We start from the raw sequence: 56,258 nt of genomic DNA, 5'->3' as shown, positions 1-56,258 counted from the left end.
CCGGCGGCCGGCTGCGCCCCGAGGACCTCGCCCCCGCCGACCGCGCCACCGTCGCGGCCCTCGTCGCCCGCGGGCTCCTCACCCCGACCGCCACCGGCTACACCGCCGCCAACCCGCGCGCCCTCGGCGACCGGCTCGGCACCGAACTCCGCCTCCGGGCCACCCGCCTGCTGGTGCACGCCGAGCGGCTGCCGGGGACCCTCCAGCCGCTCTCCCAGGCCTACGAGGCGCTCCACCGGCCGTCCGGGTCCGGGGAGGAGGGGGCCGGCGACGCTGCCCGGCCCGACGGCGGCGGGGGCGGGGCCGGGGCCGGTGCGGGCGGGGCCGGTGTGGGTGGGGCCGGTGTGGGTGCCGCCGCCGTCCGCCAGTGCATCTCCGAACTCATCGCCGAGTGCCAGGAGGAGTTCCTCGCCGCCCGACCCGGCCACCACTCCGCCGAGGCCCTCCAGACCAGCCTCGCCCAGGACCTCGCCCTGCTCCGGCGCGGCTGCTCGATGCGCACCCTCCACCAGCCCGGCGCCCTCGACGACCCCGCCACCCTGCGCCAGGTCGCCCTCCGCAGCGGCGAGGGCGCCGAGGCCCGGGTGCTCGCCGAACCGTACGAACGGGTGCTGGTCTTCGACCGCTCGGTGGCCGTCATCCCCGCCGTCGAGGACCGCAACCGCGCCACCGTCGTCACCGACCGCACCACCGTCGCCTACCTGGTCGCCCAGTTCGAACGCGACTGGACCCGCGCCACCCCCGCCGACCGCAACCTCGGCGCCCCCCACCCCACCACCGTGCGCATCGGCCGGCTGCTCGCCCGCGGCCTCACCCAGCGCGCCGTCGCCACCCGCCTCGGCCTCAGCGAACGCACCGTCGCCGGCCACATCGCCCGCCTCCGCGAGCGCTACGGCGCCCAGACCCTCTTCCACCTCGGCTGGTACCTCCGCGGGGAACGCCATGGCTGACCCCACCACCCTCCTCGCCGCCACCCTCCCGGACGCCGCCGCCCGCGCCCTCTACCTCGCCGTCCTGCGCGAGGGCGGCCGCATCCGCGCCGAGGAGGTCGGCGCGGGCGACCGGGAGGCACTCGGACGGCTGGTGGAACTGGGGCTGCTGGTACCGCAGTTGGTCGACAACTCGTACAGCGCCGTCGACCCCCGGGCGGTCGTCGAACGCATCGGCGCCGAGATCCGCAGGGCCGGTGCCCGGCTCCTTGCCGAGGCCGACCAGGTCCCCGAGCAGCTGCGCGACCTCACCCGTGCCTACGACACCGCACCGCGCCGGGAGCCGGGCCTGGGCCGGGCCCGGGTCATCACCGGCAAGGCCGAGATCCGGCACGAAGTCGAGCAACTGACCCAGGAGTTCGCCAGCGAAGCCCTGAGCGCCCAGCCCGGCGCCGCACGAGACGCCGGCCAGCTCGCCGAATCCCTCGCCCGCACCCGCCGCTACCTCGAACGCGGCGGTGCCATCCGCTGTCTGTTCGAGCTCGGTGCCCGCACCGACCCCGGGGCCGTGACGTACGCAGCGGCAGCCACCGCACCGGGCTGCGCGATCCGGGTGCTCGACCGCCCGTTCAAGCGCTTCCTGGTCTTCGACCGGACCGTTGCCGTCATCCCCGCAGAGCCTGACCTCAGCAACGCCGCCGTGGTCGACGACCCGGCGACGGTGGCCTTCATCGTCGAGGCCTTCGAACAGCTGTGGCAGCGGTCCGACAGTGTCGACTGGGCGTCCCTGGACGGCGGCGCACCGGAATCGGACCTCCGTGACCAGATCGCCCGCCTGCTCGCCCAGGGCCTCACCCAGCGCTCGATCGCCACCCGCCTGGGCCTCGGCGAGCGCACCGTCGCCGGCCACATCGCCCGCCTCCGCGAGCTGTACGACGCCGAGACGCTGTTCCAGCTCGGCTGGCAGATGAGGGGAGCCCGCGATGCCTGAGCCGGTACTCGACCTGCCCGATGCCGCCCGCGAGCTCTACCGCGCGATCCTGGAGGACGGCGGGCGGCTCCGGATCGCCGACATCCCGGGGCAGGCCGCCGACACCGTTCAGACCCTGTTGGAAACCGGCCTGTTGAAGCTGTACGCCTCGGACGGCGTGCTCAGCGCGGTCAATCCGCGCACGGTCACCACGCGGATCGCGGCCGAGTTGCGGGCGGCCGGTACCCGCATGCTGGTCCAGGCGGAGGAAGTGCCCGACCTCCTCGACGACCTGGCCGCCGCCTACGACAGCGCTCCGCGACGCCACGACGGCGCCGGGGCCACCCAGATCGTCCACGGACACGCGAACATCCGACACCGGGTCTCCCAGCTCGTCGAAGAGCTGGGCAACGAGGCCCTGTCCCTGCGCCCGGGCGGTGCCAGGCCGGCCGAGGCCGCGGACGACATCGTGGCGCACGCCCGCCGCTACGCCGAGGCGGGCGGCACACTGCGCACGATCTACGAGGTCGCGGCCCGGCTCGACGGTCCGACGGTTCGGATCGCCGCGCGACTGACGGAGGCCGGCTGCCACATCCGGGTCCTGCCCGTCCCGTTCCGACAGCTGATGATCCTCGACCGGACCGTCGCCGTGATCCCCGCCGCCCCGGACGACAGCAGCGCGGCCTTCATCGAGGACCCGGCCGTGGTCGACTTCCTGGTGCAGGACTTCGAGACGCACTGGCAACAGGCCGAAGGCGTCAACTGGGCCGCCCTCGCAGACGGTTCCACCGAAGCCGCCGCCCATGAGCAGGTCGGCCGTCTGCTCGCCCGAGGCCTGACCCAGCGCGCGATCGCCACCCGCATGGGCCTGAGCGAGCGCACGGTGGCCGGTCACATCGCGCGCCTCCGTGAGTCGTACGACGCCGAGACGCTGTTCCAGCTCGGCTGGCAGATGAGGGGAGCCCGCAGTGCCTGACCCCGACCTGCCCGACGCCGCCGCCCGTGAGCTCTACCGGGCGATCCTGGCCGAGGGCGGCCGGATCCGCGTCGGCGAGGTCCGCCCCGAGGACGAGGCCGCCGTCCGGCAGCTCGCGGACCTCGGCCTGCTCGTCCTCCGCACCGCCGACGGCACCTACAGCGCGGTGAGTCCGCGGGCCGTCGGCGAGCGCATCGGTGCGGACCTGCGGGAGGAGAGCGCCCGTCTCCTCGCCCGGGCCGCCGCCGTCCCGGACCTGCTGGACGACCTGACCCAGGCCTACGACACCGCGCCCCGTCGCGCCGACCCGGTCGGCGGGGTCCGGCGGGTGGTCGGCATGCCGGAGATCCGGCACCTGATCTCGCAGCTGGTCAAGGACTACCCGCACGAGGTCCTCGCAGCTCAGCCCGGCGGCCCCCGGCCCCACGACCACATGCAGGACACGCTGGACTACAGCCGCCGCTACGTCGAAGCGGGCGGGGCGATGTTCACCGTCTTCGAACCGTCGGCCTGCACCGATCCACGGACGGTCCGGTACGCGCTGCACTCCACCCAGGTCGGTGCCCCGATCCGGCTGCTGGAGGGGCCCTTCACCAAGACGCTGATCTTCGATCGCACCGTCGCCATGATCCCGGCCACCCCCGACCACACGGTCGCCGCCGTCGTCGAGGACGCCGCGATGGTCGCCTACCTGGTCGGGGTCTTCGAGCAGCAGTGGCAGCAGGCCCAGGCCGTGGACTGGGAGTCACTCGCAGCCGGCTCCGCCCCGATAGCCCATGAGCAGGTCGGCCGCCTGCTCGCCCGAGGCCTGACCCAGCGCGCCATCGCCACCCGCATGGGCCTGAGCGAGCGCACCGTCGCCGGTCACATCGCGCGCCTGCGGGAGCTGTACGACGCCGAGACGCTGTTCCAGCTCGGCTGGCAGATGAGGGGAGCCCGCGATGCCTGACCCCGCCCTGCCCGACGGCGCCGCGCGTGAGCTCTACCGGGCGATCCTGGCCGAGGGCGGCCGGATCCGCATCGATGAGATCCGCCCCGAGGCCGAGGCCGCCGTCCAGCAGCTCACCGAGCTGGGACTGCTCATCTTCCGTATCCCCGACAACGCCTACAGCGCGGTGAACCCGCGGGCCGTCGGCGAGCGCATCGGTGCGGACCTGCGGGAGGAGAGTGCCCGCCTCCTCGCCCGTGCCGCCGCCGTCCCGGACCTGCTGGACGACCTGACCCAGGCCTACGACACCGCGCCCCGTCGCGCCGCGTCGGGCGGAGGCGTACGGCGGGTGGCGGGACTGGAGCAGATCCGGCACCTGATCGGCCAGTTCGTCAGGGACCACCCGCACGGGTTGCTGGCCGCTCAACCGGGTCCGGTGCATCCCCGGGCCCACCGGGAGGACTCGCTGGCCCACACACGGCGCTACATCGAGCGCGGCGGCACGGTCCGTACGCTCTACGGCCCGCAGGCCCGGTCGGACCGGGAGCACTTCGAGTTCGCTGCGGAAGCCACGAAGGCGGGCTCGCAGGTCCGTGTCCTGGACGCGCCGTTCAACCGGATCATCATCTTCGACCGCACCGTCGCCCTGCTGCCCGCAGCCCCGGAGAACAAGGTGGCTGCCGTCGTGGAGGACCCGGCGGTGGTGGCACACCTCGCGGACGTCTTCGACCAGCAGTGGCAGCAGGCCGAGGTGGTGGACTGGGCGTCACTGGCGGCGGGCAGTTCGCCTTCCGCCCAAGAGCAGGTGGGTCGCCTGCTGGCGCGAGGGCTGACCCAGCGCGCGATCGCCACCCGCCTCGGCTTGAGCGAGCGCACGGTGGCCGGTCACATCGCGCGCCTGCGGGAGCTGTACGACGCTGAGACGCTGTTCCAGCTGGGCTGGCAGATGAGGGGAGCCCGCGATGCCTGACCCCGACCTGCCCGACGGCGCCGCGCGCGAGCTCTACCGGGCGATCCTGGCCGAGGGCGGCCGGATCCGCATCGATGAGATCCGCCCCGAGGACGAGGCTGCGGTGAAGCAGCTCGCGGACCTCGGCCTGCTCGTCCTCCGCGCAGCGGACGGGTCCTACAGCGCGGTGAACCCCCGCGCCGTCGGCGAGCGCATCGGTGCGGACCTGCGGGAGGAGAGCGCCCGTCTCCTCGCCCGGGCCGCCGCCGTCCCGGACCTGCTGGACGACCTGACTCAGGCCTACGACGTGGCTCCTCGCCGGATGGACCCGGTCGGCGGAGTCCAGAGGATGGCCGGCATGCAGGAGATCCGCCACCTGATCTCACATCTGGTCAAGGACTACCCGCACGAGGCGTTGTGCGCCCAGCCCGGCGGGGCTCGCCCGCCGGAGCACATGAATGACTCCTTGAAGCAGAGCCGGCGCTACATCGAAGCGGGTGGATCCATCCGCACCACCTTCGAGCCCTCGGTCTGCTCCGATCCGCCGACCGTCGGGTTCGCGCTGGAGTCGACCCTGATCGGTGCTCCGATCCGGGTGTTGGAGGGCACGTTCACCCGGACCCTGATCTTCGACCGCACGGTGGCCATGATTCCTGCGGCTTCCGACAACACGGTCGTCGCGGTGGTGGACGACCCCGCGATGGTCGCCTACCTGGTCGGGGTCTTCGAGCAGCAGTGGGCTCAGGCACTGGCCGTCGACTGGGCGTCACTGGCAGCGGGCAGTTCGCCGGCCACCTACGAGCAGGTGGGTCGCCTGCTCGCCAGGGGTCTCACACAGCGGGCGATCGCCAGTCGCATGGGCCTGAGCGAGCGCACGGTGGCCGGTCACATCGCCCGGCTGCGTGAGGTGTACGACGCCGAGACGCTGTTCCAGCTCGGCTGGCAGATGCGGGGAGCCCGGACGGGGGAGTCCGGTGGGTGAGCCCTGCTCAGCCGGTGGCGGCGCCGGTCGGCCAGTAGCCGGGGACGGAGGTCTGCTGCTGCCGGGGGACGTTGAAGCGGTCGCCGGGGGCGGTCCAGAAACCCTCGCGGAGGGAGAGCGCCATGCCGGCCCAGTCGAGGGCGGTCTCCACGGTGTGGTGGAGGGCCTCCTGGGACCAGGTGTCGTCGAAGACCAGCGGCAGGACGGGGGCGACCTGCTCGATGGTGGCGATCAGCGGGTTGTGGGTGATGGCCTCGTCGACGAGCAGGACGATCGGCTTCCGCAGCGCCGACGCCCAACCGAGTTCGAGGCTGACACCGGCCGAGAGCGGGGCGCCGACGTAGGCGAACACCAGGTCCGCGGACTGGAGCGCCCGGAAGTCGGAGGGGACCCGGGGCTCGGGCGCCCGGCCGGCGACGGTCCAGGCATCGCTGTGGTGCGCGCTGTACACGGCGGCACCGCTGCGCAGGAGGGTGGTGCGGAGCGTCGTCAGCCGCGTCCGGCTGGCGAGCGTCACCACGCTGTCCGCGGGGCCGGTCAGCCGCATCAGCGGCGCGGCCAGGAACACACGTGCACGCCGACCCTCAGGGGCATTGCTGAGGTGATGGGAAGCGGAGCCCTGGTAGTGGTCAGTCATGTCGACTCCATTGAAAGGCCGACCGGGTCGGGGGGACGGGGCCCAGTGGCTGCTGCTGTTTGGTGGTACTCGCGCCGAGACGGTCGTTCAGGGGAATTTGATGTGAACACATCCGCTGTGTCACGCTCGTACGTGGCGATCAGTCGGTGCACTGATCGTGTCGTTGAGCTGGCCTGCGCGTCCACTGGCCCGAGGTGTCATCTCGCTGCATGGCAGAGAGATGACATGCTGGCTGCCTTCGAGAGCGGCCCCGACTTTGGAAGAGTTGGGCTGGACAAGAGTGTTGTTCTGGACCCCTCGCTGACACGTTCGGGGATCGTGCAGCATAATCAGCGCTGCGGCTCATGCGCGGCCGATTCGCTGAGCGTTCAACATTGTCCGAAGGGGAGTGGTCACAGTGCGCGAGGCGCGTCGGTGTGCGACCGCTATAGCACTGGCTGTAGTGGCGGTTCTGTTTAGCTCGGCTCCCGTCCATGCTGATGTGATCTGGACCAAGCAGCCCGCTGCCTCCCAGGTGCAGTCCACGTCCCACCAGGAGCTCGCTGCCGCCACCATCGCGGATGACGTGATTTGGACTTGAGCCTGCGTCAGTAGGGCGTCTCGGTGTCGTTGAACAGCGGCATGGTGCGGTGACTTTCGGACAACTTCCAACCCAGCTGGAACAGCGTGTCGGCAGCGTATTCGTCACGCAGCTCGGCGATGTGCCGGGCAAGGGTTCGCTCGCTCAGGCCCAGATTCCTGGCGATGACGCGGTGTCCGATGCCCTGCAACATCATCCTGAGGATGTTCTCGCGGAGTCTGGACACGACCTCCGGTGGAACATCGAGACCCCCCTGGAACGGGATGGCGCGCTCCCAGAAACTCTCGAACAGGCTGACCATGAAGCCGATCACGGCTTCGTCCTGAATGAACGCGGCTCGCTGCTGGTCGCCATTGACGGGAATGATCGCGGCAGTGCGGTCGACGATGATCATTCTGGTGAAGGGCTCGCCCAGCGTGCGGACCTCGCCACCAGCGGCGGTCATGGCCGCGACATAGGCCCGCGTGGGTGCGGAGTACCGCGTGCTCGGCTGGTACAGCGTGCGTCGTGAGACTCCACGACGGAGCATGTCCGTGTCCAGGGCGATGGCTGCCTCGGTCGGGAAGGAGCGGGAGCCCCCACCCGGCTGGGCGCTCAGTACCTCCTCGCGACTGCCTTCCATGAGGTCGACCAGCCTGCGGTTGATCTCGGCCAAGCCGTGGAGATGCTCGATCGCGCCACCGTCATGGGCCTCCTTCCCGCCGTTGCCGTAGGCGTGGGTGAGCTCCTGGAACTCGGTGGGCAGGGCGGCGGCCCGGCTGAGGAGATCAAGGGCCTTGCGCTGCCAGGTCGCGGTGAGAGCGTTGGCGAGTTGCTTTGGGTCGACGGCAACGAGCATTCCCGGATTCTCGATATCCGGTACCAACAAGCCGATTTCGACCAATTCGCGGAGGGAACCGTCGTCGCCTTCCCCGGGTACGGCGGCGATCACTCGCTCGGGTTCCCGAAGAACTGCCATGTAGAGAGTTCTGGCTTCGGAGGACAGCTGGTTGTAGGCGTCGGCCATGGGACCGGATGCCTCAGTCCCACCCATCTGCTACTCCCCTGCCTCGGCTTGGACCTTTCGGCCTTGCTCGGTTGTATTCACTACCAGTTTTCGATGCAACTGTCGCATGACTCGTGCCCACTCCCGCACAGCAGGAAGGAGCCTGCCATGCCGACGCAGCCGCCGGCACCCCCCGAACAGGAGGGAGCCGGCGGCTGGTGGTGCGGTGCGGGCCCCGGGTCAGCGCTTGGGGCGCCAGACGACGAGGGCGCTGGATTGGGGGGTGGGGGGCTGGTAGGGGACGAGGTCGCGGCGGTAGGAGGCGTGGACGGCGGCCTCGCGCTGCTGGAGGGCGGTGGCGGCGCCTTCGAGGGAGTCGGCCAGTTCGGTGATGCGCGACTGGAGGGCGCTGACCTGGTTCTCCAGCTCGATGATCCGCTTGATGCCGGCCAGGTTGATGCCCTCGTCCTGGGAGAGCCGCTGGACCTCGCGCAGCTGCTGGATGTCCCGGGCGGAGTAGCGGCGGCCGCGGCCGGCGGTGCGGTCGGGGCAGACCAGGCCGAGGCGGTCGTACTGGCGCAGGGTCTGCGGGTGGAGGCCGGAGAGTTCGGCGGCGACCGAGATGACGTACACCGGGGTGTCCTCGGTGAGGACGTACTGCGGCGCGGACGCGGCGCGGCGGGGGCGGCCGCCGGCGGGGTTGCCGGGGAGGCCTTCGCCGAGGCCCGGGCCGATCGGGCCGTTGGAGGCCATCGGGTCCATCGGGTTCGTCGGGTTCAGCGGGTTCGGGGACATCTGGTCGTCACGCTCCCTTCGCCGCCCGGAAGAGAGCGGCTCGTGGGTCGTCGGAGGCGGTGGCCTCGCGGTACTGCTCCAGGGCGTCCAGCGCGTCACCGGCGACGTGCTGGGGGACGACGACCTCGACGGTGACGAGGAGGTCGCCGCGGGTGCCGTCCTTGCGGGTGGCGCCCTTGCCGCGGGCGCGCATGGTGAGGCCGTTGGCGCTGCCCGGGGGGAGCTTGAGCTTCACGGCGGGGCCGTTCAGCGTGGGCACCTCGATGGTGGCGCCGAGGGCGGCCTCGGGGAAGGTGACCGGGACGGTGACGGTGAGGTTGTCGCCCTTGCGCCCGAACACCGGGTGGGGGTCGACGTGCACGGTGACGTAGAGGTCACCGGGCTGGCCGCCGCGTTCGCCCTGGGCGCCCTTGCCCTTGAGCCGGATCCGCTGGTCGGCCTGGACGCCGGCCGGGATGCGGACCTGCATGGTGCGGGCGGAGCTGGCCCGGCCGCTGCCGTGGCAGTCGGGGCACGGGTCGTCGACGATCATGCCCCGGCCGCGGCAGTCCTTGCAGGGCTCGGAGAGCGCGAAGGCGCCCTGGCCGCGGCTGACGGTGCCGGCGCCGACGCAGGTCGGGCAGACCCGGGGGGTGGTGCCGGTCTTGGCGCCGGTGCCGTTGCAGAGCCGGCAGGGGGCCTGGCTGGTCATCCGCAGCGGGACGGTCGCGCCGTCGACGGCCTCCTCGAAGGAGAGCGTCACCTCGGTCTCGACGTCGGCTCCGCGCCGGGGCTGGGCCTGCCGGGCGCCGCCGCGGTTGAAGAGGCCGCCGAAGACGTCGCCGAGTCCGCCGCCGCCACCGCTGCCCTGGTTGCCGTTGAAGAGGTCGCCGAAGTCGAAGCCGTAGCCACCGGCGCCGCCGGGGCCGCCGGTGCGGAAGCCGCCGTTGGCGAAGAGGCTGCGGGCCTCGTCGTACTCCTTGCGGCGCTTCTCGTCGGAGAGGACGTCGTACGCCTCGGAGATGTCCTTGAAGCGCTCCTCGGCCTTGGCGTCGCCCTTGTTCGCGTCCGGGTGGAACTCGCGCGCCAGCTTGCGGTAGGTCTTCTTGATCTCGGTGGCGGTGGCGTCCTTGGGCACGCCGAGGACCTTGTAGTAGTCCTTCTCGACAAAGTCCTTGCCGCTCATGCGCCCACCTCGCTCCGCCCGGAAGCCGCTGAGCGGTTCACGCACCCCTCGATGGTTCGCTCGCTGTGCTCGCTCACCGCTCCCGACACCTCCCGATGTCCATCGTCACTGCGCTGTCAACAGCCGCCGGAAGAAGCGCTGCTGACAGCGCGCTGCGGAGCCGGCCGCCGTACTGGCCGGCGTACGACTCCGCAGCGCACTGGTTGTCAGCTGTCACAGGTTGTCAGCTGTCCGAGCCACCGTCGGACTTGTCCTTCTCGGCGGACTTCGCGTCGGCGTCCGGGCCGGGCGTCGTCTGGGTGCCGGGCTGGGGCTCGGCCACGGCGACCATCGCCGGGCGGATGATCCGCTCGCCGATGCGGTAGCCGGGCTGGAGGATCTGGACGCAGGTGTCCTCGGTGACGTCCGAGGAGTAGCTGTGCATCAGCGCCTCGTGCTGCGTCGGGTCGAAGGGCTCGCCCTCCTTGCCGAACTGCTGCAGGCCCAGCTTGGCGACGACCATCTCCAGGGAGTCGGAGACGGACTTGAAGCCGCCCGTCACCTCGCCGTGCTCGCGGGCGCGGCCGATGTCGTCCAGGACGGGGATCAGGGACTCCAGGATGTTGGAGACCGCGATCTCGCGGACGGTCAGCCGGTCGCGCTCGACCCGCTTGCGGTAGTTCTGGTACTCGGCCTGCAGTCGCTGCAGGTCCGCGGTGCGCTCGGCCAGCTCGCGCTTGGCCGTGGAGAGCTCCTCGGGGGTCTCGCCGGCACCGGCCGAGGCGGCTTCCTCGGCGGCCTTGATCACGGCCTCCTCGGCGGCGGAGTCGTCGCCGGGCTTGCCGCCCTGCGGCTTGTCCGTCATGCCGACGCACCGCCCTTGGGCTTCTCGTCGTCGACGATCTCGGCGTCGACGACGTCGTCCTCCTTGGCGTGGGCGGAGTCGCCGGCCGCGGCGGCACCGGCACCAGCGGCGTCGGCGTTGGCGTAGAGCGCCTGGCCGAGCTTCTGGGCGGTGGTGGAGACCTTCTCGGAGGCCTCGCGGATCTTCGCGATGTCCTCGCCCTTGAGGGCTTCCTTGAGCTCGCCGATGGCGGTCTCGACCTCGGTCTTGACGTCGGCCGGCAGCTTGTCGGAGTTGTCGGCGATGAACTTCTCGGTCGAGTAGACGAGCTGCTCGGCGGAGTTGCGGGTCTCGACGGCCTCGCGGCGCTTGTGGTCGTCCTCGGCGTACTGCTCGGCCTCGCGGCGCATGCGGTCGACCTCGTCCTTCGGCAGCGAGGAGCCGCCGGTGACGGTCATCTTCTGCTCCTTGCCGGTGCCGAGGTCCTTCGCGCCGACGTGCATGATGCCGTTGGCGTCGATGTCGAAGGTGACCTCGATCTGCGGCAGGCCGCGCGGCGCCGGCGGGAGGCCGGTCAGCTCGAACATCCCGAGCTTCTTGTTGTACGCGGCGATCTCGCGCTCGCCCTGGTAGACCTGGATCTGCACGGACGGCTGGTTGTCCTCGGCCGTGGTGAAGATCTCGGAGCGCTTGGTCGGGATCGTGGTGTTGCGCTCGATCAGCTTGGTCATGATGCCGCCCTTGGTCTCGATGCCGAGGGACAGCGGGGTGACGTCGAGCAGCAGGACGTCCTTGACCTCGCCCTTGAGGACACCGGCCTGGAGCGCGGCGCCGATGGCGACGACCTCGTCCGGGTTGACGCCCTTGTTGGCGTCCTGGCCGCCGGTCAGCTCCTTGACGAGCTCGGCGACGGCGGGCATGCGGGTCGAGCCACCGACCAGGACGACGTGGTCGATCTCGGAGAGCGAGATGCCGGCGTCCTTGATCACGTTGTGGAACGGGACCTTGCAGCGGTCCAGCAGGTCCGCGGTCAGCTGCTGGAACTGGGCGCGGGTGAGCTTCTCGTCCAGGTGCAGCGGGCCCTCGGCGGAGGCCGTGATGTAGGGCAGGTTGATCGAGGTCTCGGAGGACGAGGACAGCTCGATCTTGGCCTTCTCGGCAGCCTCGCGCAGACGCTGCAGGGCCATCTTGTCCTTGGACAGGTCGACGCCGTGGCCGGACTGGAAGACCTTGACCAGGTGGTCGACGACGCGCTGGTCCCAGTCGTCGCCGCCGAGGTGGTTGTCACCGTTGGTGGCCTTCACCTCGACGACCCCGTCGCCGATCTCCAGCAGGGAGACGTCGAAGGTGCCGCCGCCGAGGTCGAAGACCAGGATGGTCTGGTCGTCCTTGTCCAGGCCGTAGGCCAGGGCGGCCGCGGTGGGCTCGTTGACGATGCGCAGGACGTTGAGGCCCGCGATCTCACCGGCCTCCTTGGTGGCCTGGCGCTCCGAGTCGTTGAAGTACGCCGGGACGGTGATGACGGCGTCGGTGACGGTCTCGCCCAGGTAGGCCTCGGCGTCGCGCTTCAGCTTCTGCAGCACGAAGGCCGAGATCTGCTGCGGGTTGAAGTCCTTGCCGTCGATGTTGATCTTCCACCCGGTGCCCATGTGGCGCTTCACCGAGCGGATGGTGCGGTCGACGTTGGTGACCGCCTGGCGCTTCGCCACCTCGCCGACCAGGACCTCGCCGTTCTTGGCGAAGGCGACGACGGACGGCGTGGTCCGCGCGCCCTCGGCGTTCGTGATGACGGTGGGCTCGCCACCCTCCAGAACGCTGACGACCGAGTTCGTCGTACCGAGGTCGATGCCGACCGCGCGTGCCATCGTAGATACCTCCACGGAAGAGTTGAGCTTTACAGGCTCAAGGATGCACGACCCGGCGGGCATCGTCAACAGCTATGAGTGTTCAGCGCTCAACTTTGCTGATGCCGTTCCGGAGGGGGTGGGGGTTCCCGGCGCGCGCGGCCCGGGGCGGCGCGCGTGCGGTCACGTGACTGCCGCCATAGCTTGGGAACCTTCTGGAGGACTGTTGGCGACCTGTAATGTCCGGGCCGTCGGCCCGGCAAGTTACCGACCAGTACAATCACTCGGACAACCGCGGTCCCGCAGAACGCAGAACGCAAACCGCAGAACCGCAGACACTGCTCAACCGCAAGCCGCAGGAGACGGAGAGCGATGCAACTAGCAGCGATCGTCATCTCGCTGGTCACGTTCGTGATCGGCACCGCGCTCGCCCTCCGTGCGGCGTGGCACATTTTCAGGGTCGTGCTGACCGGCGCGCCGGACACCACCCGCTTCGGCAAGCCCGCCCAGCGGGTGAAGACCCTCGCGACCGAGTTCTTCGGCCACACCCGGATGAACCGCTGGGGGATCGTCGGCATCGCCCACTGGTTCGTCGCGGTCGGCTTCTTCAGCCTGGTGCTCACCATCGTCAACGCGATGGGCCAGCTGTTCGATGCCGAGTGGGAACTGCCGATCATCGGCAACTGGATGATCTGGCAGCTCTTCGTCGAGCTGGTCGGCACCCTGACCACCCTGGGCATCGCCACCCTGATCGTGATCCGGTTGATGAGCCTGCCGTCCCGGTCGGGCCGCAAGTCCCGGTTCGCCGGCTCGATCGCCTGGCAGGCCTTCTACGTCGAGTACACGATCCTCGGCATCGGCCTGTGCATCCTGATGCTGCGCGCCCTGGAGGGCGCCCTGGCCGGCGTCGACTCGTACGGTCCGGAGCACCTGGTCTCGTACCCGATCACCTCGGCGCTGAGCGGGCTGTCGCACGGCACGCTGGAGAACCTGGTCTACCTGTTCGCGATGCTGAAGATCTGCATCTCGTTCGCGTGGGCGATCACCATCGGCCTCAACCCCTCGATGGGCGTGGCCTGGCACCGCTTCCTCGGCTTCTTCAACATCTACTTCAAGCGCGAGGACGACGGCGCCACCGCGCTCGGCGGGCTCCGTCCGATGACCAGCAAGGGCGCGCCGATCGACTTCGAGGACCCGGCCGACGACGCCGTCTTCGGCGTCTCCCAGGTCGAGCACTTCTCCTGGAAGGGCATCCTCGACTTCTCCACCTGCACCGAGTGCGGCCGCTGCCAGTCGCAGTGCCCCGCCTGGAACACCGGCAAGCCGCTGTCCCCCAAGCTGCTGATCATGAGCCTGCGCGAGCACGTCTACGGCAAGGCGCCGTACCTGCTGGCCGGTGGCGGCAAGGACATGGAGGGCGTCGAGCAGGCCACCGCCGAGCAGCTCAAGGACGTCCCGGCGGCCGCCCTGGCCGAGGCCGAGCGCCCGCTGATCGGCACCGCCGAGGAGAACGGCGTCATCGACCCGGACGTGCTGTGGTCCTGCACCACCTGCGGCGCCTGCGTCGAGCAGTGCCCGGTGGACATCGAGCACGTCGACCACATCGTCGACATGCGCCGCTACCAGGTGATGATCGAGAGCAACTTCCCGACCGAGGCCGGGACGATGCTCAAGAACCTGGAGAACAAGGGCAACCCGTGGGGCATGGCCACCAAGGCCCGCCTCGACTGGGTCAAGGAGCTCAAGAAGGAGACCGGCATCGAGGTGCCGGTGATCGGCGAGGACATCGACCCCGCCGAGGTCGAGTACCTCTACTGGGTCGGCTGCGCGGGTGCCCTGGAGGACCGCGCCAAGAAGACCACCAAGGCCTTCGCCGAGCTGCTGCACACCGCGGGCGTGAAGTTCGCCATCCTCGGCAAGGAGGAGACCTGCTCCGGTGACTCCCCGCGCCGCCTGGGCAACGAGTTCCTCTTCCAGATGCTCGGCGCGCAGAACGTGGAGACGCTGAACGCCGCGCTGGAGGACGCCCCGACCAAGCGGATCGTGGCCACCTGCCCGCACTGCTTCAACACCATCGCCAACGAGTACCCGCAGCTCGGCGGGCACTTCGAGGTGATCCACCACACCCAGCTGCTGCAGCACCTGATCGACGAGGGCAAGCTCGTCCCGGTCAACCCGGTCGAGGGCCTGATCACCTACCACGACCCCTGCTACCTGGGCCGCCACAACAAGGTCTACAGCCCGCCGCGCGAGATCATGGACAAGGTCCCCGGTCTGCGCCAGCAGGAGATGCACCGCCACAAGGAGCGCGGCTTCTGCTGCGGCGCCGGCGGCGCGCGGATGTGGATGGAGGAGCGCATCGGCAAGCGGATCAACACCGAGCGCGTGGACGAGGCGCTGTCGCTCAACCCGGACATCGTCTCCACCGCCTGCCCGTTCTGCCTGGTGATGCTCTCCGACTCGGTCAACGGCAAGAAGAACGAGGGCGCGGCCAAGGAGCACCTCAAGGTGGTCGACGTGGCCCAGCTGCTGCTCGACTCGGTGAAGGCGACCCCGCCGGCCGAGACCGAGGAGCCCGCGACGGTGGACGCGTAGCCGTGGACGCGTGGACGGTGGGCACGTAACCGCGGTCACTGCGGTCACCGTTCGCTGTTCGACAGTTCTGCAACAACCGCCCGGTCCGGTGGACGCCGCCAACGCGCCCGCCGGGCCGGGCTTTCCGGTGGCCCGGGCGACGGTCGGCGGTACGGCGGGCGGACGGCGAGTGACGTCAATCGCACGGCCGCCGGACGGGCATTCGGTCGGAAGGAAATACAGTAGGCGCCGGACCGGCTGCGAGCCGGGCGACCCGTTCAGGACGGGTTCGGACCACTGACGGAGGTATCGGCCCGCCGGGCCGGGCCGCGGAGAGCACAAGGGGAACAGCGCAGACCATGACCGAGGCGATCATGCTCGTCGGTGGTAAGGGCACGCGACTGCGTCCGCTGACCACCCACACCCCCAAGCCGATGCTGCCCGTGGCGGGCGTCCCCTTCATCGCGCACCAGCTGGCCCGTGCGGCCGCCGCCGGGGTCACCCGGGTGGTGCTGGCCACCTCCTACCTGGCCGAGGTGTTCGAGGACCACTTCCAGGACGGCACCCCGTACGGGATCGAGCTGGTCTACCTGACCGAGCGCGAGCCGCTGGGCACCGGCGGGGCCATCCGCAACGCCGCCTCCGGGCTGACCTGCGGCCCGGACGAGCCGGTCCTGGTCTTCAACGGCGACATCCTCTCCGGCCTCGACATCGCCGCCCTGCGCGACGGCCACGTGGCCGCCGGGGCCGACGTCACCCTGCACCTCACCCGGGTGGAGGACCCGCGGGCCTTCGGCCTCGTCCCGACCGACGCGAACGGGCGGGTGCTGGAGTTCCTGGAGAAGCCGGAGACGCCGGAGCAGATCGTCACCGACCAGATCAACGCCGGCTGCTACGTCTTCACCCGCTCCGTCATCGACCGCATCCCGGCCGGCCGCGAGGTCTCCGTCGAGCGCGAGACCTTCCCCGAGCTGCTGGCCACCGGCGCCCTGCTGCGCGGTGTCGTCGACACCTCGTACTGGCTGGACCTCGGCACCCCGGCCGCGTTCGTCCGCGGCTCGGCCGACCTGGTGCTCGGCAAGGTCGACTCCCCGGCCGTCCCCGGCCCCACCGGTGACGCCCTGCTGCTGCCCGGCGCCACCGTCCACCCGGGCGCGGTGCTCAGCGGCGGCACCGTGGTCTCCGCGGACGCGGTGGTCGAGGCCGGCGCGATCGTCGAGGGCAGCGTGATCCTGCCCGGCGCCGTGATCGGCCCGGACACCCTGGTCAAGGACTCGATCGTGGGCGCCTACGCCACGGTCGGCGACCGCTCGGCCCTGGACGGCGCGGTGATCGGCGACGGCGCGATCGTCGAGTCCGACAACGAGCTGCCCAACGGCATCCGGATCGCCTGCGGCACCCTGCTGCCGGTCGGCGCCGTCCGCACCCCGGCCGGCCCGGGCGGCTGCCCGGCCGGCACGGCCGCGGCCGCCTCGGTGCACGGGCCGTCGGTCACCGCCCAGCGCTGACGGCTCCGCAGCGGCCCCGGGCGTCCTCGCCGGACGACTTTCGGACCCGTTCGTCTCAGGCTCGCTGCAAACCGGCCCCGGCTCCGTCCGGGGCGGACGCGCACTGGGCCGGACGGGTACCTTCGGAGCGTGGCTGGTAATCGATACGACAGCGGTCAGGGCGCCGACCGTCCGCACGGCGGATGGTCGGCGCCTCCGCCGCCGCCGGGGGCGCCCGGGGGGTACGGGCGGGCGGACGGCCCCGTGGACGGGCCGGAGTACTTCACGGCCGCGCACCCGACGGCAGCGCCCGGCGGGCCGGGCACCCCGGGGACTCCGGGCACCCCGGGCGGCGGCGCGGGCGGTCCCGGGTCCACGGTCGGTGACGGGTACGACCCGTACGCGGCCGACCGGCCGGGCAGCACCCGGGCCTTCCCGACGGCCGGCGACCCGTACCGGGGCGGCGCCCCGTACGGGCAGCAGCAGCCGCCCTACGGCCAGGGCCACGGCCAGGGCCCGGACCAGGGCCAGTACGGCTACGACGGCGGCGGCTACGGGCAGCAGCCGCCGTACGCCCAGGAGCAGCAGCCCCCGTACGGCCAGGACAACGTCACCGTCTACCGCGCCGGCGGCCAGTCCGCCCCGCACGTCAGCGGGCCCCGGCCGCAGTGGCGCGAACTGTTCGTCGGCATCTTCCGGACCCCGACCGCGATCTTCGACCGCACCCGCGACCACCAGGTCTGGCTGCCCGCCCTCAGCGTCTCGCTGCTGTACGGCGTGCTCGCGGTGCTCGGCATCGGGCTGACCCACGACGACATCGTCAACTCGACCTTCTCGGTGGCGCTGACCGGCCTGCTCGCCGCCGCCATCGGCTTCACGGTGGCCGGTGCCGTCTTCGGCGCGGTCACCTACGCGCTGGCCCGCCAGCTCGGCGGCGACGGCCCGTGGAAGTCGACGGTCGGCCTGGCCGCGCTGATCGGCTGGCTGACCGACGCGCCCCGGCTGCTGCTCGACCTGGTGCTGCCCTCGGGCAGTGCGGTGGTGCAGGTGGTCGGCTGGGCGACCTGGATGCTCTGCGCGTACCTGCTGACCACCATGGTCCGACGGGTGCACGACCTGCCCTGGGGCAAGGCGGCGGCCGCGGCGGCGCTGCAGCTGCTCGCGCTGCTGGTGCTGATCAAGCTGCCGACGCTCGGGTGACCGGGCGGCAGCGGCCGGCGTGATCAAGGTCCCTGCCGCCGGTGCGGGGCCGACAGGCAGAATGGTGGGCGGGTCCGGCCGGAAGGCCCGGGCCCGCCCACCCTCGTTCGTCGACCACCAGCGGAGCCAGCCATGACCCTCCCCACCACCCACGTCAGCTTCCCGGCCGGGGCGGTGACCGGGGAGTCCCCGGTGCTGGCGGTGCACCCGCTGGCGGACGGCCGGTACGCGGTGGTGACCACGGCGACCCCGTTCCACCCGCTCGACCACACCTGGCCCGACCAGCCGGCCGACCACGGCACCCTCACCGTCGACGGCACCGAGCTGGCCGTGGTGGACTGCCTCACCGGCGCGGTCGGCCCGGACGGCGGCGCTCCGCTGGTCGGCGCCGAGATCCCGGTCAAGCGCGGGGACGAGGAGTGGTCCTGGCTGGTCCTGCACGTCCTCGCCGCCGACCCCGGCGACCTCGTCGGCCGTACCGCCGCGCTCGCCGTCGACACCGAGCGCCGGGCCGCCCTGAGCGCCTCGCACAGCGGCTGCCACCTGCTCGCCCTCGCCCTGAACGCCGCGCTCGCCCCGCGCTGGCGCAAGGACCCGGGCCGCTCCGACGCCTTCGGCAACCCCGACTTCGACAGCCTCGCCATGGCGAGCTCGGTGATGGACACCCAGGCCAGCACCGACACCTACCGGCTCGGCAAGTCGCTCAAGAAGAAGGGCTTCACGGTCGACGCCACCGAGGAGTTCCCCGCCCTCGCCGACGCCCTGCCCGCCCTCACCGAGGCCGTCAACACCCGGCTCGCCGCCTGGGTCGCGGCCGACGCCCCGGTCCGGATCGACGTCCCCGGCCCCGAGCTGACCGCCCGCCGCCAGTGGCACTGCGAGCTGCCCGAGGGCGGCGCGCAGATCTTCTGCGGCGGCACCCACCTGCACCACCTCGGCGAGCTCGCCGAGCTGCGCACCGAGCTGCGGCTGTCCGAGGACGGCGCCGAGCTGGTCGCCGTCACCAGCCCGAAGCGGGCCTGACACCGCTCGGGCGGGGTTCTGTCGGCTGTCCGGCGCCGCCGGTTGTCCGGCGCCGCCCGCTCCGCAGCCGTCCGGAAACGCCGCGGGCGGCCACCCCCCGGTCGAGGGGGTGGCCGCCCGTCGTGCGTGCGCTCTGCCGCGGCGCGGTCAGACCTCGCTGCGGTGGAAGTTCAGGTACGAGCGGGACGGCGTCGGGCCGCGCTGCCCCTGGTAGCGCGAGCCGTAGCGCGCGGAGCCGTACGGGTGCTCGGACGGCGAGGAGAGCCGGAACAGGCACAGCTGCCCGATCTTCATCCCCGGGTAGAGCTTGATCGGCAGCGTCGCGACGTTCGACAGCTCCAGCGTCACGTGACCGCTGAAACCCGGGTCGATGAAGCCCGCCGTGGAGTGGGTGAGCAGGCCCAGCCGGCCCAGGCTCGACTTGCCCTCCAGCCGGGAGGCCACGTCGTCGGGCAGCGTGATGACCTCGTACGTCGAGGCCAGCACGAACTCGCCGGGGTGCAGGATGAACGCCTCGTCGCCGTCCGGCTCGACCAGCCGGGTCAGGTCCGGCTGCTCCTCGGAGGGGTCGATGTGCGGGTACTTGTGGTTCTCGAACACGCGGAAGAAGCGGTCGAGGCGCACGTCGATGCTCGACGGCTGGATCATCGACGGGTCGAACGGGTCGAGGGCGACCCGGCCCAGGTCGATTTCGGTCCGGATGTCCTTGTCAGAGAGCAGCACGCTTCGAGGTTACGTGCACGACGGGGCCCCGGACGAATCCGTCCGGGGCCCCGTGTCCTCCCGTCGGCCGTCAGGCCAGGAACTCAGCGGCCTCCAGCCGCATCGCCCGAGCCAGTTGGGCCGTCGACAGCTCCCGTACGTCGGCCGGCACCGAGTTCCGCAGCCGTCCGCACTGCGGACAGCGGATCAACCGCCCGGGCCCGAGCCGCCCGGGACCGAGGTTCTGCATCGGGAACGTGGTGGTGCTGAACAGGTGCCCCTCGGCACAACGAACGACGGTGCGCTGCTCCATCGATCCCCTTCCCATCCCTAACCCAGTACTCACCCGTACTCATCGCGCCCCGGCGGCCTGGCCCCGGGACAGCGTCACATTAGGGGATGTTCCGGACATTCCACACCATGGCTCGCCGCCCCGACCCCACACCCACCGGGGCACTCGCACGCGGCCCAAACAGTACGCTCCCTGCCCGCCCCCACCGGGCTCCGCCACGGCCCGGGGCCGGCCGTGCGACCACTGTCGCGGATGGGGTACAGTGACACTGGAATGAGCAGTCTCTGACGGCTCATCAGGCGGGCGTAGTTTAATGGTAGAACATGAGCTTCCCAAGCTTAGAGCGCGAGTTCGATTCTCGTCGCCCGCTCCAGCAGTAAAGCCCCAGGTCAGCGACCTGGGGCTTTTGCGTTGTCCGGGCACCGCCGCGGGGCGGGGCGGGGTTCAGGGGATGCCGACGGTCTTCCGGGCGTTGTTGACGGCGTCCAGTTCGGTCCCGGCGCCGTAGCCGTTCTCGTTCTCGGCGAGGTCGGCGAAGGTGGCTTCGGCGGCGAGCTTCCGCCGGTTGCGGTGGCCGTGAGGTGGAAGGCGCGGTCGGGGATGCCCGAGCCCCGCCGTGTCGGTTGTCCTTGCCCGTCCGGGGCCCTCTGGCGCAGTGCCGTCCGATCAAGTGATCATCTCTATGACGTTCTGTCATGTTCCATTGCCAGAGAGGGTGTTCACGATGTTGGTCGACTGGCCCACCGAGACGTTCGTGCTGCGACTGCACCGCATTCCCGGCCTGGTGGCCGGTGCTCCGGCGGGGAGCCCGGAGGGCACTGCCGTGGTGCTCGCGCCCGAGGCCGGCGGTGACGGTGAGCAGTGGGTGGCCGAGCGGTTCCGGGTGCTCAACCACCGGATCCGGCACGTCGCCACCGGCCTGTACCTGACCGCCGAGGAATCGAGCCGGGGTGCCGCGGTCACCCTGCGGCCCAAGTTCCCCGACACCGGCAGCGACTCCTCGTACTGGCGGCAGGCCTGGCGGGCCTTCGTCCAGCGCGACACCGGTCGGCTGATGGCCGTGCACGACTCCTCCAACTGCCTCCTCGGCCTGGCCGAACCGGCTGCCGAGCGGCCCGGCGGACCGCTGGTCCTGGAGAAGGGTGCCGGGGCCGAGGACCGGTCCTGCACCGCCTGGGCGCCCGCGCCCCTCGCACCGCCGAAGCCCGCACCGGCTCCGGTGCCGAAGGCCACCGACCTCCCGGTGGGGACGGGCCGGGTCCGGGTGCCGGCCCGCCGCTACGAGAAGCGCGTGCGGACCATCGAGCAGATCTTCGACGAGACCAGCTTCCGGGAGGTCCCCGGCGACCTCCTCACCCCGGGCACCCGCATCGAGACCTTCGACTTCGACCAGTACTCCCAGGGCGACTGGTACCAGGAGGGGCGGGAGGGGAGTCTCGTGACCTTCACGGACAGCTACGACACGGCGGGTGCCGTACGCAGGGCCTTCCACCGGTTGAAGGGGGAGCCCGCCCGCTACGTGGACTCCGGGGAGGTGGACGTCCACTACGTCCCGCCGAAGCTCGTCGCCCGCACCAACTTCCCCGCCGCCCTGTTCGACCGCATCGGTGGCAGCGACGCCATCTTCCGGACGCCGTACCGGCTGCCCAACGGGCACGGCTTCTACAACCAGCCGGAGCGCCGCGAGGGCCTCTACTTCCCCAAGCGGGACGGCGCCGGCACCGTCGTGCAGTGGAACAAGACCTGGATCGCGGACAACGACACCACGTCCAAGGTCTTCCTCTGCTTCGACGGCCGCTACTTCATCGACCAGATGGACGTCACCTGGGCGGACGACGCGAAGGGCTGACCCCGGATCCGGTGGGGCCCGGGGCGGGGAACTGTCCGTGCCCGGGGGCCGTCCAAGGAGTGATGGAATGCCTGCCCGGGTTGAACGCCGGGGGGAGTACGGAGGGCCCTGTGCAGTCAGGTGGTGCCGAGCTGAACCTGGGGTGCCCGGACGGGTTCCGCGCCGGCGCGGTGGCCGTGCCGGACTGGTGGCCGGTGTTGGCTCCGGATGTGACGGTCGATCAACTCGACGCCGGGGAACGGTGCGAGGAGCTGCTGCGGGAGACCGTGGAGGGCCTCCGGCCGGTGCCGGTGTGGCAGGAGGCGGTGCCGCGGGCGGGGGTGCGGTTGGCGGCGCCCGGGCGGCGCGGCGCCGAGGTGCTCTGGTACGTGACCCGCGGGCGGGACCTGTTGACCGTCGTGTCCCCGGGCCGGCGGGCGGAGTTGGCGGGCGCGGTGGAGCGGCAGTGGCGGCGGCGGGGGTGGACGATCACCTCGCTGAACGCCGGACGGGACCGGCCCGGGGTCGCCGCGACGACTCGGGAGGGTTCTCAACTGGTGCTGTGCTTCGGCGAGTTCGGTGAGATCCGAGTGACCGCGAGCCAGCTCGGGGTGGCCCGCTCGGAGCGGGTGCCCGAGCTGCCGGGAGCGGGTGAGCCCGATCCGGCTCCGCTGCCCTACGTGCACTGTGCGTACTGGAGCGCACTGGTGTGACGGGCGGGGGCGGGTTACGGGGGAGGCGTGGAGCGAGTCCCCCCGGACCCGCTCCACGCCGCCACGTCGCGCGGCTTCGGCGCTGCCGCTCCCCCCGACACCCCGGCAGCCTCGCCGTTCCCCCCTGCACCACCCTCCGGCGAGAGCGTCCGCACAGACCCGGCGAGTCCCCACCCCCGGGGACGTCGTGCTCTCACGCTAACAAACCGCGTGGTTGGTTTGTCAATAGTGGGATCCACGAAAAATCCACAATCGTGGCGATGTGGTCGGGCCGGTGTGATGGGCGTCCCACCAGGCAGTTGTGACCTCGCCGGGGTGGTGGGCGGCCGGGCCGCACGCTCCCGGACGCGCGCAGCGCGCGGCCCGGAACCCGACATTCCATGCATCATGACAGCACGGAGTGACACCGCGCGAGTGCCCAGCGCAGCGGAGGAGCGGGCTCCGGAGAGCCGGGGCGGTCAGCGCAGCAGCCGGCGCTCCTTGGCCACCGCCACCGCGCCCGCCCGGGTGTCCACGCCCAACTTGTCGTAGATCCGGCCGAGATGGGTCTTCACCGTCGCCTCGCTGATGAACAGCGCCCGGGCGATCTCCCGGTTGCCCAGCCCCTGCGCCAGCTGTTCGAGGATGTCCTGCTCGCGCTCGGTGAGCTGCGGCGAGGGCGCCCGCATCTGCGCCATCACCCGGGAGGCGACCGGCGGGGAGAGCACCGTCCGGCCCCGGGCGGCCGCGTGGACGGCGGCGAACAGCTCCTCCGGCCGCTCGGCCTTCAACAGGTAGCCGGTGGCGCCGGCCGCGATGGCCCGGGTGATGTCGGCGTCGGTGTCGTACGTGGTGAGGACCAGGACGTGCGGTCCGCCCGGGGCGGCGGTGATCCGCCGGGTGGCCTCCACGCCGTCGATGCCCTCGCCGAGCTGGAGGTCCATCAGCACGACCTGCGGGGCCAGTGCGGCCGCCAGCGCGACGGCCTCCTCCCCGGTGCTCGCCTCGCCGACCACCTCGATGTCGCCCGCGCTGGCGAGCAGCGCCAGCAGGCCCGCCCGGACCACCGCGTGGTCGTCGCAGACCAGCAGCCGGACGCCGGCGGAACCGGTGTCCGGTGCGTCGCTCGACGGGGTGCGCGCTGCGTTCATCGGTGCTCCAGGGGGATCGCGGCGGAGACGACGGTGCCCTCGCCGGGGGTGCTCTCCACGGTCAGCGTGCCACCCAGCTGCCGCAGCCGGGCGCGCATGGCCGGCAGGCCGTACCCGCGGGTGCCGCCGGTCGCGCGGTACCCACCCGCCGTCGGATCGAAGCCCCGGCCGTCGTCGGCGACGTCCAGCACGGCCTGGTTACCCAGGAAGGACAGGGTGATCGCGGCCGTCGAGGCCCCGGCGTGCTCCCGGACGTTGGCCAGCGCGCCCTGGGCGATCCGCAGCAGCGCGGACTGCACGGCCGCCGGCAGCGGGACGGGCGTGCCGTCCAGGTGGAAGCGGACCGGCAGCCCGCTCTCGGCGGACTCCCGTTCGGCGAGCGCCCGCAGCGCGCGGTCCAGGGTGCCGCCGTCGGCGAGCTCGGCCGGGGCGAGGTCGTGGACGAAGCGGCGGGCCTCGGCGAGGTTGCGGGCGGCCACCTCGGCGGCGGTGCGGACGTGGGTGCGGGCGGTCGCCGGGTCGGCGTCCCAGGTGCGGTCGGCGGCCTGCAGCAGCATCTGCTGGCTGGACAGGCCCTGCGCCAGGGTGTCGTGGATCTCCATCGCCAGCCGCTCGCGCTCGGCGAGCGTGCCCTCGCGCCGTTCGGTGGCGGCGAGTTCGCGCCGGGTACGGACCAGGTCGGCGATCAGCGCGCGCTGCCGGGCGGCCTGCCGGGCCATGAACAGGAACACCCCGGTGGCCAGCGCGGCCACCGCGGGCGGCAGCAGGACGAGGGTGGCGTCCGCCGTGCCGGGCAGCCGGACCTCGGCGCTCACCACCAGCAGCGTCAGGGCCGCCACCAGCGGGATCGCCGCCTTCGCGGGCAGCGCCCGCAGCCCGGTGTAGATCAGCGGGACGGCGCACCAGGCGAAGCTCGGCGCGAGCAGCACCAGCACCACCCAGAGCGCGACCACCAGCGCCAGCGTCCACCGGCGCGGCCGGCCCGGCGGGGTCGGGCGGCGGTGGTCGAGCCAGGAGGCGGCCGGCTGGGCGACGGCCAGGGCTGCGCTCAGCCCGATCACCCAGGGGATCCGGGGGCTGTCGGCGTGGTGGGTGAGGTAGCGGCTGAGCGCGGCGGCGAGCAGCAGCAGGAAGGCGGAGTCCAGCAGCAGCGCCAGCCGTCCGGCGTCCGGGTCACCGGCGTCGCGCCCGCCGGGGGGCGGACCGGCGGACGGGCGGGGCTGCTGCACGGGGGGCTCCTGGCGCTACGGGCTCCGGACGGGGCTCGGCCGACGACCCACGGGGAGGCTGGCCGACGCCCGAGCAGTGTCGGGCGGGGCAGGGCGGGTGGAGTGGTACGGGCCGGCGCCCGCTGCACCGACCTGCGCCGATCCCTCGATGCTGACCCGTCCGGCCCGGTCCCGCATCAGCCGATCGGTTGACGCCGGCGTCCCCCATCATGCCCGGACGGTCGCGCCGGACCGTCGATGCCGCGCACCCGGATCCGGCCGGAGGATCGGAGCAGAGCCGGGCGGTCCCCCCGCCGCCCGGCCCCGGACCCGCCGCGGACCCCGCGGACCCGCCGTCCCGTTGAGGAGCTGGACCATGAAGAAGACCTCCGTGCGCACCCGGGTGCTGACCGGCACCGCCGCCGTCGCCGCGCTCGCCGCCGCCGGCGTCGGCGCCGTCTCGGCCAGCGCCGAGACCACCGAGACCCCGGCCTCCCCGGCCGCGGTGAAGGCCGACGCCCAGAACAGGAACCTCGCCCAGAGCACCGGCCTGACCGTCGACGCCGCCACCCGCGCCGCCCAGGCCGCCCTGGACGCGGCGACCAAGGCCGGCCAGCACGTCTCCGTCGCCGTGGTCGACCGGGACGGCGTCACCCGCGTGCTGCTCAAGGGCGACGGCGCCGGCCCGCAGGCCCCGGAGTCGGCCGAGCGCAAGGCCTTCACGGCGGTCTCCTGGAACGCCCCGACCTCGGAGCTGGCCAAGCGCCTGGCCCAGGCCCCGAACCTCAAGGACATCCCCGGCACGCTGTTCCTGGCGGGCGGCGCCCCGGTGCAGTCCAAGGGCGCTCCGGTCGCCGGCATCGGTGTCGCGGGCGCGCCCAGCGGCGACCTGGACGAGCAGTTCGCGCAGGCCGGCGTGGCCGCCCTGGCGAAGTGACCCGCCCCGCCCGGTCGGCCCGCCGCCGGGGCCGGCCGGCCGGGCGAACTCCCGTACCCGGCACCCGCCGTGCTCCCGGGCGACGGCCCGCGGCGGACTCGTTCGGGTGAACAAGGGGAGGGTCGCCGCAGAACAGGCGGTGACCCTTTGAAAAGCCGGTGTCGTTGTCAGTGCCGCGTGGCAGGCTTCCCGGTATGACGGCGTGGACCCTCAACGACATCGAACGTGCGATCCGCTCCTCCTGGGGTGTCGACACCTGCGCGCCCGAGGACCAGGCCCGCTGGCGTCCCGACAATCCCGCCCGCGGCCAGTGCGGGGTGACGGCCATGGTGGTGCACGACCTGCTCGGCGGCGAGCTGATGATGGGCGAGGTCCACGTCGACGGGGTCCGGACGGACCTCCACTGGTGGAACCGCTTCGCCACCGGCTTCGAGATCGACCTCACCCGGGAGCAGTTCGACCCGAACGAGCTGGTCGGCCCCGGCCGCCCGGTCGCCCGCCCGGCCCGCCCCGGCCGGCTCCAGGCCCAGTACGAGCTGCTGCGCCACCGCGTGGTCGCCGAGCTGGAGCGCGGCGCCTCGGCCGGCCGCCTCCGCCGCCCGGCCCGGGTCGCGTAGCCGCCCGGCCGGGGCGGCCCGCCCGTCCGGGGAGTCCTGGACATCCCCGGCCCGCCGGACTCCCCTGACGTACAGTCGCTCCCGGACGGACCAACGTACGGGTGACGGCGGCGGACGGAGTGCGCGGATGAGCGGGGCGACGGTCGGTTTCGTGGGGCTGGGCGCGATGGGGCAGGGCATGGCCGGCAGCCTGCTGCGCGCCGGCCACTCCGTACGGGTCTGGAACCGCTCGCCCGAGCCGGTGGCCGCCCTGGTGGCCCTGGGCGCCGAGGCGGCCGGCTCGCTCGCCGAGGTGTTCGCCGCCGACACGGTGGTCTCGATGCTGGCCAACGACCAGGCGGTCGAAGGGCTGCTGCTCGACCCGGGGCTGCTGGCGGGCGCGAAGGCGACCCTGCACGTCAACATGGCCACCGTCTCGCTCGCACTGGCCGAGCGGGCCGAGGAACTGCACGCCGGGCACGGCATCGGCTACGTCGCCGCGCCCGTCCTGGGCCGGCCGCCGGTCGCGGCGGCGGGGAAGCTCAACATCCTGGTCGCGGGCGCACCCGAACTGCTGGACCGCGCCGAGCCCCTGTTCGCCGCGATGGGCGAGCGCAGCTGGCACTTCGGCGACCGCCCCGGGCAGGCCAACACCGCCAAGATCAGCACCAACTTCCTGTTGGCCTGCGCGATCGAGTCGATGGCCGAGGCGTGCAGCCTGGCCGAGGCCCACGGGGTCCGGCCCACCGACCTGGTCGAGATGCTCAGCAGCACGCTCTTCCCCGGGCCGGTCTACTCCGGCTACGGCTCGATGGTGGCCGAGCGCCGCTACGAGCCGGCCGGGTTCCGGCTGCCGCTCGGTCTCAAGGACGTCGGCCTGGCCCTGGAGGCCGGGGCCGCGCGGCACGTCCCGCTGCCCTTCGGCGGCATCCTGCGGGACGCCTTCCTGGACGCGCTGGCGCACGGCGACGGCGAGAAGGACTGGGCGGCCGTCGCCGAGGTCGCCCGCCGCCGGGCCGGGCTGCCGGCCTGACCGGCCGCCGGAGCCCCTGGCCGGGGCCGGAACCCCTGGCCGACCGCCGGAACCCCTGGCCGGGGCCGCGGAATACCCGGCGGTCCGCCGGTGCTCGCTCGGGTGTCCACAGCACCTGACAGGGGGAGTACCGATGACCGACCAGCCGTCCGACGCCGGGGCGCCGCGCCGTTTCCTGTTCCTGGACGCGAGCTCGCGCGTCGGCGGGAACACTCAGCAACTCGCCCGGCTGGCCGCCGAGTCGAGCCTGCCCGAGGGCGCCGAGCAGCAGTGGCTGCGGCTCGACGAGCACCCGCTGCCGCCCTTCCAGGACCTCCGGCACACCGGTGACGGCCGCTACCCGGAGCCGGTCGGGCACGAACGGACGCTGTTGGAGGCCACCTTGGCGGCCACCGACCTGGTCCTCGTCGCGCCGCTGTACTGGTACACGATGCCGACCAGCGCCAAGCTCTACCTCGACTACTGGTCGGCCTGGTTCCGGGTGCCCGGGCTGGCCTTCCGGGACGGCATGCGCGGGGGCACCCTGTGGGACGTCACCGTGCTGGCCGGGACGGAGGAGCACGTCGAGCCGCTGATCGGCACCCTCAAGCTGACCGCCGAGTACATGGGGATGCGCTGGGGCGGCGCGCTGATCGGCAACGGGACCAAGCCGGGGGACGTCCTGCGCGACGAGCGGGCGCTGATCGCGGCCAAGTCCTTCTTCGCGGGCTGATCCGACCGGAGACGGCTGGAGGCGGCCCGGGGCAGTCCGGGCCGCCTCTGCGCGGACCGACGGATTCAAGCCACCCGGGCCCGTGCGCTACTGTCTTCGCGGGCGTGTACCCGTCACTTTGCGGTCGTCCTTTGCCGAGGTGCAAAAGCCCTACCGTCGGACGGAGTTGGGCGATTCGGGCGCCCCGGGCCCGGTCGTGGAACGGAACCGGGCACCCGCCTTCCGAAGTGGCCGAATCGTTCGGTACTCTCCGTCGGAATTTCAGCTTCGCGGGGGAGTGGCGGCACCCACAGCCGCCCCCTCGCGCCCGGGCCTCGCCCGGACACTTCCGTGAGGTCTCCTTGTCCATACGTCGCAGTCTTGCCCTGGCCGGCGTCGCCGCGCTCACGTCCTCGCTGGTGCTCACCGGCGCCCAGGGCGCCATGGCCGTCGGCTCCACCGGCACCCCGTCCGCCGCAGCTCAGGCCGCGCAGGCGAACCACCAGAACCTCGACCTCTCGGTGCGGGGCGTCCCGGACACCTTCGTCGCCGGCGGTGACGCCCGCGTCTTCTCCTACCGGATCCAGAACTCGGCGAAGAACGACTTCGTCGCCTTCCCGCTCCTGAAGTTCAAGAACAAGGCCGGCTCGCTCAAGGCCAAGGACCTCAAGGTCGAGTACCAGCTGCCGGCCGGCCTGCCCGGCGGCGGCACCTGGCGGACCGGCTCGATCGCGCCCGGTGGCGGCGACGGCGACGACAGCGCCGTGCTGATCCTGCTCGGCGGCGTGAACGACGGCGGCCCCGCCGACGACGCGCTGCTCTACCTCGCCCCCGGCAAGCGGATCGACATCGACGTCCGGGTCTCCTTCACCAAGGACACCCCGCTGGGCAAGGCCGGCGTCGTCCCGGTGGTCTTCTCGGCCAACGCCGACGACGAGTCCGACAACGGCCACTTCAGCTGCGACGGCATCAAGGGCGCCGGCTTCACCATCAAGGCCGGTGGCGGCGGCAAGCCCACCCCGACCCCCACGCCCACCAAGACCGGCAAGCCGACCCCGACCACCAGTGCGTCGCCCTCGGCCACGACCACGGGGACCCCCACCACGGCGCCGACCACCCCGGCCCCGACCACTCCGGCGCCGACCACCTCCGCGCCGACCACCCCGGCCACCGGCACCGCCTCGCCGTCGGCCTCCCCGACCGACTCCGGCGCGCCGGCCACCCCGGCCCCGACCGCCAGCAGCACCGACGTGCAGCAGCCGATCGACTTCCCGGTGGACGTGCCGAAGGTCACCCCGCCGAAGATCACCCCGGCCGTCGTCACCAAGGCCAAGACGGCCGCCGCCGACGCCGGCAAGACCCTCGCCACCACCGGTGGCGGTGACGACACCACCATGATCGCGGCCGCCGGTGGCGCCGTCCTGGTCGCCGGTGTCGGCACCCTCGTGGTGCTCCGCCGCCGCAAGGCCGGCCAGCAGGGCTGATCCGGGGCCGACCCGGGCCCGCCCGGAGCGGCTCCCGCTCGATCGACCCCGTGCCGCCCGGCCGCCGCCGGGGACGGACCTCCCGTCCCCGGCGGCGCGGCGCCGCCGCCCCCCGAGGGGCTGCGGCGACGGGCGGCACGGGCGGTTCTCCTCCGTCACATAGGATGTCCGGCCGGAGGGGGCGGAACGGCGGGGAGAGGTACAGGTGCGGGGAGATCGCACGGCACGGGCCACCACCGACTACGAAGCCACGACCGGTCGGATCGCGGGTCTACCGCTCCGCCGGCACCACGTGCTGCTGACAGCGTGGACGGTGCTCTGGTTCTTCCTGGTGGAGCCCAGCGGCGGCTTCTCCTGGCACTACCTGCGCCAGGGCGAACAGCTGCTGTTCAGCGGCCAGCCCGACGGCGGCCTCTCGCTCTACGCCCACCACCCCGAGCTGCAGATCGGCCCGGTCAGCCTGGCCGCCGCCCGGCTCACCGCCCCGTTCTCGCCGCACGTCGGCCAGCTGATCGCCGAGGCGGCGAGTGCCGGGCTCGGCCTGGTGATGCTGGTGCTGGTCGGCCGCACCGCCGCCCTGTACTACCTCGGCACCGGCACCAACCACCGCCGGCTCCAGCAGCGGCTGCTGATCGCCGGGCTGGCGTTCATCCCGATGTGGGTCGAGGTGTCCGTCCGCTTCGCGCACCTGGACGACGTCCTCGCGCTGTTCTTCACCACCCTCGCCGCGCACGCCCTGGCCCGCGGCAAGCCCGTCCAGGTCGCGGTGTTCCTGGCCCTGGCGGTCGATTCCAAGCCCTGGGCGCTCGCCTTCGCCCCGCTGATCCTGGCCCTGCCCCGGCCCGCCTGGCTGCGCACCGTGCTCTGGTTCTGCCTGCTGGTCGCGGTCGCCTGGCTGCCGTTCTACCTGGGCAACCTGGACACCATGGCGGCGGCCAAGTTCACCATCCCGAACCAGCCCGCCTCCGCGCTGCGCTGGTTCGGGGTCACCGACCCGGCCACCCCCTGGTGGGACCGTCCGACCCAGTTCGCGCTGGGCATCGGCCTCGGCTGCGTGGCCGTCTGGCGCGGGCGCTGGCCGGCCGTGGTGCTGCTCGGGGCGGACGCCCGGATCCTGCTCGACCCGAGCGTCTACACGTACTACACGGCCTCGATCCTGCTCGGCACCCTGCTCTGGGACGCGGTCGGCCAGAAGCGGCTGGTCCCGTGGTGGAGCTGGATCGCGCTGGCGGCGCTGTACGGCGGCACACTGTTCCTGCCGTCCGACGCGGCCCGCGGCTTCGTCCGGCTCGCCTTCGTGGTGGTCTCCGCCGCGTACGTGCTGCTCTGGCCCACCCAGCAGTCCCGCCGGCCGCGGCCACCGGCCCAGGGCGGCGGGGAGGGCCGCCGGCGCTCCGCCCGGCGGCGCGAGCGGGAGCTGGTCGACGCCTGAGGCCTCCCGGAACACGGCTTGACCCTCACGCGACGTGAGAGCGGAGGGTGGTGGTCACCACCAGGGAGGAGCTCCGGATGAACGGGGACGAGGGCTACGCGGTCGGCGCCGTGGCGAAGATCGCCAAGGTGACCGTCCGCACCCTGCACCACTACGACGAGATCGGACTGCTGTCCCCCGCGGGACGCACCCGGGCCGGCTACCGCCGGTACGTGGACGCCGACCTCGACCGGCTGCAGCAGATCCTGTTCTACCGCGAGCTCGGATTCGCCCTGGAGGAGATCACGGCGATCCTGGACGACGACTCGGTCAGCCCGACCGAGCACCTCCGGCGTCAGCACCGGCTGCTGACCGACCGGATCGGCCACCTCCAGGAACTCGCCACCGCCGTCGAACACGCCATGGAGGCACGCAGGATGGGCATTCAGCTGAGCCCGGAGGAGAAGTTCGAGATCTTCGGCGAGGGCTACCGCGAGGAGTGGGAGCAGGAGGCCGAGCAGCGCTGGGGGAAGACCGAGGCCTGGGCCGAGTCCCAGCGGCGCACCGGCGCCTACACCAAGGCCGACTGGCAGCGGATCCAGGAGGAGATGGCCGGGCTCAACGCCCGCCTGGTCGCGGCCGTCACCGCCGGCGACCCCGCCGACGGCACCGCGGCCATGGACCTCGCCGAGGAGCACCGGCAGCACATCTGCCGGAACTTCTACGACTGCACGTACACCATCCACCGCGGCCTGGCCTGCCTCTACGTCGAGGACCAGCGCTGGACCGCCACCTACGAGGAGCTGGCCCCCGGGCTGGCGCAGTGGCTGCACGACGCCGTCGTGGCCAACGCCGACCGGCACGAGAAGGCGTAGCGCAGGCGCCCGCTACGCGACCCCGCGCCCGAAGGAGCGCCGGTAGGCGGTCGGTGAGGTGCGCATCACCCGGCCGAAGTGGTGGCGGAAGGTCGCGGCGCTCTCGAAGCCGACCGCCACGGCGACCTCCTCCACCGAGCCCTCCGGCGACTCCAGCAGCGTCAGACTGGCCGCGATGCGCTGGGTGACGACCCAGCGCATCGGGCTGGTGCCGTTGCGGGCGGTGAAGTGCCGCAGGTACGAGCGGTCCGACATCCGGGCGGCCCGGGCCAGCACCGAGACGGTGAGCGGCTCGGCCAGGTGGTCCAGCGCCCACTGCATGCTGCGGGCGACCCCGTCCTCGTCCTCCTCGACCGGACGGACCGCGGCCTCGATGAACTGCGCCTGCCCGCCGTCCCGGTGCGGCGCCACCACGAAGCGGCGGGCCACGCTGTTGGCCACCTTGGCGCCGTGGTCCCGGCGCACCAGGTGCAGGCACAGGTCGATCCCGGCGGCGCTGCCCGCGCTGGTCAACACGTCGCCGTGGTCGACGTACAGCACGTCCGGGTTGACCCGCACCCGCGGGTAGCGCTGCTGGAGGAGGTCGGCGTACCGCCAGTGGGTGGTCGCCTCCTTGCCGTCCAGCAGTCCGGCGGCGGCCAGCGCGAAGGCGCCCGAGCAGATCGAGACGATCCGGGCGCCGCGCTCGTGCGCCGTCCGCAGCGCCTCGACCAGGCCGGGGGAGACGTCGCCGCCGAAGGCGTTGCGCACGCCGGGGACGATGACGGTGTCGGCCGCGGCGAGTTCGTCCAGGCCGTGCCGGGCGGTCAGCGCGAAGCCGCCCACCGCGTCCAGGGGCGTGCCCGGCCGGTCCGCGCACACCTTCAGCCCGTACCAGGGCGCGGCCAGCAGCCCGCCCAGCTCGGGCCGGGCCAGCCCGAACACCTCGACCACCACGCCGAGTTCGAACGGTGCCATGCCCTCGAAGGCGTACACCGCGAGGTCGTGCACGGGCTCCGGGCGGCGGCCGATGGTGACGGCCACCGGCCGCGGCCGGACGGACGCGGCCGCGTCGACCGGCTCCTCGACGTACTGCTCGGCCATGCGAACCCCCTGCTCACGGGTGCCGGAACTGCCGGTGAGTGTAGTCGTCGCGGCCCGCCCCGAACTTCCCGCGAACTTCCCGCGAATCCCCCTGCAACCTCCACCCGCGCCGCACGTCCATCACTACGGGGGCGGAGGGATCCGGGTCGGACGCGGCTGCGAGGATCTCCCCGATCACGATCTTGATCAGGTGCCTGACGGTCCGGCGAGCACGCCGCCCACCGTCCCGGGGGAAAGCAGAACCGCACATGTCCATGGCCATCGGCCCGATCGCCGCGCCACGGTGGGGGCGCGGCTTCTCCGTCCGCGCGGCCCGCGGAGTCCGGGGCGCGGTCGTCGCGCTGTTCGGTGCGCAGGAGGCCGGTGCGCCGGACTCCGTGCTCACCGTCGAGCAGCAGCAGCCGGCGCAGCGCCGCTCCGGCTTCCGGCTGGTGCGCGGCGGCCGCGGTCCCGCGGAGGACCGGCCCACGCTGACCGACCTGTACCACGCCCACCGGCTGGGCCTGGTCCGGATGGCGGTCCTGCTGGTCGACCACCAGGACCTGGCCGAGGACGTCGTGCAGGAGGCCTTCACCCAGCTCTACCAGCGTCACGGCGAGCACCTGGACGACCTCGACAACGCACTCGGGTACCTGCGGACCTCGGTGGTCAACGGTGCCCGCTCGATGCTGCGCCGCCGCCGGACCGCCCGGGAGTACGTGCCCCCGCACGAGGCGGACGCCCCCTCCGCCGAGGACCACGCGGTGCTCAACGACGAGCACCGACGGGTGCTCGTCGCCTTGCAGGAGTTGACCCCCCGCCAGCGTGAGGTGCTGGTGCTGCGCTACTGGTCCGACATGTCGGAGGCGCAGATGGCCGAGACCCTGGGGCTCTCCCGGGGCGCCGTGAAGTCCACTGCCAGCCGGGCCCTGGACGCCCTGGAGAAGCACCTGGAGAAGGTTCGATGACCGACAAGTTCCCCCGCCCGGGCGGCGGTGACGGCGGTGGGCCGGCCGAAACCGCGACCGAACGGCTGCTCCGCGAGGCGATGGACGCCCGGGCGTCCCTGATCACCGTCCACGGCCTGCGCCCGGCCGCGCCCCCGCGGGGCCGGGTCCGCAGGCTCCGCCCGGTGTACCTGACCGCCGTGCCGGTCCTCGCCCTGGCCGCCTCCCTGGGGATCGGCCTGCTCGCCTTCCACGGCGACCCGGTCGCCAAGCAGGACGTCCCCCCGCCCCCGGCCGCGAGCATCACCGCGCCCCCGACCCCCGGCCCGGACGCGACCCCCACCCCGGACGCCTCGCCCACCCCGGCCGGCACCGCCCCCACCACTGGCGGTCCCGCCGCGGACCGGCCGCTCTCCGACCTCGTCCCGTCCTCGTCCGGCTCGGGCGTGCCGACCGGGCCGGGCACGCCGTACACCTTCCGCGGCGTCAAGTTGAAGGTGCCGGCCGGCTGGAAGGCCGTGCCGCTCTCGGACCAGGCGGTCTGCCTGCTGAGCCCGGGCGCGCCGACCGATCCGCAGCGGAACTGGTCGTCGGCGGTGTGCGCGCCGTACGGCGTCCAGGTCACGGTCTACAACTCGGCGGGCGAACTCCAGGGCGGTGCCTGGCCGACGACGGCCGACCTGGACGCCCCGGCCGGCTGGGCGCACCAGGGCAGTTGCCCGGTCTGGGGCAACCCCCACCCGCCGGCGGCGGGCGAGATGAACAGCGCGGGGCCGACGAAGAGCGCGGTCACCGTGGCGGGGAGTCCCGCGGTCAGGTCGCAGTGGCAGGTCACCTGCGGCAGCGACTCCTTCACGACCCAGCTGTGGGCCCTGCCCAAGGACCAGGTCTTCGTCTCGGCACAGGGGCTCAGGTCCGACTACCAGCCCGGGCTGACGGCCATCGTCAACAGCCTGGACCCGAGCGGCCACCAGGCCCCGGCAGCGGCGGAGCCCGGCCCGAACGACCTCGCGGTCAGCATCGACGGCCTCTCCTCCGGCCAGCAGATGCGGATCGGCAGCGCGGTCGCCACCTTCTCGGTGACCTTCCGGAACACCGGACAGGGCACCTACGACCAGGTCCAGCCGCTGCTCTTCACCGACCGCTACGGGGGCACGCCGACCGCGCCCGGCCAGCAGCTGCCCAACGACGGCAAGCTGGAGGTGCAGACGGACGGCGGCTGGTCGGTCCGGGCGATGTCCCGGGGGAGCGACACGTCCTACGCGGTGGCGCAGGACCAGGACGTCTTCTCGCTGGGCCCGGGGCAGAGCAGGCGGCTGACCTATCGGCTGACGATCGGGCCCAAGGACGGGACCGGGGACATGCCGCTGAGGGCGCAGGCCCTGGTGCCGTACCGCGGCAGCGGCGACCTGACCGTGCTCGGGCACCAGGACATCGCGCTCAGGATCGTCCAGTAGCGCGCAGGGCCCGGCCTCCCCGCGGTGGGGAGGCCGGGCCCCGGCGCGGCCTCGGGTTCGGGCTCAGGCTCAGGCCAGCGAGGCCATCCAGGCCTCGACCTCGTCGCCGCGCCGCGGCAGCCCGGCCGAGAGGTTCTCGTTGCCGTCGGCGGTGACCAGGATGTCGTCCTCGATCCGGACGCCGATGCCGCGGTACTCCTCGGGCACGGTCAGGTCGTCCTGCTGGAAGTACAGGCCGGGCTCGACGGTGAGCACCATGCCGGGCACCAGCAGGGCGTCGACGTGCTCCTCGCGGCGCGAGTGGGCGCAGTCGTGGACGTCCAGGCCGAGCATGTGGCCGGTGCCGTGCAGGGTCCAGCGGCGCTGCAGGCCGAGCTCCAGGACCTTCTCGACGTCGTACACCGAGGCGTCCAGCAGGCCCCAGGCGAGCAGCCGCTCGGCGAGGACGCGCTGCGAGGCGTCGTGGAAGTCGCGGAAGCGGGCGCCCGGGCGGACCGCGGCGATGCCGGCCTCCTGGGCGTCGTACACCGCGTCGTAGATCTTCCGCTGCAGCTCGGTGAAGGAGCCGCTGATCGGCAGGGTGCGGGTGACGTCGGCGGTGTAGAGGGTGTGGGTCTCCACGCCGGCGTCCAGCAGCAGCAGCTCGCCGGGGCGGACGTCGCCGTCGTTGCGGACCCAGTGCAGGGTGGTGGCGTGCGGGCCGGCCGCGGCGATGGTGCCGTAGCCGACGTCGTTGCCCTCGACCCGGGCGCGGCGCCAGAAGGTGCCCTCGATCCAGCGCTCGGAGGTGGCGACGGCCTGCCCGAGCTCGCGCACCACGTCGGTGAAGCCGTTGACGGTGGCGTCGCAGGCGGCGCGCAGCTCGCCGATCTCCCACTCGTCCTTGACCAGGCGCAGGCCGCTCAGGAACTCCTTGAGGTCGGCGTCCTTGTCGGCGTCCAGCACCTCGGCGAGCGCGGCCTCCAGGCCGGCGTCGTAGCCGCGGACGATCCGGGTCGGCACGGCGGAGTCCTTGGCGCGCTCGGCCAGCTCCTCGGCGGCCTTGCGGACGTCGCGGGCGGGCAGGCCGAGCAGCTGCTCCTGCTCGGTCAGGCTGTGCCGGCGGCCGACCCACAGCTCGCCGTAGCCGTCCAGCCAGAACTCGCCGTTCCCGCGGTCCGAGCGGGGCAGCAGGTAGAGGGTGAACTCGTGGCCGGCGTCGCCGGTCGGCTCGCCGACCAGCACCGCGTCCTCGGTCCGGTCGCCGGTGAGGTGCACGTACTCGCTGGCGGCGCGGAAGTTGTAGTCGGTGTCGTTGGAACGCACCCGCAGGTTGCCGGCCGGGACGACCAGGCGCACGCCCGGGTGGGCGGCGGACAGCGCGGCACGGCGCGCGGCGGCGTACGGGGCCTGGGCGACCGGGGTGAGGCCGTGCAGCTCGGTGTCGGCCCAACCGGTCCTCATCGAGGCGGACAGCTCGTCCGAGATCTCGCCGTAGAGGCCGTTCTTGCGGCCCTTGAACGGCGGCGGCTCCTCGCCGCCCTCGGCCTCGGGGTTCTCGGCCACTGCGGGGGTCCGGTCCTCGGTCACGTGCAACGCCTCCTTGGGGGTGGTACCGCCGCCCTCGGGGGAGGTGTCGGGTCGCGACACGCGCGGGCGGCCGTGCGTCCATGGTACGGACGCCCGGCCGCCCGCCCGTCCGGGGTTCGTATACCTACTCGAAGCGCGCGGCCAGCAGCATCAGGTCGTCGGTGGCCGGGGAGGCGTCCGGGGCGGGGCAGACGGCCAGCAGGTGGGCGCAGAGCCGCTCCGGGTCGATCCGTACGTCGCGCGGGGCGTCGGCGGCGGCCCGGCGCAGGTTGGCCTGGCCGGCGTGCAGGGTCGGGCCGCAGCGGCGGGCCAGGCCCTCGGTGTAGAGCAGCAGGGTGTCGCCGCGCCCGGCGGTGAGCTCGACCCCGGGGGCCTCCCAGCAGGCCAGCATGCCGAGCGGGGCGGAGAGCGAGGTCTCCACGAACTCGGCGCCGTGCCGGCCGACCAGGACGGGCGGGCAGTGCCCGGCCCCGGCCAGGGTGATCCGGCGGTCCTCGGGTTCGACCCAGGCGTAGACGGCGGTGGCGGTGCGGGTCGGCTCGGTGGTCTTGAGCAGCAGTTCCAGGTCGCCGAGGACGGAGACCGGGTCCTCGCCCTCCAGCACCGCGTACGCCCGCAGCGCGGCCCGGATCCGGCCCATCGCGGCGGCCGCGCCGGGGGCGGAGCCGGGGCCCGCGCCGGGGCCGTCGCCGGAGACCGAGCCGACGGTGAGGCCGACGGTGCCGTCCGGCAGCGGGATGGCGTCGTACCAGTCGCTGCCGCTGGAGCGGTCCAGGCCGGCCGGGACGAGCCGGGCGGCCAGTCGCAGTCCGGGGGTCTGCGGGAGGTGGTCCGGCAGCAGGCCGCGGCGCAGCGCCTCGGTGGTGCGCAGGGTGCGTTCCGCCTCCAGCTGCTTGGCGAGCAGCGGGGCGGCGATCTCGCAGTAGTGGCGGGCGAGTTCGCGCTGGCAGTCGGTGGGCTGGGCGGGCCGGTCGTAGAACCAGACGGCGGCGGCGAGCGGGCCGTCCTCGACGGTGGCGAGCGGGAGGCCGTAGGCGCCGCCGAGGCCGAGGTGGACGGCGAGTTCGCGCAGCCGGGCGCCGACGGCCGGGTCGTCGGCGAGGTCGGCGGAGTGCAGCTGTTCGGGGCGGTCGTGCTCGCTCAGCAGCCGGGCGAGCAGGCTCTGTTCGGTCGGGACGGTCTCCAGGGCGCCGAGGCTGGCCCGGTCCAGGCCGAGGCCGACGGGCTGGCCGGTGCCGCCGCCCGGCAGCAGGGTGACCAGGACGCCGCGGTCGGCGCCGAGCAGGGCGGCGCCGGAGGCGAGCACGGCGTCCAGGGTGGCGGTGGTGCCGCGGGCGCGGGCGAGCCGCTCGGTGTGCTCGTACAGGCTGGTGATATCGGACAGGCGTCCGGCCAAACGGTCCTGCACCGTGCTGGACGGTGCCGCGGGGCCGTCGGCGCCGCCGTCCGGCGCGTCGGTGGGGCCGGGCAGGTCCGGCGGCGGGTCGAGGACGGTGAGCCCGCCCGCACAGCCGGTCTCACCCGGCTCTGCGGGCGGCGTCGACGGCTGGGCGGCCGACGCGTGGGACTTGGTCATGCCGCCACTCCTGACGCGGTGCTACGTGCCATGCGAAACCCCCAGGTACGGCCAATGTGGAGCGAGCACGGCCAAAGGACGCGTTTCGCCTCGATTCGCTACTACTCGTCATTGATCGACAGCAATGCCACCACTTCTACACAGGCCATTCGGGGCATGTCCAGATCCAGGACGATGCGGTGGCCGGTTCCACGTCCGCGCGACCCGGTCGGAGGGCGCGCACCGGGCGCGGCGCGCCGGTCGGAGCCGGAGGCATGGAGCGAGCCGGGAGCGGGCAGAACCGAGGGGACGGACCGGGCGGCCGTCCGGATCGTATGTCCGCGCCGCCCGCGATCCGGGCTGGCCGGAAGTCTCTCACTCGTACGGTGGAACCAAGCGCGCCCGGGCGGCGTCCATCCGGTCGCATACGGGATTCTCGTTCCAGGGGCTGTTCCAGTGCGCGGCCCTTCTCATGTCGTGCTCCACACCGTGCTCCACGTCGTAGCCGCGCCGTCCGCCGTGCCGCCCGCCCCGCTCCGCGCCTTTCCGGGGCCGTGCCGCCGCGGGCCCCTGCGGCGGGTCCCGACGGATGTCGGTGGGGCGGAGCGAACCGAGCGGTCAGGGAAAGGAACGAGCGCCATGCGTGAGAACCCGAAGAGCCCGAGGAGCCGGTCGCAGGAGTCCCGGGAGCCGCAGGAGTCGTCCGCCCGGCTGGCCGCGGCCCTCACGGCCGCCGTCGAACACCGCTGGCCGGTGGTGCCCGGCACCGTGCTGTGCGGCGGCCGCTGTTCCTGCGGGGAGCCGGACTGCCCGGCGCCCGGCGCCCATCCGCACGACCCGTCCCTGCTGGCCGCCACCACGGACCCCCGGATGGTGCGCTGGTGGTGGGAGCGGCAGACCCCGGACGCGCCGGTGCTGGCCGCCACCGGCTCCGCGGTCTCGGCGGTCAGCCTGCCCGCGGCGGCCGGTGCCAGGGCGCTGGTCCACCTGGGCGCGCTGCGGCTGCCGCTCGGCCCGGTGCTCGCGATGCCGGGCCGCTACGCCCTGCTGGTGGCCCCGTACTCGCTCGACGCCCTGGGCGAGATGCTCGCCCAACTCCCTTCGGTGCCAGGATCGTTGCGCTACCACGGGCCGGGCGGCTTCCTGCCGCTGCCGCCCGGCGGCGGGGCCGGGAGGGTGCGCTGGGTGCTGGCGCCGCGGCCGGCCGCGGCCGGTGGGGTCCGGTTGCCGCAGGTCGGGCCGCTGCTGGGGGAGTTGGTGGAGGCGACGGTCCGGCTGGACAGCGGGCGCTCGACGTACTGACGGATCGCCGGGTCGGGCCGGACTCCGGGCCCGGTGGTGCGGGGCGTTCCGGAAAAGAAAAGATCCGGCCGCTGGCGACGGGGGATGCACCAGCGGCCGGACTCTTTAGACAGTAACAAGGATCCGCGCCCGCGCCAATTTCCAAGACGCCCTCCAGGCCCGGAAATTGCGGCTTCCCGGCGACAATGTGACGCGTATCACCCGGATCCTGCGCGCTTTAGTTCAGGGTGACCTGACGGTTCACCAGGTTCGCGCGGGCGCGCCGCTCCTCGGCGGTCAGCTCGGTCGGGTCGGCGAGGACGGCGGCGAGCCGCTCGCCGAACTCGGCGGCCGGCTTCTCGCAGTCGGCGGCGGTCATGGCGAGCGGGAGGTCCCACACCGGGACGGTCAGGCCGTGCGCGCGGAACGAGCCCACCAGGCGGGTGTCCGCGCCGAGCGAGGCCTCGCCGGCGGCGTTCAGCCGGGCCAGCGCGTCCAGCAGCCGCTCCTCGGGCACGGTCATCACCCAGCGCAGGTGGTTCTTGTCCGGGGTGCCGCACCAGTAGGCGGCGTCGACGCTCGCGAGCTTCTCGGTCGGGATGGCGGAGGCGTTGGCGCGCTCCAGCGAGGCGGCGACCTCGCCGGTGGCGGTCTCGGCGTCCTCCAGCCAGAACTCGAAGCCGGTGTGCACGGTGGGCGTGAACGCGGCGGAGGCGTCCAGCAGGTCCTGGAGGCGGCGGCCGCCCGGGACGGTCCGGCGGGCCGGGACGGGGCTGCCGGGCTCGGTGGCCAGGGCCAGCTCCAGGGCGTCCGCGAGGTCGCGGCTGAGGTCGCCCGAGGAGGACTGGGTCTGCAGGCCGAGCAGGATCGAGCCGTCGGGGCGGCGCAGGGCCGGCCAGGCCAGCGGCAGCACCGTCGCCAGGGTCACCGACGGGACGTCGCCCCCGGCGCTCGCGGTCACTCCGGCGGCCAGCGTCAGCGGCACCGTGGCGGCGGGCACCAGCTCGCGCAGCGCCACCCAGTCAGCCTCGCCCGGCAGGCCCTCGAACGGGCGGTGCACCAGCTCCTGCACGGCGTGCGAGGCCTCCCGGCCGTGGCACGCCTTGTAGCGGCGGCCCGAGCCGCAGGGGCAGTCCTCGCGGGCCCCGACCACGGGGATCTCACCCGTGACGGCGGTGGTGGACTGGCGCTGCGGCGCCTTCTTGGCGGCCTTCTTGCCCATGCTGCGGCTCTCCCGGGGACGGTGGTCCTGTTTCACGGGAAGCCTACTGAGGTTCCCCCGGCGCGCGGGAACGCGCCGGGGCGGGCGCCGGTCGGACGGGTGCCGCTCGGACGGCTACGCGCTACGGGCGGTGCCGCCCCCGGTGCGCCGGGCGTGCCGGGCGCGGGCGGGCAGCGCCGCCCAGACCGTGACCTCGCCGGGCGCGTCCCGGACGCCCCAGTCGCTGGCCAGCTGGTCGACGATGGCCAGGCCGCGGCCGCCGCGCGAGGTCAGCGAGGGGCTGGCGGGCAGCGGCCGGGTGGCCGCGCCGCCGTCGGTGACCTCCAGGGTGAGCACGCCGTCGGCGTGCATCTGCCAGCGGACCAGCACACCGCCGGCCGGCTCGGCCGTGTCGTCCTCGGGCTCCCGGCCGCCCGGTGCCGGGTGCGTCCCGGAGGGGACGCCGACCAGCACCTGGTCCACCACCTCCGCCCGGGCGCCGCGGCCCAGGGCGGGCAGCGGGCCGAGCGGACGGGCGTACCGACAGGCGTTGCTCAACAGTTCGGAAAGGATCAGAACAGCATCATCGATGACCGGTTCCGGTATCTGCCGGTCACCCAGATCTCGACGCAGTCGGCGCCGTGCGACCCCGACACTCGCCGGGCCGTGCGGCACTGCCATGGTCGATGAAGTCGGCACTTCACGCGCCACCATCAACGCCACCCCCGGACCTCCTTCAGCGTATGCCGAGGGATGGATGCCCCTTGGTAATGCGTCGGAAACGACCGTCGGAGGATCCTGCGGGCCCTTTTCCGGCGGCGCGACCCAGGGTCGACAAGAGGTCATTCCGTGCTCACCCTCCGTCGCCCGATCGCAAGAATTCCGGCAATACCGTGCGCGGAAGGTTTGACTGCCGACCAGGGTGATCAGGTTTCCCCGGGTACCCGGGGCGCCCGGCCCCGGCTCAGCGGCCGAGCTGGGCCAGCACCTCGGCGGGCCTGTTGGTGATGATCGCGGAGACCCCGAGCTCCAGGCAGAGCTCGACGTCGGCCGGCTCGTCCACCGTCCACACGTGCACCTCGTGGCCCAGCTCGCGCAGCCGGGGCACCAGCTGCGGCTTGGCCTTGATCAGCTCGATGCCGGGGCCGGCGATCCGGGCCCCGCCCGGCAGCGGCTGCCCGGGGCGCAGGCGGCCCAGCAGCGGCAGCATCCGTTCGATCAGGAACACCCGCCGGTAGTCGGGCGCGGCGGCGGCCACCCGGTTCAGCGCGATCGAGGAGAAGCTCATGATCCGGGCGGACGGGCGCTCGCCGTCCGGCGCGGTGCCGATCTTGTACCGCTCCAGGGTGCGCAGCAGCTCGGCCTCGACCCGGCCGCGGAACCGCACCGGGTGCTTGGTCTCGATCGCCAGGTCCACCGGGCGGCCGCAGTCCACCACCAGTTCGAGCAGCCGCTCCAGCCGCAGCACGCCGCGCAGCTCGGGGTCGGTGCTGGGCCGGCCGGTCTTCCAGGCGCCGAAGTCGTACGCCTCCAGCTCGGCCAGCGTCATCGCGGAGACGGTGCCGCGGCCGTTCGAGACCCGGCCGATCCGGCGGTCGTGCACGCAGACCAGGTGGCCGTCGGCCGTCACCCGCACGTCGCACTCGACGGCGTCCGCGCCCTCGTCGAGCGCGCGCCGGTACGCCGCGAGGGTGTGCTCGGGCAGGGCGTGGGAGGAGCCGCGGTGGGCGATCACCTGGACGGAGGGCGTGGTGCGCGCCGCCGCCGAGGGCAGTTCTGGGCTGGTCACGGCCCCAACGATAGGGGGCGCGGGTGAACCCGGGGCGAAGCCGGTCCCAACCTGCGGGGCCGGCTCCGCCCCCGGTGCGTCAGGCCCGGGCGGTGCGGCGGGTCAGCGGGGTGAGCCCCCAGGTGACCAGCGCCGACACCAGGAAGGCGAACAGCGAGGCCGAGGTCCACTCCTGCGGGGTGAAGTGCAGGGTCCGCTGGGCCGAGGTCCAGAAGTCCACCCATCCGTCGCCCACCGCGGTCGGCGCGATCAGCTGGTAGACGGCGAAGCCCAGCACCCACGGCAGCAGCATCAGCCAGCGGGACGGTGCCCGCTCGGAGAGGTCCCAGCCGTGCCGGCCGGCGCCGAAGAAGTAGTCCACCGCCAGCACCGCCAGCAGCGGTACGAAGACCGAGCCGATCAGGCCGAGGAAGTTGCTGTAGGTGTCGGTGAACCGGTCGATGCGCAGCGCCAGCACGGTGGTCAGCACGCCGATCCCGCCGCTCAGCACCCGGCGGTCCACCCGCGGCAGCAGGTTCTGCAGCGACATCGCGGTCGAGTAGACGTTGGCGAAGGACTGGTCGGTCTCGCGCAGCACCAGCACCAGGAGGAACAGCCAGCCGGCCCAGACACCGAGGAAGGAGTCGAAGATCCGGCTCGGGTCGCCGTCGGACTGGAGCAGCGCCATCAGGCCCAGCACGTAGCACCAGACCTGGGCGACGGTGTAGCCGGAGAAGCTGCCCCAGAAGGCCGACTTCGGGCTGCGCGAGTGCCGGGTGTAGTCGGCGGCCATCGGGACGAAGGAGATCGACACCGCGATCATCGCGTCGGTGGCGCCCAGGAAGCCGTGCCAGTTGCCCGCGCCCGGGTCCGGCACGCCCTGGCGGCCCAGCTGGACGGTGAAGTACACCATCGCGACCGCGACCGCCCCGGCCACGAAGCGGCGCAGCACCGCGATCGAGCCCAGCGGCCAGATCGTCAGCGCGGTGGTCAGCGCGCCCGCGAGCAGCACGAACAGCCAGCGGTAGTCGCTGGTGTGGGCGACGGTCTGGGCGCCCGCCGCGATGGTCAGCAGCTCGAACACGCCCCAGCCGACGCACTGGACGATGTTCAGCACGGTCGGCAGGTAGGACAGCCGGGTGCCGAACAGGCCGCGCAGGTTGGCCATCGCCGGGGCGCCGGTGCGGGCCCCGATCAGCGCGGCGACGCCGAGCATCGCGGTGCCGACCGCCGTACCGGTCACGATCGCCGTCACCGCGGCGGCCAGCGACAGCTCGCTGCCCTTCTCGCCGAGCACGGTCGCGGCGGTGGAGAAGCCGATCAGGCTGACGCCGAGGTTCATCCAGAGCGCGAAATGGTCCCGGAAGCGCAGGGTGCGCGGCGGCTCGGTGTCCAGGACCAGCGGTGCCTCGACGCGGTGGTCCAGCAGCGCGGCGCCGGCGCCGGCCGGGTCCGGCGGGAAATCCTTGGACGCGGGCGCGCCCGGAGAAGAGGATGGCGAAGCAGGCGGCATGGCCGATACTCCCTACGCCGGCATTACCCGGACAGGTTCCGGCGGTCAGCGCCCCCTCGACGGTCCGCCGGTCACTGGCCTGGCGTACGGTCGACATGCGCACTCTCAGCCTGGTCGGTCCAAGCTCCCGCGTGTCAGTTTGGAGCGACAGGCTAACCGGCACGGGTACGAACGCCAAAGGCCACGGGGTGCGCGGTCCGCATCGCGGGACGCCGGGCGGGGGTGGGGAGCCCCGGTTGTCGGTGGCGGCTAAGGATTCTTATGAGTTATTCAGAGGGGTCCTTACGGCAATCGAATCGCCGGTGCGAAAAACTATGGTCCTTGGTTCTGTCAGCTATGGAGGTCGTCCGTGAGCACCGAGCGCGAGGTTGGGCCCACCGGGCCGCAGGGGGAGCAGCCCGCGGGGGCCCCGGAGGCGGCGGGTGCCGTTCCCGACGGCACCGCTCAGGGCGGCCACAAGCCGACCATGGCCTTCAGCCGGGTTCCCGAGCCGAAGGACGAACCGGTCGACAACCCGGTGGCCGGGCCGGTGGACGGGTCGGCCGACGCCGCCCCGGCCGACAGCGGGCACCAGCCGACCATGGCGTTCGGCCGGGTCCCGGAGCCGGCCGCCGCGAGCGCGGCGGCCGAGGCCGCCCCGGCGGAGGGCGGGCACCAGCCGACCGTCGCCTTCACCAAGGTGCCCGCGCCGGAGGCCCCGGCCGCGCCGGCCGCGCCCGCCGTCGAGGAGCCCGCCGTCGACCCGGCCACCGGCTACATCGACGCCCCGCCGCCGGTCCTGCCGCCCGCGCCGCCCGCCCCGGCCCCGGTCGCCGCCGCCCCGGCCGCGCCCGCCCTGCCGCCGGGCACCCCGGGCACCAACCCGTACGCGACCCCGACCCACGGCGTGCCCGCCGCCGGCGCCCACGAGGGCTACGGCGTCCCGGCCGCCAACGCCCAGGAGCCGTACGGCGCCCCGGCCGCCGGTGCGCCCGTCGCGCCCGGCGCACCCGGTCACCACCCCTTCGGCGCCGGCCAGCCGCTCGGCGGCTGGGGCGGCGGCCACGACGCCGGCGCAGGCCACCCCGGCGGCCCCGGTGGTCCGTTCGGCTACCCCGCCGAGTACCCCGGCGGCCCGGGCGGCCACGGCCCGCGCAAGAAGCGCGGCGGCCTGGTGGCCCTGCTCGCGGCCGTCGCGCTGGTCGCCGGCATCGCGGGCGGCGCGGTCGGTGTGGTCGCCAGCGACCACGCCGGCAGCAGCAGCTCGGCGGACGACCACCGCAGCACCACCGTCCAGGCCAGCAACACCCAGAAGAACGAGCCCGTCCCCGGGTCGATCGCCGCCATCGCCCAGAAGGCGCTGCCCAGCGTCGTCACCATCAAGGCGCAGAACAGCACCGAGTCGGGCACCGGCACCGGCTTCGTCTTCGACACCGAGGGCCACATCCTCACCAACAACCACGTGGTCGCGCCGGCCCTCAACGGCGGCAAACTGACCGTCAAGTTCGCCGACGGCACCTCCTACACCGCCTCGGTGCTGGGCCACGCCGAGGGCTACGACGTCGCCGTGGTCAAGATCGACAACCCGCCGAAGAGCAAGCTGTCGCCGCTGCCGCTGGCCGACTCCGACAAGGTCAACGTCGGTGACGCCACCGTCGCGATCGGTGCGCCGTACGGCCTGGAGTCCACCGTCACCAGCGGCATCGTCAGCGCCAAGGACCGCCCGGTCGCCTCCGGCGACGAGACCGGCTCGCAGGCCTCGTACATGAACGCCCTGCAGACCGACGCCTCGATCAACCCCGGCAACTCCGGCGGCCCGCTGCTGGACTCCAGCGGCGCGGTGATCGGCATCAACTCGGCGATCCAGTCCAACGCCTCCGCCAACGGCCGGGCCGGCAGCATCGGCCTGGGCTTCGCCATCCCGATCAACCAGGCCAAGTGGGTCGCGGACACCCTGATCAAGACCGGCAAGCCGGTCTACGCCAAGCTCGACGTGCTGCGCAACGACGACTACAAGGGCGACGGCGCGCAGATCCAGACCAAGGACGTCCAGGGCCAGCCCGCCGTCACCCCCGGCGGCGCGGCCGACAAGGCCGGCCTCAAGCCGGGCGACGTGATCACCAAGCTCGGCGGCGCGCCGATCGAGAACGGTCCCGCCCTGGTCAGCCGGATCTGGACGCACAAGCCGGGCGAGACCGTCGACGTCGAGTACACCCGCAACGGCCAGACCATGACCACCAAGGTCACGCTCGGCCAGCGGGACGGCGATCAGTGACCCCCGGGCCCGCGGAATCGTGTGCGCCGAAGGCCGTCGGACCCGTTAGGCTGACCTCCGCCTGGAGAGCTGCCCGAGCGGCCTAAGGGAACAGTCTTGAAAACTGTCGTGGCGTGACCCGTCACCGTGGGTTCGAATCCCACGCTCTCCGCCGGTAGGAGAAACCACCTGCTCAGGGCGGGTGCCGAGATCGTTTCGGCACCCGCCCTCGGTGTTTTCCGGGGCGGGCCGGCGGCGGGCCGGCAGTGCGCCGCCGCGGGGTCGCGGCCGGGCCGGCGGCCGGGGGTTGACCCTGACACAGGGGGAGACGGTGGAGTGGGAGCACCATGTTGAACATCGGAGACTTCGCCGTCCACGGCCGGGTGTCGGTGCGGATGCTGCGCCACTACGACGCGATCGGCCTGCTCACACCCGCCAGGGTGGACCCGGCCACCGGGTACCGCTCCTACGAGGCGGGCCAACTCGCCCGGCTGAACCGGGTGATCGCGCTCAAGGAGCTCGGCTTCACGCTGCAGCAGGTGCGGGCCGTGCTGGACGAGCACCCGGACCCGGCCGAGCTGCGCGGGATGCTGCGGTTGCGGCGGGCCCAGCTCGCCGAGGCGATCGCGGCGGACGAGCAGCGGCTGGCCCGGGTGGAGGCGAGGCTCCGGACGATCGAGAGTGAGGGGAACATGTTCGAGCACGATGTCGTGGTGAAGCCCGTTCCGTCCGTGCGGGTGGCCCAACTGAGCGGTGTGGCGGCGAGTTCCGCGCCGGAGGACATCACCCCGGTGATCGGCCCGCTCTTCGACGAGCTGTGCCGGCGGGTGGAGCAGGCCGGGATCGAGGTGGTCGGGCCGTCCGTCGCCCGGTACGAGGACGGGCCGGAGGGCGACGGTTCGGTGGTCGTCCGGGTGGCCCTCCAGGTCGCGCCGTCCGTGCGGGCCGGCCGGGACGACATCGAGGTGGTCGACCTGGCGCCGATCGAGGAGGCGGTGACCATCGTCCACCGCGGCTCGATGGACGACGCGATGGGCAGCTTCCAGGCCCTGGCCCGCTACATCGACCAGAACGGCTACCGCTCGACCGGCTACGCCCGCGAGCGCTACCTGGAGACCCCGGCCGACCGGTCCGGCTGGGTCGTCGAGTTCCAGGAACCGGTGGTCCGCAGGTAGCGGCCGCCGCTTGCCCTCGACCAGGTCGAGGGTCCTAGCGTCACCCGGCATGACCACCGCGACCTCCGCCGGGACGGCCCGGCGCACCGCCCTGCCCCGGCCGTACCTGCTCTGGCTGGCCGGGGCCCAGGCCGGGCTGCTGGGTGACGCCGCGCTGTCCTTCGCCCTCGGCTGGGCCGCCTCCGGGTACGGCGGCGGGGCGGCCGGGCTGGTGCTGACGGCGGTCACCGTGCCCCGTACGGTGCTGGTCCTGCTGGGCGGGGCGGTGGCGGACCGGTTCGGCGCCCGCCGGGTGATGCTCGCCGGGGACGCGGTGATGCTGGTGGTGACCGCCGCACTGGCGCTCGCGGTGGCCGGCGGCCGGGGCGCGCCGCTGTGGCTGCTGGTCGGGGCGGCCGTGGCGACCGGGACGGTCGACGCGTTCTACCTCCCGGCGAGCGGCTCGATGCCGCGCCGGCTGGTGCCCGCGGACCGGCTGCCCCGGGCGCTCGCGCTGCGGCAGGCCGGCGGGCAGTGCGCGGTGCTGCTCGGGGCGCCGCTGGGCGGCCTGCTGGTCGCCGGGGGCGGGCTCGCGGGCGCGGCGGCGGCGGACGCGGTGAGCTTCGCGGTCGTCCTGCTGGTGCTGCTGCGGGTCCGGCCGGACCAGGAGGGGCCCGGTCCGGCTCCCGCCGCCGCCCCGGCGGGCCTGCTGCGGGAGGCGGGGGCGGGCGTCCGGCTGGCCCTGGGGGATCCGCTGCTGCGGGCCGCGCTGCTGCTGACCGGCGCTGCCGCGGGGGCGCTGCTGCCCGTGGTCTCGCTGCTCGGCCCGCTGCTCGCCCGGGCACACGGCTGGGCGGCGGGCACCGCCGGACTGGTGACCGCCGGTCAGGCGGCGGGGGTGCTCGCGGTGGCGGCGGCGGTCGCCTGGCGCGGCGGGCTGCCCCGGCCGGGGGTCGGGGCGGCCGCCGGGCTCTGCACGGCCTCGGCGGGCACCGTGCTGCTGGCGCTGTCCGGCGGTCCGGGGGTGGCGGTGGTCGGCAGCACGGTGGTGGGCCTCGGCTCCGGACTGTTCGCCTGCCACCTCGGACCGCTGGTGCTCGGCGGTGCCCCGAACTCCCATCTCTCCCGGGTGCAGGCCTTGTTGACGCTGGTGCAGAGCCTTGCCCTGGTGCTGTCCACCGGGCTGCTCGGGACGGCCGCGGACGCGACGGGGGCCGTCCCGCCCGCCCTGCTCTGCGCCCTCGCCATCGGGGCGGCCGGGCTGGCGGCCCTCGCCACCCCGGTGCTGCGCCGGGCCTGACCGACCGGCACCGCCGGTCGGCGGGACACCGGCTGGCGGCCGGTGGCCGGTGCCGAGGCCCACTTGCCCGGCTCCGGGCCTCGGGGCAGAGTGCGGAGGTGGCGGCGGTGCGGTGGTGACTGGAGGCGGCGATGAGTGATCTGACGGACCGACTGGCGCTGGGCCTCCCGGCGGAGGCGGTGGTGGTGGATCCGGACGTGACCGCCGCCTACAGCCACGACATGGCGGGTTTCTGCGCCGCCGGGACGCCCGCCGTGGTGGTCTTCCCGGAGACGGTCGAGCAGGTGCAGCACGTGCTGCGCACCGCGACCGAGCTGCGGGTGCCGGTGGTGCCGCAGGGGGCCCGGACCGGGTTGTCGGGGGCGGCGAACGCCGTCGACGGCTGCGTCGTGCTGTCGCTGGTGAAGCTGAACCGGATCCTGGAGATCGACCCGGTGAACCGGGTGGCGGTGGTCGAGCCGGGCGTGGTGAACGCGGAACTGTCGCGCGCGGTCGAGGAGTTGGGTCTCTGCTACCCGCCGGACCCGTCCAGCTGGGAGACCTGCACGATCGGCGGCAACATCGGCACCGGCGCGGGCGGGCTCTGCTGCGTGAAGTACGGCGTCACCAGCGAGTACGTGCTCGGGCTGGACGTGGTGCTGGCGGACGGCCGGCTGCTGTCCACCGGGCGCCGCACGGCCAAGGGGGTGGCCGGGTACGACCTGACCCGGCTGTTCGTCGGCTCGGAGGGCACCCTCGGGGTGGTGGTCCGGGCGGTGCTGGCGCTGCGGCCCGCGCCGGAGCCGCAGCTGGCGCTGGCGGCGGAGTTCCCCAGCGCGGACGCGGCGGGGGCGGCGGTCTGCGCGGTGATGGAGTGCGGGCTGACCCCGTCGCTGATGGAGCTGATGGACGCGGTCTCCGTCCGGGCCGTCAACGAGCTGGGGCAGATGGGGCTGCCGGAGTCGACCCGGGCGCTGCTGCTGGTGGCCTTCGACGGGCCGGACCGGGAGGCCGGGCTGGCCCGGGTCGCGGAGCTGTGCCGGGAGGCCGGGGCGACCGAGGTGGTTCCGGCTGAGGACCAGGCGGAGTCGGACCTGCTGCTGGCGGCCCGGCGGCTGGCGCTGCCCGCGCTGGACCGGCTGGGCACCACGATGATCGACGACGTGGCGGTACCGCGCTCCCGGCTGGCCGAGATGCTGAACGGCGTCGCGGCGATCGCCGAGCGGCACGCGCTGACGATCGGGGTGGTCAGCCACGCCGGGGACGGCAACACCCACCCGATCGTGATCTTCGACGCCGCGGACCCGGAGCAGACGGCGCGGGCCCAGCGCTCCTTCGACGAGATCATGGCGCTCGGGCTGGAGCTGGGCGGCACCATCACCGGGGAGCACGGGGTGGGGCTGTTGAAGCGGGACTGGCTGGCCCGTGAGCTGGGGCCGGTCGGGCTGGACCTGCAGCGGCAGGTGAAGGCGGTCTTCGACCCCTTGGGCATCCTCAATCCGGGCAAGATGGTCTGATTTTCGGCGCGGATATCTTCTCCTCATGCGCACCCTTCGGCCCGCATTCTCGGTACGACTTTCCGATGGTCTGTGAATGGCTGGAAAGTCGACTTGGAAGGGTGGGCGAACCTTTCGGGGGCGTGTTCAGGGGTGGCCCGCGCCGGGGGTGGTGCGCCCGGAGGTTCGTACGGCACTGACGCGCCGTCGTCCGACGTCCGCGGAAAGGCCGCCGAACGGGCGAAGTCGCAGGTCAGTAGCGGTGTGTCGGCGCACTGTCCGATCTTCCGCCCGTTATGCGCGGCCCGGGTGGATATCACGCTAACGGGCGAAAACTGCTCCGTCGGCTAGTGCTTTGTCGATTTGTTGCGGAAGTCTTTCTCCCGGCGTCGCAGCCCGCAGGTGTTCGTCTGGCCGGCGAACCCCCGCACCATGCTCGACCAATGCACGATTAACGGCTTCTTGGAGGCTCACATGGCTCGCTTCAACACCCGCCGGGTGTCCGGGTTCCTGCTCGCCGCCCCGCTGGCGGCCGGTCTGCTGCTGGCCGGTGCCGGGGCCGCCGCCGCCGACAACGGCGCGGGCGCCGCGGCCGGTTCCAACGCCGGCGTGGTGTCCAACACGGGCACCGGCAACATCTTCGGCGGCCTCGACGGCAACTACGTCTCCAACCAGCAGACGGCCACCGGCGCCGGCGCCTCGAACCAGAACAACACCGTCGCGGTGAAGGACAACGCGGGCAACGTCCTGGCCGGTCAGGGCAACAAGAACATCAACGTCATCTTCGCCCCGATCTTCCCCTGACGGCTCCGGGTGCCACTGCCGGCGGGGGCGCCGGAGGTGGACGGCCGCGGGTGAGCTGAGCATCCGCGGTGGGGTTCGGAACGGTCACCGGGCGGGCTTCCCGCCCCGGGCGGACCGGGGAGACCGGACGAACGCATGGACCGGCCAGCGGAAAGGGTCGCCGCGAAGCCGGCCTCGTGGGCGGTGCCGCCATCGGCACCGCCCACGAGTGCGTCCGGGCCCGGGGCCCCACCGGCCCGCCACCCGCGCCCGGCCCCTGCGCCCCGCCCGCACGCGCCCCGCCCCCCGCGAGCGGCCCGGATCCCTCCAGCGAGGGCCCGCGCCCGGCGCCGTCGGTCCACGGCGGTACGGTTGCGCTCCGACAGCGCTCCACGTGCCCGGGCCCGGAACGGACGGCCCGGTCGGGGCGGCGACCGCGGCAATCGGAAGGAAGGCGCGCGATGGCGGCGGAGGACGAGGGCCTGACCGGCCCGGACGGGGCCAGGCCCGCACCGGAGCCGCAGCCGCAGCCGTGCCCGGCACCACCGGACGAGCGCCGGCCCGGGCCGAGGTCCGTCCCGGAACTGCTGCTCGGCCGCCCGCCGATGGCCCGCCCGCTGCCCTCCTTCGACCCCGCGGCCGCCCCCGCCGAGCCCGGCCCGCTGTTCGTGGACTGGCTCGCCACCGCCCTGGACGCCGGGGTGCTGGACCCGCAGGCCTTCACCCTCGCCACGGTCGACGCCGACGGCATGCCGGACGCCCGGGTGCTGGTGCTGCGCGACGTGGACGCGGCCGGCACCGGCTGGAACTTCTCCGCGGCCGCCGACAGCCCCAAGGGCCGCCAGCTCGCCCACCACCCGGCCGCCGCGCTGAACGTCTACTGGCCGCAGCTGGGCCGCCAGGTCCGGGTGCGCGGCAGCGTCGAGCGGGCCGCCGACCTGGTCGCCGCCGCGGAGTTCGCCACCCGCTCGCCCGCCGCCCGGGTCGGTGCGCTGGTCGGCCGGCAGAGCGAGCCGCTGGCCGAGCTGACCGAGTACGACGAGGCGGTGGCGGTCGCCCGGCGCCGGCTGGAGGCGACCCCGGACGCCGTCGCGCCCGGCCACGCGGTCTACACCCTGTGGGCGCACGAGGTGGAGTTCTGGCAGGGCGACGCCCAGCGCCGGCACGTCCGGCTGCGCTACACCCGCACCGGCCCGGTCCGTACCCCGGAGTGGTCCCGCACCCTGCTCTGGCCGTAGCGCCGTTGCCGTGGGGGGCCGGCCGCGCCCGGTCGGCGTCCTCCGGTCGGCCCCCTCCCGCCAACCGCCTCTCGCCAGCCCCCTCCCGTCAGACCCGTCCGGTCAGCGCCGTCCGGTCAGCGTGGCCCCCACGCTGGCCGCGACCACGCAGCCGATCCCGGCCAGCTGCGCGGCGCCCAGCAGCTGGCCGAGCACCACCAGCCCGACCAGTGCGCTGACCGCCGGCTCCAGGCTGACCAGCACGCTGAACACCCGCTGGGGCATCCGCCGCAGCGCCGTCATCTCCAGCGCGTACGGGAGCACCGGCAGCAGCAGCGCCACCCCGGCCGCCGAGGCGAGCAGCACCAGCGGCGAGGCGCCGGGGGCGGTCAGCCCGTCCCAGGCCTCGCCGAGCCCGAACGGCGCGAGGAACAGGGCGCCGACCGTCATCGACACCGCCAGCCCCTGGAAGCCCTGGAAGGCGGCGCCGACCTTGTCGGTGAACAGGATGTACAGCGCGTAGCAGCCGGCCGCGCCGAAGGCGTAGAGCAGGCCGACCGGGTCGAGCGAGCTGCCGCCTTCCCCTTCGCCGAGCAGGGTCAGCAGGACGACCCCGGCCGCCGCGAGCAGGGCCCAGAGCAGGTGGCTGGCCCGCCGGGCGAAGACCAGGGCGACCGCGAGCGGGCCGAGGAACTCGATGGTCGCGGCGGTGCCCATCGGCAGCCGGTCGATCGCCCCGGCGAACAGGAAGGTCATCCCGGCGGAGGCCATGCCGAGCAGCGCGGCCGCGGCGAGGTCGCGCGGGCGCTTGTCGCGCAGCCGGGGCCGGGTGACGGCGAGCAGGATCACCGCGGCGAAGCCCAGCCGCAGGAAGGTGGTGCCGCTGACCCCGAGCGGGCCGAACAGCGGCTTGGACAGGGCGATGCCGGTCTGCACCAGGAACATCGCGACCAGACACAGAAGCGGCGCCGGGATCCTGTCCGGGCGCCGCAGGGCCTTGCCGATCCGGCCGGTGGACCGGCCGGGGCGGAGCCCCGGGGGCGCCGTGGAGCCGGGCTCCCCACCTCGTCGCCGGCTGCCCCGCTCGCCGGCGGGCCCGCCCGTGGGGGCGGGCGGCGTGGCAAGGGCCTCGGCGACGGCGGCGGCCGAGGTGGGGGCGACGGTTTCGCCGGTATGGGAGGTGGGCATGCTGACGAGTTTGCCGTAAGGAGTGACCAACCAGCAAGCTCGTTACAACCCGTTCACGGAAACCGGGACGGATGCGGACGGGTGCGCCCGAAAGGGTGGACTCGAACGGGCCGCGCGGCGTGGCGGACGCGTTCGTCCGACGGTCCGTCAGTATCAAGGCCGGGTGCGCTGTCTCCGCCCGGCGGCCTTCCTCGCCGCCTCCCTCGTGCTCCTGCTGGCCACCGGCGGGACGGGCGTGAGCGCCGAGGCCTCCGTCCCGGCCGCCGCCGCCCTCCCGCGCATCCGGGCCGTCCGGCTCCCCGACCGGATCGGCCCGCCCCGGTTCCGCGACAACTGGAGCGGCGCGGCCTTCGACGTCTGCACCGCCCCCTCGACCGACGCCCTGCGGGCCTGGCGCGCCGCCTCCCCGTACGGGGCGGTCGGCATCTACGTCAGCGGCTCCCAGCGCGGCTGCCCCCAGCCCCGGCTCACCGCGGACTGGATCCACCAGGCGCGCTCGATGGGCTGGCGGTTCCTGCCGGTGCACGTCGGCCTCCAGGCGCCGTGCGCCGACCCGAGCCGCAAGCCCCGGCGGATCGACCCGGCCGAGGCCGCCCAGCAGGGCCGGGACGAGGCCGGCGAGGCCGTGCGCGCGATGCGCTCGCTCGGCTTCGGCCGGGGCGCCCCGGTCTACCTGGACATCGAGGCCTACCCGATGCGCGACGCCGGCTGCGGCCGGGCCGTCGTCGAGTTCACCCTCGGCTGGACCCAGGCCCTGCACGCGGCGGGCTACCGCTCCGGCTTCTACTCCAGCCTCGACTCCGGCGTCGCCGACCTGGCCGCCGCGGCCCGGGCCGGCAGCGCCCCGCTCCCGGACGCCGTCTGGTACGCCCGCTGGGACGACCACGCCGACACAGCTTCCTCCGGCCCGCTCGGCCCGCAGCTCTGGGCCTCCCACCAGCGCGTCCACCAGTACCACGGCAACGTCCAGGAGACCTACGCCGGCGAGACCCTCACCGTCGACCGCGACCGGGTCGACGGCCCGACCGCCGGCTGACCGGGTCCGCCCGGCCGGTCCCGTGATCCGTGCAACGGGTTCCGGATGCTGACAGCGGGCGGACGGAACGGCACAATCGGGCACGTCCACGCGCATTACCGCCCGGTAGGAAATGCCGTGGCACCGCCAGTGCCGCCAGGTCGAGGAGGACCCGTGTTCAGCACGATGCAGGACGTACCGCTCACCGTCGCCCGGATCCTGGAGCACGGGTCCACCGTCCACGCCCGTTCCACCGTCACCACCTGGGACGCGACCGGTCCGGTCGTCCGGACCTACGCCGAGGTGGGCGCGCGCGCCGCGCAGCTGGCGCACGCGCTGCGCGACGAGCTCGGGGTGACGGGCGACGACCGGGTCGCGACGCTGATGTGGAACAACGACTTCCACCTGGAGGCGTACCTCGCCGTCCCGGCGATGGGCGCCGTGCTGCACACCCTGAACCTGCGGCTGCCCGCCCAGCAGCTGTCCTTCATCATCGACCACGCCGCCGACCGCGTGATCGTCGTCAACGGCAGCGTCCTGCCGCTGCTCGCCGCCGTGCTGCCGCAGCTCGCGTCCACGCTCAAGCACATCGTGGTGGCCGGCCCCGGCGACCGCTCGGTGCTGGCCGGCTTCGCCGGCGGCGTGCACGACTACGAGGAGCTGATCGCCGACCGGCCCACCGACTTCCCGTGGCAGCGGGACATCGACGAGCGCCGGGCCGCCGTGCTCTGCTACACCTCCGGCACCACCGGGGACCCGAAGGGCGTGCTCTACAGCCACCGGTCGATCTACCTGCACTGCATGCAGGTCAACACCGGCGACAACTTCGCCTTCACCCCGCGCGACACGGCCCTGCCGGTGGTCCCGATGTTCCACGTGAACGCCTGGGGCATCCCGCACGCGGCCTTCATGTCCGGCGCCAACCTGCTGATGCCGGACCGGTTCCTCCAGCCCAAGCCGATGGCCGAGATGATCGCCGCCGTCCGTCCCACCGTCAGCGCCGCCGTCCCGACCATCTGGAGCGGCCTGCTGGACGAGCTGGACGCGGGCGACTACGACACCTCCAGCCTGCGCATGGTCGTCATCGGCGGCAGCGCCTGCCCGCCGTCGCTGATGAAGGCCTACGACGACCGCCACGGCATCCGGGTGCTGCACGCCTGGGGCATGACCGAGACCTCCCCGCTCGGCTCCTTCGCCCAGCCGCCGGGCGGCCTCACCCCCGAGGAGGAGTGGCCGTACCGGATCACCCAGGGCCTCTTCCCGGCCTCGGTCGAGGCCCGGCTGATCGGCCCGGGCGGCGAGCGGATGCCGCACGACGGCGTCTCGGCCGGCGAACTGGAGGTCCGCGGCCCGTGGATCGCCGCCGCCTACTACGGCGGCGCCGGGCAGGACCCGGTCCGCCCGGAGGACAAGTTCTCCGAGGACGGCTGGCTGCGCACCGGCGACGTGGGCACCATCACCGCCGACGGCTACCTGACCCTCACCGACCGGGCCAAGGACGTCATCAAGTCGGGCGGCGAGTGGATCTCCTCCGTCGAGCTGGAGAACGCCCTGATGGGCCACCCCGAGGTAGCCGAGGCCGCCGTGGTCGCGGTGCCGGACGAGAAGTGGGGCGAGCGCCCGCTGGCCACCGTGGTGCTGCGCCCGGGCGCCGCCGTCGGGCTCAGGGACCTGCGGGCCTTCCTGGCCGAGCGGATCGCCTCCTGGCAGCTGCCGGAGCGCTGGGCGATCGTCGAGTCCGTCCCGAAGACCTCGGTCGGCAAGTTCGACAAGAAGGTGATCCGGGCCAGCTA

General features: G+C 73.4%; 47 protein-coding genes, 2 tRNA genes, 2 pseudogenes and 1 riboswitch (2 of these 52 cut by a window edge). Of the genes and pseudogenes, 33 read left to right on the top strand and 18 right to left on the bottom strand.

The features are described 5' to 3' along the window. The 6 genes in view from ACFC1T_RS02925 to ACFC1T_RS02900 are tightly spaced (each overlapping or abutting the next) and all read left to right on the top strand, a layout consistent with a single transcriptional unit that may run on beyond the window. A protein-coding gene (locus ACFC1T_RS02925) for a LuxR family transcriptional regulator (protein WP_375882727.1) crosses the window boundary here: on the top strand, window positions 1–950 show its 3' portion. It extends 55 nt beyond the left edge of the window; the window shows 950 of its 1,005 coding nt (coding positions 56–1,005); its start codon lies off the left edge, out of view; its stop codon occupies window positions 948–950. Then, window positions 943–1,920 carry a LuxR family transcriptional regulator gene (locus ACFC1T_RS02920; RefSeq protein ID WP_375882724.1) on the top strand — a complete coding sequence of 326 codons (978 nt, stop codon included), beginning with the start codon at window positions 943–945 and terminating at the stop codon, window positions 1,918–1,920. Before ACFC1T_RS02925 ends, ACFC1T_RS02920 begins: the two co-directional genes overlap by 8 nt. Beyond that, a complete protein-coding gene (locus tag ACFC1T_RS02915) occupies window positions 1,913–2,875 on the top strand; it encodes a LuxR family transcriptional regulator (protein WP_375882722.1) in 963 nt (320 codons plus the stop codon). The genes ACFC1T_RS02920 and ACFC1T_RS02915 overlap by 8 nt, the downstream gene beginning before the upstream one ends. Next, on the top strand, window positions 2,868–3,824 hold the full coding sequence (locus tag ACFC1T_RS02910) for a LuxR family transcriptional regulator (protein ID WP_375882721.1): 957 nt from the start codon (window positions 2,868–2,870) through the stop codon (window positions 3,822–3,824). The genes ACFC1T_RS02915 and ACFC1T_RS02910 overlap by 8 nt, the downstream gene beginning before the upstream one ends. Further along, window positions 3,817–4,773, top strand: a complete 957-nt coding sequence (locus ACFC1T_RS02905) for a LuxR C-terminal-related transcriptional regulator (protein ID WP_375882718.1) — start codon at window positions 3,817–3,819, stop codon at window positions 4,771–4,773. The genes ACFC1T_RS02910 and ACFC1T_RS02905 overlap by 8 nt, the downstream gene beginning before the upstream one ends. Then, window positions 4,766–5,734: a LuxR family transcriptional regulator gene (locus tag ACFC1T_RS02900; RefSeq protein ID WP_375882716.1), complete on the top strand. Its 969-nt coding sequence runs from the start codon at window positions 4,766–4,768 to the stop codon at window positions 5,732–5,734. The genes ACFC1T_RS02905 and ACFC1T_RS02900 overlap by 8 nt, the downstream gene beginning before the upstream one ends. Window positions 5,735–5,741: 7 nt before the next feature. Here ACFC1T_RS02900 and ACFC1T_RS02895 read toward each other — a convergent pair whose 3' ends face one another. From ACFC1T_RS02895 to dnaK, 6 genes are all read right to left on the bottom strand, one after another. Next, window positions 5,742–6,371, bottom strand: coding sequence for a hypothetical protein (locus ACFC1T_RS02895; RefSeq protein ID WP_375882714.1), 630 nt, complete (start codon window positions 6,369–6,371; stop codon window positions 5,742–5,744). A gap of 587 nt (window positions 6,372–6,958) precedes the next feature. Further along, window positions 6,959–7,957 carry a hypothetical protein gene (locus tag ACFC1T_RS02890; RefSeq protein WP_375882712.1) on the bottom strand — a complete coding sequence of 333 codons (999 nt, stop codon included), beginning with the start codon at window positions 7,955–7,957 and terminating at the stop codon, window positions 6,959–6,961. A 219-nt stretch (window positions 7,958–8,176) separates the two neighbouring features. Next, window positions 8,177–8,689, bottom strand: a complete 513-nt coding sequence (locus tag ACFC1T_RS02885) for a heat shock protein transcriptional repressor HspR (RefSeq protein ID WP_375882928.1) — start codon at window positions 8,687–8,689, stop codon at window positions 8,177–8,179. Window positions 8,690–8,738: 49 nt separating this feature from the next. Then, the gene (gene dnaJ / locus ACFC1T_RS02880; RefSeq protein WP_375882710.1) at window positions 8,739–9,896 is read right to left on the bottom strand and encodes a molecular chaperone DnaJ; all 1,158 of its coding nucleotides are present in this window, start codon (window positions 9,894–9,896) and stop codon (window positions 8,739–8,741) included. 223 nt (window positions 9,897–10,119) lie between these two features. Next, window positions 10,120–10,740, bottom strand: a complete 621-nt coding sequence (gene grpE / locus ACFC1T_RS02875; protein ID WP_375882708.1) for a nucleotide exchange factor GrpE — start codon at window positions 10,738–10,740, stop codon at window positions 10,120–10,122. After that, entirely contained in the window at window positions 10,737–12,584 is a 1,848-nt protein-coding gene (dnaK, locus tag ACFC1T_RS02870; protein WP_375882705.1) for a molecular chaperone DnaK, read from the bottom strand. Before dnaK ends, grpE begins: the two co-directional genes overlap by 4 nt. Before the next feature lie 351 nt (window positions 12,585–12,935). On the opposite strand from dnaK, the gene ACFC1T_RS02865 reads away from it, so the two are divergent. The 4 genes and pseudogenes from ACFC1T_RS02865 to ACFC1T_RS02850 all read left to right on the top strand — a co-directional run bounded on the left by ACFC1T_RS02865 (window position 12,936) and on the right by ACFC1T_RS02850 (window position 18,847). After that, window positions 12,936–15,158 carry a (Fe-S)-binding protein gene (locus ACFC1T_RS02865; protein ID WP_375882703.1) on the top strand — a complete coding sequence of 741 codons (2,223 nt, stop codon included), beginning with the start codon at window positions 12,936–12,938 and terminating at the stop codon, window positions 15,156–15,158. A gap of 338 nt (window positions 15,159–15,496) precedes the next feature. Next, window positions 15,497–16,561, top strand: a pseudogene (locus ACFC1T_RS02860) (sugar phosphate nucleotidyltransferase); the annotation flags it as partial. Window positions 16,562–16,774: 213 nt separating this feature from the next. Beyond that, entirely contained in the window at window positions 16,775–17,824 is a 1,050-nt protein-coding gene (locus ACFC1T_RS02855; protein WP_375882701.1) for a Yip1 family protein, read from the top strand. A gap of 132 nt (window positions 17,825–17,956) precedes the next feature. Continuing rightward, window positions 17,957–18,847, top strand: coding sequence for a metal-dependent hydrolase (locus ACFC1T_RS02850; protein WP_375882699.1), 891 nt, complete (start codon window positions 17,957–17,959; stop codon window positions 18,845–18,847). Between the two features lie 147 nt (window positions 18,848–18,994). Here the strand turns inward: ACFC1T_RS02850 and dcd are convergent, their stop codons facing one another. Both dcd and ACFC1T_RS02840 read right to left on the bottom strand, forming a co-directional pair. Further along, complete coding sequence (gene dcd / locus ACFC1T_RS02845; RefSeq protein WP_375882696.1) at window positions 18,995–19,570, bottom strand: dCTP deaminase; 576 nt, start codon at window positions 19,568–19,570, stop codon at window positions 18,995–18,997. 70 nt (window positions 19,571–19,640) lie between these two features. Next, complete coding sequence (locus ACFC1T_RS02840; RefSeq protein WP_375882694.1) at window positions 19,641–19,877, bottom strand: hypothetical protein; 237 nt, start codon at window positions 19,875–19,877, stop codon at window positions 19,641–19,643. 263 nt (window positions 19,878–20,140) lie between these two features. Here ACFC1T_RS02840 and ACFC1T_RS02835 point away from each other — a divergent pair. The 3 genes from ACFC1T_RS02835 (at window position 20,141) to ACFC1T_RS02825 (ending at window position 22,382) form a co-directional block, all read left to right on the top strand. Beyond that, a tRNA-Gly gene (locus tag ACFC1T_RS02835) sits at window positions 20,141–20,214 on the top strand. Window positions 20,215–20,565: 351 nt separating this feature from the next. Then, window positions 20,566–21,690 (top strand): RICIN domain-containing protein, encoded by a 1,125-nt coding sequence (locus ACFC1T_RS02830; protein WP_375882692.1) that lies wholly within the window; start codon window positions 20,566–20,568, stop codon window positions 21,688–21,690. A 110-nt stretch (window positions 21,691–21,800) separates the two neighbouring features. After that, on the top strand, window positions 21,801–22,382 hold the full coding sequence (locus ACFC1T_RS02825) for a hypothetical protein (protein ID WP_375882690.1): 582 nt from the start codon (window positions 21,801–21,803) through the stop codon (window positions 22,380–22,382). A 458-nt stretch (window positions 22,383–22,840) separates the two neighbouring features. Here ACFC1T_RS02825 and ACFC1T_RS02820 read toward each other — a convergent pair whose 3' ends face one another. Continuing rightward, entirely contained in the window at window positions 22,841–23,512 is a 672-nt protein-coding gene (locus ACFC1T_RS02820) for a response regulator (protein WP_375882688.1), read from the bottom strand. Then, entirely contained in the window at window positions 23,509–24,741 is a 1,233-nt protein-coding gene (locus tag ACFC1T_RS02815; protein ID WP_375882686.1) for a sensor histidine kinase, read from the bottom strand. Before ACFC1T_RS02815 ends, ACFC1T_RS02820 begins: the two co-directional genes overlap by 4 nt. A gap of 355 nt (window positions 24,742–25,096) precedes the next feature. On the opposite strand from ACFC1T_RS02815, the gene ACFC1T_RS02810 reads away from it, so the two are divergent. The 8 genes and pseudogenes from ACFC1T_RS02810 (at window position 25,097) to ACFC1T_RS02775 (ending at window position 31,747) form a co-directional block, all read left to right on the top strand. After that, window positions 25,097–25,657: a heme-binding protein gene (locus ACFC1T_RS02810; protein WP_375882684.1), complete on the top strand. Its 561-nt coding sequence runs from the start codon at window positions 25,097–25,099 to the stop codon at window positions 25,655–25,657. 194 nt (window positions 25,658–25,851) lie between these two features. Continuing rightward, the gene (locus ACFC1T_RS02805; protein ID WP_375882681.1) at window positions 25,852–26,274 is read left to right on the top strand and encodes a hypothetical protein; all 423 of its coding nucleotides are present in this window, start codon (window positions 25,852–25,854) and stop codon (window positions 26,272–26,274) included. Between the two features lie 61 nt (window positions 26,275–26,335). Then, a pseudogene (locus tag ACFC1T_RS02800) lies at window positions 26,336–26,866 on the top strand (NAD(P)-dependent oxidoreductase); the annotation flags it as partial. After that, window positions 26,858–27,286, top strand: coding sequence for an NAD-binding protein (locus tag ACFC1T_RS02795; RefSeq protein ID WP_375882926.1), 429 nt, complete (start codon window positions 26,858–26,860; stop codon window positions 27,284–27,286). The pseudogene ACFC1T_RS02800 and the gene ACFC1T_RS02795, both read left to right, overlap by 9 nt. A gap of 133 nt (window positions 27,287–27,419) precedes the next feature. Continuing rightward, entirely contained in the window at window positions 27,420–27,998 is a 579-nt protein-coding gene (locus ACFC1T_RS02790) for a flavodoxin family protein (RefSeq protein ID WP_375882678.1), read from the top strand. 341 nt (window positions 27,999–28,339) lie between these two features. Beyond that, on the top strand, window positions 28,340–29,461 hold the full coding sequence (locus tag ACFC1T_RS02785) for an LPXTG cell wall anchor domain-containing protein (RefSeq protein ID WP_375882676.1): 1,122 nt from the start codon (window positions 28,340–28,342) through the stop codon (window positions 29,459–29,461). 292 nt (window positions 29,462–29,753) lie between these two features. After that, window positions 29,754–30,893, top strand: coding sequence for a hypothetical protein (locus ACFC1T_RS02780; protein ID WP_375882674.1), 1,140 nt, complete (start codon window positions 29,754–29,756; stop codon window positions 30,891–30,893). Window positions 30,894–30,970: 77 nt separating this feature from the next. Beyond that, the gene (locus ACFC1T_RS02775; RefSeq protein ID WP_375882672.1) at window positions 30,971–31,747 is read left to right on the top strand and encodes a MerR family transcriptional regulator; all 777 of its coding nucleotides are present in this window, start codon (window positions 30,971–30,973) and stop codon (window positions 31,745–31,747) included. Window positions 31,748–31,759: 12 nt separating this feature from the next. Here the strand turns inward: ACFC1T_RS02775 and ACFC1T_RS02770 are convergent, their stop codons facing one another. Beyond that, window positions 31,760–32,830, bottom strand: a complete 1,071-nt coding sequence (locus ACFC1T_RS02770; protein WP_375882670.1) for a helix-turn-helix domain-containing protein — start codon at window positions 32,828–32,830, stop codon at window positions 31,760–31,762. A 248-nt stretch (window positions 32,831–33,078) separates the two neighbouring features. Here ACFC1T_RS02770 and ACFC1T_RS02765 point away from each other — a divergent pair, with 248 nt between their 5' ends. Both ACFC1T_RS02765 and ACFC1T_RS02760 read left to right on the top strand, forming a co-directional pair. Continuing rightward, window positions 33,079–33,777, top strand: a complete 699-nt coding sequence (locus ACFC1T_RS02765) for an RNA polymerase sigma factor (RefSeq protein WP_375882667.1) — start codon at window positions 33,079–33,081, stop codon at window positions 33,775–33,777. Further along, window positions 33,774–35,213, top strand: a complete 1,440-nt coding sequence (locus tag ACFC1T_RS02760) for a hypothetical protein (protein ID WP_375882665.1) — start codon at window positions 33,774–33,776, stop codon at window positions 35,211–35,213. Before ACFC1T_RS02765 ends, ACFC1T_RS02760 begins: the two co-directional genes overlap by 4 nt. A 69-nt stretch (window positions 35,214–35,282) precedes the next feature. Here the strand turns inward: ACFC1T_RS02760 and ACFC1T_RS02755 are convergent, their stop codons facing one another. Further along, window positions 35,283–36,782 carry an aminopeptidase P family protein gene (locus tag ACFC1T_RS02755; RefSeq protein WP_375882662.1) on the bottom strand — a complete coding sequence of 500 codons (1,500 nt, stop codon included), beginning with the start codon at window positions 36,780–36,782 and terminating at the stop codon, window positions 35,283–35,285. Between the two features lie 124 nt (window positions 36,783–36,906). After that, window positions 36,907–38,358 (bottom strand): PP2C family protein-serine/threonine phosphatase, encoded by a 1,452-nt coding sequence (locus ACFC1T_RS02750; RefSeq protein WP_375882659.1) that lies wholly within the window; start codon window positions 38,356–38,358, stop codon window positions 36,907–36,909. Between the two features lie 618 nt (window positions 38,359–38,976). Between ACFC1T_RS02750 and ACFC1T_RS02745 the strand changes: the two genes are divergently transcribed. After that, window positions 38,977–39,639 carry a bifunctional DNA primase/polymerase gene (locus ACFC1T_RS02745; protein ID WP_375882657.1) on the top strand — a complete coding sequence of 221 codons (663 nt, stop codon included), beginning with the start codon at window positions 38,977–38,979 and terminating at the stop codon, window positions 39,637–39,639. Between the two features lie 217 nt (window positions 39,640–39,856). Here the strand turns inward: ACFC1T_RS02745 and ACFC1T_RS02740 are convergent, their stop codons facing one another. The 4 genes from ACFC1T_RS02740 to ACFC1T_RS02725 all read right to left on the bottom strand — a co-directional run bounded on the left by ACFC1T_RS02740 (window position 39,857) and on the right by ACFC1T_RS02725 (window position 44,100). Continuing rightward, on the bottom strand, window positions 39,857–40,840 hold the full coding sequence (locus ACFC1T_RS02740; protein WP_375882654.1) for a DUF5926 family protein: 984 nt from the start codon (window positions 40,838–40,840) through the stop codon (window positions 39,857–39,859). 114 nt (window positions 40,841–40,954) lie between these two features. Further along, complete coding sequence (locus tag ACFC1T_RS02735; protein WP_375882653.1) at window positions 40,955–41,542, bottom strand: ATP-binding protein; 588 nt, start codon at window positions 41,540–41,542, stop codon at window positions 40,955–40,957. 241 nt (window positions 41,543–41,783) lie between these two features. Then, window positions 41,784–42,608 carry a glycerophosphodiester phosphodiesterase gene (locus tag ACFC1T_RS02730; protein ID WP_375882651.1) on the bottom strand — a complete coding sequence of 275 codons (825 nt, stop codon included), beginning with the start codon at window positions 42,606–42,608 and terminating at the stop codon, window positions 41,784–41,786. Window positions 42,609–42,687: 79 nt separating this feature from the next. Then, on the bottom strand, window positions 42,688–44,100 hold the full coding sequence (locus ACFC1T_RS02725; RefSeq protein WP_375882649.1) for a purine-cytosine permease family protein: 1,413 nt from the start codon (window positions 44,098–44,100) through the stop codon (window positions 42,688–42,690). After that, a riboswitch (TPP riboswitch) is annotated at window positions 44,093–44,241 on the bottom strand. It overlaps the preceding gene by 8 nt. A gap of 208 nt (window positions 44,242–44,449) precedes the next feature. Here ACFC1T_RS02725 and ACFC1T_RS02720 point away from each other — a divergent pair. The 7 genes from ACFC1T_RS02720 to ACFC1T_RS02690 all read left to right on the top strand — a co-directional run bounded on the left by ACFC1T_RS02720 (window position 44,450) and on the right by ACFC1T_RS02690 (window position 52,283). Then, the gene (locus ACFC1T_RS02720; RefSeq protein ID WP_375882647.1) at window positions 44,450–46,354 is read left to right on the top strand and encodes a S1C family serine protease; all 1,905 of its coding nucleotides are present in this window, start codon (window positions 44,450–44,452) and stop codon (window positions 46,352–46,354) included. 63 nt (window positions 46,355–46,417) lie between these two features. Next, window positions 46,418–46,505 (top strand) — tRNA-Ser (locus tag ACFC1T_RS02715). A 175-nt stretch (window positions 46,506–46,680) separates the two neighbouring features. Next, window positions 46,681–47,508, top strand: a complete 828-nt coding sequence (locus ACFC1T_RS02710) for a MerR family transcriptional regulator (protein WP_375882645.1) — start codon at window positions 46,681–46,683, stop codon at window positions 47,506–47,508. A gap of 49 nt (window positions 47,509–47,557) precedes the next feature. Further along, the gene (locus tag ACFC1T_RS02705; RefSeq protein WP_375882643.1) at window positions 47,558–48,787 is read left to right on the top strand and encodes an MFS transporter; all 1,230 of its coding nucleotides are present in this window, start codon (window positions 47,558–47,560) and stop codon (window positions 48,785–48,787) included. A 131-nt stretch (window positions 48,788–48,918) separates the two neighbouring features. Further along, window positions 48,919–50,283 carry an FAD-binding oxidoreductase gene (locus tag ACFC1T_RS02700; RefSeq protein ID WP_375882641.1) on the top strand — a complete coding sequence of 455 codons (1,365 nt, stop codon included), beginning with the start codon at window positions 48,919–48,921 and terminating at the stop codon, window positions 50,281–50,283. Window positions 50,284–50,736: 453 nt separating this feature from the next. Continuing rightward, on the top strand, window positions 50,737–51,066 hold the full coding sequence (locus tag ACFC1T_RS02695; protein WP_375882638.1) for a hypothetical protein: 330 nt from the start codon (window positions 50,737–50,739) through the stop codon (window positions 51,064–51,066). 440 nt (window positions 51,067–51,506) lie between these two features. Continuing rightward, entirely contained in the window at window positions 51,507–52,283 is a 777-nt protein-coding gene (locus tag ACFC1T_RS02690) for a pyridoxal 5'-phosphate synthase (RefSeq protein ID WP_375882635.1), read from the top strand. A 102-nt stretch (window positions 52,284–52,385) separates the two neighbouring features. Here ACFC1T_RS02690 and ACFC1T_RS02685 read toward each other — a convergent pair whose 3' ends face one another. Beyond that, complete coding sequence (locus ACFC1T_RS02685; protein WP_375882633.1) at window positions 52,386–53,450, bottom strand: DMT family transporter; 1,065 nt, start codon at window positions 53,448–53,450, stop codon at window positions 52,386–52,388. 163 nt (window positions 53,451–53,613) lie between these two features. On the opposite strand from ACFC1T_RS02685, the gene ACFC1T_RS02680 reads away from it, so the two are divergent. Beyond that, window positions 53,614–54,486 carry a DUF1906 domain-containing protein gene (locus ACFC1T_RS02680; protein WP_375882632.1) on the top strand — a complete coding sequence of 291 codons (873 nt, stop codon included), beginning with the start codon at window positions 53,614–53,616 and terminating at the stop codon, window positions 54,484–54,486. Between the two features lie 153 nt (window positions 54,487–54,639). Further along, on the top strand, window positions 54,640–56,258 hold the 5' portion of the coding sequence (locus ACFC1T_RS02675; protein WP_375882629.1) for a long-chain fatty acid--CoA ligase. Its footprint extends 43 nt past the window's final position; only the first 1,619 of its 1,662 coding nucleotides appear in the window; the start codon lies at window positions 54,640–54,642; its stop codon lies beyond the right edge, outside the window.

The organism is Kitasatospora sp. NPDC056076, assembly GCF_042266305.1.
In the GTDB taxonomy this organism is placed as follows: domain Bacteria; phylum Actinomycetota; class Actinomycetes; order Streptomycetales; family Streptomycetaceae; genus Kitasatospora.
This window is presented reverse-complemented; position numbering and strand designations above follow the sequence as displayed.

Coding starts and splice junctions, on each gene's coding strand:
- ACFC1T_RS02920 (WP_375882724.1), top strand. CDS start 943: ATGGCTGACCCCACCACCCTCCTCGCCGCCACCCTCCCGGACGCCGCC.
- ACFC1T_RS02915 (WP_375882722.1), top strand. CDS start 1,913: ATGCCTGAGCCGGTACTCGACCTGCCCGATGCCGCCCGCGAGCTCTAC.
- ACFC1T_RS02905 (WP_375882718.1), top strand. CDS start 3,817: ATGCCTGACCCCGCCCTGCCCGACGGCGCCGCGCGTGAGCTCTACCGG.
- ACFC1T_RS02900 (WP_375882716.1), top strand. CDS start 4,766: ATGCCTGACCCCGACCTGCCCGACGGCGCCGCGCGCGAGCTCTACCGG.
- ACFC1T_RS02895 (WP_375882714.1), bottom strand. CDS start 6,371: ATGACTGACCACTACCAGGGCTCCGCTTCCCATCACCTCAGCAATGCC.
- ACFC1T_RS02890 (WP_375882712.1), bottom strand. CDS start 7,957: ATGGCCGACGCCTACAACCAGCTGTCCTCCGAAGCCAGAACTCTCTAC.
- ACFC1T_RS02885 (WP_375882928.1), bottom strand. CDS start 8,689: ATGGCCTCCAACGGCCCGATCGGCCCGGGCCTCGGCGAAGGCCTCCCC.
- dnaJ (WP_375882710.1), bottom strand. CDS start 9,896: ATGAGCGGCAAGGACTTTGTCGAGAAGGACTACTACAAGGTCCTCGGC.
- grpE (WP_375882708.1), bottom strand. CDS start 10,740: ATGACGGACAAGCCGCAGGGCGGCAAGCCCGGCGACGACTCCGCCGCC.
- dnaK (WP_375882705.1), bottom strand. CDS start 12,584: ATGGCACGCGCGGTCGGCATCGACCTCGGTACGACGAACTCGGTCGTC.
- ACFC1T_RS02865 (WP_375882703.1), top strand. CDS start 12,936: ATGCAACTAGCAGCGATCGTCATCTCGCTGGTCACGTTCGTGATCGGC.
- ACFC1T_RS02850 (WP_375882699.1), top strand. CDS start 17,957: ATGACCCTCCCCACCACCCACGTCAGCTTCCCGGCCGGGGCGGTGACC.
- ACFC1T_RS02840 (WP_375882694.1), bottom strand. CDS start 19,877: ATGGGAAGGGGATCGATGGAGCAGCGCACCGTCGTTCGTTGTGCCGAG.
- ACFC1T_RS02830 (WP_375882692.1), top strand. CDS start 20,566: ATGTTGGTCGACTGGCCCACCGAGACGTTCGTGCTGCGACTGCACCGC.
- ACFC1T_RS02820 (WP_375882688.1), bottom strand. CDS start 23,512: ATGAACGCAGCGCGCACCCCGTCGAGCGACGCACCGGACACCGGTTCC.
- ACFC1T_RS02810 (WP_375882684.1), top strand. CDS start 25,097: ATGAAGAAGACCTCCGTGCGCACCCGGGTGCTGACCGGCACCGCCGCC.
- ACFC1T_RS02805 (WP_375882681.1), top strand. CDS start 25,852: ATGACGGCGTGGACCCTCAACGACATCGAACGTGCGATCCGCTCCTCC.
- ACFC1T_RS02795 (WP_375882926.1), top strand. CDS start 26,858: ATGGGCGAGCGCAGCTGGCACTTCGGCGACCGCCCCGGGCAGGCCAAC.
- ACFC1T_RS02790 (WP_375882678.1), top strand. CDS start 27,420: ATGACCGACCAGCCGTCCGACGCCGGGGCGCCGCGCCGTTTCCTGTTC.
- ACFC1T_RS02775 (WP_375882672.1), top strand. CDS start 30,971: ATGAACGGGGACGAGGGCTACGCGGTCGGCGCCGTGGCGAAGATCGCC.
- ACFC1T_RS02770 (WP_375882670.1), bottom strand. CDS start 32,830: ATGGCCGAGCAGTACGTCGAGGAGCCGGTCGACGCGGCCGCGTCCGTC.
- ACFC1T_RS02765 (WP_375882667.1), top strand. CDS start 33,079: ATGTCCATGGCCATCGGCCCGATCGCCGCGCCACGGTGGGGGCGCGGC.
- ACFC1T_RS02760 (WP_375882665.1), top strand. CDS start 33,774: ATGACCGACAAGTTCCCCCGCCCGGGCGGCGGTGACGGCGGTGGGCCG.
- ACFC1T_RS02750 (WP_375882659.1), bottom strand. CDS start 38,358: ATGACCAAGTCCCACGCGTCGGCCGCCCAGCCGTCGACGCCGCCCGCA.
- ACFC1T_RS02745 (WP_375882657.1), top strand. CDS start 38,977: ATGCGTGAGAACCCGAAGAGCCCGAGGAGCCGGTCGCAGGAGTCCCGG.
- ACFC1T_RS02740 (WP_375882654.1), bottom strand. CDS start 40,840: ATGGGCAAGAAGGCCGCCAAGAAGGCGCCGCAGCGCCAGTCCACCACC.
- ACFC1T_RS02725 (WP_375882649.1), bottom strand. CDS start 44,100: ATGCCGCCTGCTTCGCCATCCTCTTCTCCGGGCGCGCCCGCGTCCAAG.
- ACFC1T_RS02710 (WP_375882645.1), top strand. CDS start 46,681: ATGTTGAACATCGGAGACTTCGCCGTCCACGGCCGGGTGTCGGTGCGG.
- ACFC1T_RS02705 (WP_375882643.1), top strand. CDS start 47,558: ATGACCACCGCGACCTCCGCCGGGACGGCCCGGCGCACCGCCCTGCCC.
- ACFC1T_RS02700 (WP_375882641.1), top strand. CDS start 48,919: ATGAGTGATCTGACGGACCGACTGGCGCTGGGCCTCCCGGCGGAGGCG.
- ACFC1T_RS02695 (WP_375882638.1), top strand. CDS start 50,737: ATGGCTCGCTTCAACACCCGCCGGGTGTCCGGGTTCCTGCTCGCCGCC.
- ACFC1T_RS02690 (WP_375882635.1), top strand. CDS start 51,507: ATGGCGGCGGAGGACGAGGGCCTGACCGGCCCGGACGGGGCCAGGCCC.
- ACFC1T_RS02685 (WP_375882633.1), bottom strand. CDS start 53,450: ATGCCCACCTCCCATACCGGCGAAACCGTCGCCCCCACCTCGGCCGCC.